Below are 57,671 nucleotides of genomic sequence, written 5' to 3' on the forward strand. Positions count from 1 at the left end.
ATTTATGGCATCTACAAAATGGGGCTCACTGCGTTGCCATTGGCCAATCTGCACCATTCTGTCACTCGCATTCACCTTGGCCAACATAGCATCACTTTCTGCTATGCAGTTTGCAATGGGCTTTTCACAATACACATCTTTTCCGGCATCTATGGCATCGGTGAGTTGAAGACAATGCCAATGATCTGGCGTACCAATAATTACAATATCAATATCTTTATCTTCCAGCAGTTGTCTATAATCCTTGTACCATTTGGGTTTTTCAACACCGCCTTTTTCAAGCTCTGCTGTTTTCTCGCGCAGTACATTTTCATCAACATCGCATAGGGCGACCACATCCACCTCACTGTTCTGCAACATGGAACTTAAATTGGAGAAACCCATACCATTGCAACCAATAAGACCTACTTGTATTTTATCGTTGGGACTTATGTTTTTACGAACGGATGCCAATAATTCGGTCGGAAACACCATGGATGCACCCAATCCCGCAACACACAATCCACTACGTTTTACAAATTGTCTTCTTGATCCCATATTTTTTCAAATTTGGAATAAGATACAAAAAAACGTCCCTTGAAAAATCTATCTTCAAGGGACGTTTAGAATTTTGGAATGTTGTTTCGCTTACTTCTTTTCAGCGGGAGCGTTCAACTTTTGGCTCATTTCCATAGATATGGCGGAGCGGTCGAACTTTAAACGGCCTGCCATGGTTTCGATAACACAGGAGAAATCCTTGTCGTTCAATTCCACGATTTTACCGTGCAGTCCACTTTTGGTGATGATTTTATCACCCTTTTTTAATTCCGAAGCGAATTTTTTCTCATCCTTCTGACGTTTGATTTGTGGGCGAATCATAAAAAAATACGCCACGGCAAAAATCAAGACCAGAGGTAAAAGTGATTGAATGTTTTCCATTTAGGATGTTTAATTATTTAACAGGACCTGCTGGTACTGCTCCAGGCGCTTGTACAAATGCTTTGATTCTAACTATTTCCGAACCTTTTGCAGTGTTTGCACTAACAGTAATGGTTTTTGTTACTTGATTTTGACCTGACCCGTTGAACTTCACCAACAACTCACCAGTCTCTCCTGGGGCAATAGGATCTTTTGGTGGGTTAGGCACTGTACATCCACAGCTACTCTTTGCATTTGTAATGATCAGAGGAGCATTACCTGTGTTTGTGAAGGTAAATACGGTTTCTTGTGGAGTTCCTCTTTGAATGGTACCAAAATCATGCTCGGTTTTTTCGAACGTCATTACAGGAACCAATTTGTCCGCTTCGTCTCTGCTTACAGCACTTTCAACATTGTCAGCAACTATTTTGTTAGATGCTTTGTCTTTACATGATACGCTGGTTAGGGCAACCACCATGATCAAACTAAAAATTGTTGTTATTCTTTTCATGATTAAAATTTGTTTTCCCAAAATTAAGGAATTATTGTTTATTGTAGACCTCGGCCTATTTTTTGGAGCCTACCATCTGATTTATACTCCTTTGCCAGCTTGTCCAACACCCCATTTATAAAGATGCTACTTTTAGGTGTAGAGTATTCCTTTGCAATTTCCAGATACTCGTTCAACGTAACTTTTTCCGGAATGGATGGAAAATTGAGCAGCTCACAAATTGCCATTTTTAAAATAATGGAATCTATTTCCGCAATACGGTCATTGTCCCAATTTGGTGTTTTGCCCTCGATTTCCTTCTCCCATTTGGCATCGTTGAGCAAGGTTTTGGTCAATAGTTCGTTGGCAAAGTCCATATCCTGCTGATCCTTGAGCAAGGCAGGCAAGAAAAATCGGTCCTCAGAATCTGGTTTGGCTTTTTTAAGCCGTTTTACCAAAAAGGTATTCACAATAGGGAAATCATCTACCCAAGTCAATTTATCGTCCTCGAAGTAATCGTAGATCTTTTCGTTCGGGGCAATAATTTCCTTGAACAATTGAAGTACCACCTCGCGATCATTTGTGTAATCGTCTTCCCCGCCGGACATGTATTCTTTATAAATATCGCTGGAAACAACTTCTTTGTAAATGATTTTCACGTACTCATCGTTCAAATACCAGTTGTTCAACTTTCTATTGGAAAGTTCCGCCTTTAATGCTTCGTTGTTCACCAATTGCATTAACAAACGATTGTTTACGAACTTTTTTGGATTGGGATAATTGTCCTCTTCGGTTGCCACATATTTTTTGGAGGCGTGGCTCACATGTTTTTCGGCCAATCGATGAAGTTCGGCCAAGAGGCTTAAAATTAAAAGGTATAGAACATACATGTTTTCTATACTCACGCGCAAGAACTTTTCCTGTTTCTGAAGAGAATCGTCCTTGGACTGCACCAATGCATAAATACATTGCATCACTTTTACTCGAATGTGCCTTCTGGTTAACATGTTTAAAGAACTTTTAAAGTCATTATTTGGCTTTCACACCGCAAAAGTAATCTTATATTTGATTCTTACCTACCAAAGTTGGTTTCTTATCAGTTTTATAACATTTACTTTGTGCGGTATGGCATATATTTGCGGGATTATCCGCCAAAATCGACACAACAAAAACCGCCTTTCCCTTTTATGAAGGAACTTAAACACCTCAATAAATATTTCAAAAAATATTGGCTAAAACTGCTTTTGGGTATTTTGATTACCATAATTGCTCGTGTTTTTTCCTTGGTGATGCCTTCTTATGTGAACAAATCTATTCAGGCAGTTGAAGATTTTATGTCGGATGCGATCACACTTTCTGATGCAAAGGGGTTATTGTTACAATATATTTTGATCATTGTTGGGGCTGCCATCCTTTCCGGTCTTTTTACCTTTTTAATGCGCCAAACGATCATCAACGTGTCCCGTTACATCGAATATGATTTAAAAAATGAGGTGTTTGACCATTATCAATTGCTCAGCCTTAATTTTTACAAAAAAAATAGGATCGGTGATCTTATGAACCGAATCAGTGAGGATATCAATCAAGTTAGATTGTACGGTGGGCCAGCTATTATGTACGGCATACAAACCTTAACGCTTTTTGTTTGCCTTATCCCCCTAATGTTTATCAAAGCCCCTACCCTGGCAGCCTATACCCTGCTACCCTTGCCTATTTTATCGGTTTTGATTTATCAGATCAGTAAAATAATACATAGGAGAAGTACCAAGGTTCAGGAGTTTTTATCCACGCTTTCCACCTTTACCCAAGAATCCTTTTCGGGAATCTCGGTTATAAAGGCATACAGCATTGAGCCAAGGATCAATAGCGAATTAAGAGATCTGGCGCAAGAGGGCAAAGACACTAGTATGGCCTTGGCCAAGGTTAACGCTTGGTTTTTTCCCTTGATGATCTTGTTGATCGGTGTAAGTAATTTGTTCGTTATTTATATTGGGGGCCAACAATATATTAATGGTGAAATAGAAACTATTGGAATAATCGCCGAGTTTATACTTTATGTAAACATGCTCACTTGGCCGGTTGCCATTGTCGGGTGGTTAACCTCTATAGTTCAACGGGCCGAAGCCTCACAAAAGCGTATCAATGAGTTCTTAAACCAAGAACCATCCATTCAAAACAAAATTGTGGAACCGACTCCCATAAAAGGGGACATTGAGTTCAAAAATGTGACCTTCACCTACGAGGATACCAATATTACCGCATTAAAAGATGTTTCCTTTTCTGTTAAAGCAGGTCAAACCGTCGCCATTTTAGGTAAAACAGGAGCTGGAAAATCAACCATATTGGATTTGGTGGCAAGATTATACGATACCACTTCCGGAGAAGTTCTGGTGGATGGCGTTGCCGTTCAAAATTTAAACTTGGACAGTTTGCGAAGTTCCATCGGTGCCGTACCACAGGATGCCTTCCTATTTTCAGACACCATTGAGAACAACATCCGCTTTGGAAACGAAAATGCCACACATGAAGAAATAGTGGAAGTCGCCAAAAAAGCAGTTGTGCACAAAAACATTGAAGGTTTTGCCAAAAAATACGATACGGTATTAGGAGAGAGAGGAATCACTCTCAGTGGTGGACAAAAACAGCGGGTATCCATTGCCCGTGCATTGTTAAAGGACCCGAAAATCTATCTTTTTGATGATTGTTTGTCCGCAGTGGACACCGAGACCGAGGAAGAAATCCTAAATAATTTAAAGCGGGTATCCGAAAGCAAGACCACACTTATTGTCAGCCACAGGGTATCCTCCGCCAAAAATGCCGACAAGATCATTGTATTGGAAGATGGCAAGATTATTCAAGAAGGCACCCATGAAGAACTGAACAACATGGATGGCTATTACAAAGATCTATACATCAATCAGCTATCGGGCAAAGAATCATAAAAAAGTTGCTGAATTAGCTTTTTTTTTACATTTTTGGTGACATAATTCAACATAGTACTAAATACACTATACCATATGGGCCAGAAAGATACAATGGATCAGGAAGAGATTTATTCGAAAGTCTTAAGAGCAGGAAGAAGAACCTACTTTTTTGATGTAAGAAGTACCAAGGCCGGAGACTACTACCTAACTATCACCGAAAGTAAAAAGTTTACCCACGATGATGGTTCTTTCCACTACAAAAAGCACAAAATTTATTTGTACAAAGAAGATTTTAGCGCTTTCCGTGAGATTATGGAAGAAATGATGGACTACATTATTGATGAAAAAGGAAGCGAAGTTATTTCCGAACGCCACCAAAAAGATTTTAAAAAGGAAGAAGACAGCTTTAGTGAGAATGGTTCCGCTAGCGGGAACAATTTTACCGATGTGAGCTTCGACGATATTTAAAAAATCCAATCCTTTAAAAGTTAAACGACCTGTATTTTTGCAGGTCGTTTTTTATTTTTACCATATGCTTTTAAATTTTTAAGAACCATGGCCCGAACACCTAGTAATATGCTGCCCTTGGGAACCAAAGCTCCACCGTTTGAACTTTTGGACACCGTTTCTGAGGCAAGAGTATCCCTAAACGATTTAAAGGGAGAAAAAGGCACTGTGATTATGTTTATCTGTAACCATTGTCCTTTTGTGATCCATGTAAATCCTCAAATCGTGGAATTGGCCAAAGAATACCAAGTCAGAGGAATCAAATTTATAGCCATATCCAGCAACGATGTGGAAAACTACCCTCAGGACGGACCTGATTTAATGAAGGAAAAGGCCAAAGAAGAAGGTTACACCTTCCCCTATTTGTATGATGAAACACAAACAGTCGCCAAAGAATATGACGCTGCCTGCACTCCCGACTTTTATCTTTTTGATGCAGGTCTAAAGTTGGTCTATCGAGGTCAATTGGACGATTCCAGACCTGGAAATGATGTACCATTGACAGGAACCGACCTTAAAAATGCCATGGAAGCCCTTCTCAATAGAAATGAGGTGGACCCAGAACAAAAACCGAGCTTAGGCTGTAATATTAAATGGATAATCCCCTGATTTAATGGACCCCATCATCCTTGACACTAAAATAACCTTGGTGCCGGTTACCCAACAGAACCTGGAAACTTATGTGACGGTAGGTGTAAAATCGTATTGTGAGCATTATCTGCACCTTTGGGAGAACGAGGACCCTACCCCATACATATCCCATGGTTTGACCAAAGAAGTGGTTGAGCGGGAACTTAAGGACGAAAACGCCCTTAATTTTTTAATAGACCTCAATCAGGTAACCGTTGGTATTCTAAAACTTGTAAAAAATTGTGGCATTGACGAAATAAGTGACTTGGCTGCCCTAAAAGCTGAGAAAATATACTTGCTCAAAGAACATGCTGGAAAAGGTATCGGCAAACAGGTACTACAAGTAATTGAAGACATGGCCAGGCAACTGAACAAAAAAACAGTTTGGTTGGATTCCATGCAAAAGGGAAATCCAATTCTTTTTTATCAAAAAAACGGTTACCAAATCAAAAGGGAGAGCGAAGTGGTACTGCCCCATGTAAAACCTTCCGAAAAAGCCATGTGGATATTGACCAAAAACCTTTAGATCACCACCCTTTGCGCTTCAACAAATTATGAATATGCGCATAATGGTGGTCACTGTGCCATGCGTAACGACCAATATTTTCTTTTAAGCTTGTTTTCTGGTTTCCATCAGGATGGATAAAACTACGTTCCAAATCTTCCGTAGAAAGTCCTTTGATCAAGTAGACCAATTTGGCATGAATGGCACTTAAATGGTCCAAAGACATTTGAATGTGTGCAGTCTTGGAGTCGAACAATTCCGCCCAAGACTTTTCATCATAGGCCTTTATTACAGGGGCATCTTCCGTTAATGCCCATTTAAACCGGATGTAACTATTATGGTGACTATCGGAAATATGGTGCACTAATTGTCGAACGGTCCAGCCGCCAGGACGATAAGGGGTTTCCAACTGTTCTTCAGACAACGGTGTCACCAGAGCAGTCAATCTTTGTGGCAATGTATCCAAAACACTGATCCATTTATCAATATCCGCCTCTACTATGTTACTGGGAGTCTCGAACCTGCCAATAGGGTACTGCAGTTGCTCCAAGGTTTCTTTTTCCATATACTAAAAGTAACAACTTTACATGAGAATGCAGCTGATAAGAATATGGTCTATTTTTAATAGTTTTTTAACTGATAATAAACGCATCAACAAAATAATCTAGTAATTTTGTAGAGTATTAATTTTCAAAACTATAAATCAAAATATATGGCAACTTTAAGATTGGGGGACACTGCACCGGATTTTACTGCAGTTACTTCTGAAGGAACTTTAAATTTTTATGAATACCTAGGAGACAGTTGGGGTATCTTATTTTCTCACCCTGCGGATTTTACTCCCGTTTGTACCACAGAATTGGGGACTGCCGCCAAGTTCAAGGATGAATTTGAAAAAAGAAATGTAAAGATGATCGCCTTGAGTGTTGATGGTGCCGCATCTCACTTGGAGTGGATCAAGGATATTAACGAAACACAACATACCGAAGTTAACTTTCCCATTATCGCAGATGTGGAACGTAAGGTATCCGACCTTTACGACATGATTCACCCAAATGCGGACAGCACCCTTACGGTTCGTTCGGTTTTTATTATTGATCCTGACAAAAAGATTAAACTTACTTTGACCTATCCTGCTTCCACCGGCCGTAATTTTTACGAGCTATTAAGAGTTATCGATTCTTTACAACTGACAGCCAACCATAAAGTGGCTACGCCTGCCAATTGGAAGAATGGAGAGAAAGTAGTTGTGAGCCCTTCCATACCTACGGAAGAGGCCAAGGGAATCTTCACAAAAGGTGTGGAAGAAATAAAACCATATCTACGTTTAACCCCTGATCCGACCTCTTAATAATTTATTTATGCAGAATTAACCCTGTTCCCAATAAATTAAACGTACCTTTGTGGTCAATTAATTTTTTTCAATTTATATTATGAGTAAAGGAACAGTAAAATTCTTCAATGATTCTAAAGGTTATGGATTCATTACTGAAGATGGTTCAAACACAGATCACTTCGTACACATTTCGGGTTTAATCGATGAAATTAGAGAAGGTGACGTTGTAGAATTCGAACTACAACAAGGTAAGAAAGGTTTAAACGCCGTTAACGTACAAGTTATAGATTAAGTAAACACCATACTTGTTTATACCATGGCCCGGACAAAATTGTCCGGGCCATTTTTTTTTGCTTTATCACGCAACCAATCCATTTTCTTTTATCTATTAAATAAACGCAGTTCCCCCTACAACCATTAAACCTATATAAATGAACACCTTTTTCGGAGTTTTATCGTTCCTTTTGATTGTGAACGCCCTTTTGCTGGTTTGGAGTGTGAACGGTTCCAAAAAATAAGCCCAGAATGGCCTCTACACAATAGGTAGGGTTTTTTAACGTTGAATTGTTACGTAATAAACACACACCATTATGTCCACTTTTTTCAGCGTTTTGATTTTGTTGCTTGCGCTTAACCTATGTTTGCTTTTCTTGAGCGTTAACAGATCCAAATAAAAAAGCTCCCATTTCTGGAAGCTTTTATCAAATATCGATCGTGAATTGACTATTTCACGTTCATTAATTCCACATCAAATACCAAAGTTGCATTTGGAGGTATTACGCCCCCTGCCCCAGTGCTTCCGTATGCCAAGTGCGAAGGAATCACAAATCGTGCCTTGTCCCCTACTTTTAAAAGAGCAATACCTTCGTCCCAACCTGGGATGACCTGTCCAACACCCAAAGCAAAATCGATAGGCTGTCTTCTCTTATAAGATGAATCGAAAACCTGTCCATTGGCCAAAGCTCCTTCATAATGCACAGATACTGTTTTACCTTTCTCTGCCTTGGCTCCACTACCGTTTTGAATTATTTTATATCTCAATCCGCTATCGGTTTTATCAAAACCTGCAGCCAATTTCTCCAATTCGGCCTCCGCTTGTGCTTTCTGCTCGGCAATACGCTTTTCCCTTGCGCCCTCAAAAGTTCTAAAGGCCTCGATAGCGTTCCATTTTTTGGCTTCCTCTCCAACACGTACAATTTCCAGACTTTCTATAGCGTCACCTTGAGCAATGGCATCAACAACATCCTGTCCTTCTTCAACTTTACCAAAAACAGTGTGTTTGTTATCCAACCAAGGAGTAGCAACATGTGTGATAAAAAACTGGCTCCCATTGGTTCCCGGTCCAGCGTTGGCCATGGACAATACTCCTGGCCCATCATGTTGTAGCTCTGGATGGAATTCATCATCAAATTTATAACCTGGGTCACCGGTACCCGTTCCTGTCGGGCATCCTCCCTGAATCATAAAATCTGCGATAACCCTATGGAATTTTAATCCATCATAATAAGGTTTACCCTGTGGTTTTACACTGTTTTCCATGTTACCTTCGGCCAGTGCAACAAAATTACCTACCGTTCCCGGTGTTTTATCATGGGTAAGCTTTACCAATATTTCGCCTTTGGAAGTATTGAACTTTGCGTAAATTCCGTCTTGCATTGTATGTTGATTAATAGATTATTAGAATACTAAATCCTTGGATTTTTCCAAGGTTGCAAAGATAGGGCTTTATACAAAATTACCTTGCCACTGTCTTAGCGTTTTTCACCTTTTATCCTTTATGTCTTGTAATTAGCATGATCGGCCTAGCTGTTCTGTTACTTGATCAAATAAAGGGTTTAAGATTAAAAAGTATCGCTGCATGAAAATAGGACTATGCATAATGTTTCCCGGTATTGTAACTTGTAACAGATTACATGGGTTTACGTCATATACAAGCCAACCTCTTATATTTTAATATGGAAGAAAAACCACTTACCGAATTAACCGATCAGGAATTACTTCTAAAAGCCAACAAGCATAAATCCTATAAAACATACGACGCCTTGGTTGTTGGATTATTGATAGGGATTGCAATTTATAGCACTGTTAAAAATGGATTTGACCTACTTACCTTTCTCCCGCTGATCTATATTCCAATAGCTGGCAAAAACAAAAAGACCAGGGAAAAGCTGGACCAACTCATAAAGGAAAGAAATCTATCCTCTCATATAAAGAATCAGGATTCAAAATCAACAAACGAATAGCAAATGACCGGACCGGATAAAGACCAAAAGTTCCCTTTGGCACATTACAACAGACTTTGTTTTCTTAAAAACATCATTACCAATCCAAATATCATTGTTGGCGACTACACCTATTATGATGATTTTGAAAACGTGGAAAACTTTGAAAAAAACGTCAAGTATCATTTTGACTTTATTGGCGACAAACTCATTATAGGTAAGTTTTGTATGATTGCTTCAGATGTTAAGTTTATTATGAACGGGGCCAATCATCTTACCGAAAGCCTATCCACCTATCCTTTCTCCATATTTGGCAACGGATGGGAAAAGGCCATGGAAGGAAAAACCTATCCGCAAAAAGGTGACATTAACATAGGAAATGATGTTTGGATAGGATACAACGCCACCATAATGGCCGGTGTTACTATTGGTGACGGTGCAATAATCGCCACAAACTCCACTGTGGTAAAAGATGTAGAACCCTATTCCATTGTAGGAGGTAACCCGGCCAAGGAAATCAAAAAGCGCTTTTCCGAGGAAACCATTGCAAAGCTTTTAGAGTTGGAATGGTGGAATTGGGATATTGAGAAAATAACGGCCAATGTTCAACATCTCACCGATAACAAAATCGAAGGACTCTTGTCTTAACATAAAGAACCTCAATGATTTTAAAAAATATTACTATTTTTAAGTGTCGTTAACCTTTAACCATTAACAATGAAAATCAAATACAGAAATAGATATTTGAACATCAATCTAGCTTTGGGCCTAATGTGGCTTGTTTGGTTTATGGTTACCTACTTTACATCGGAAGAAATCAATTGGTCCGATTATGGTTTAGGCCTATTTTCCCTCGTTTATTTCGGCTGGTATTTTTATCAGAGACACTATAAATACCTGACCATTACAGAGACAACAATTAAAGTGAACAGGCCATTTGGGAAAAAAATGAATCTCAGTGATATAGATAGGATTCGCAAGTTTGCAGGCGATTACATTTTGAAAACGGACAAAAATGAATTGGTTATAAATACCAAGATAGTTGATTCAGACTCTCTTACAGATTTGGATGCCGAGCTACAAAAATTGAATGTGACCTGGCATTGAAAATCAAAAACCCCAATATTCTAATCAGTGCGAGTCCACTTTTTTCTCATATCCTTCATACTACTTCAAACGGCAAATCTGCATCTTGAAAACAATTCTGGCACTACTTCGCTCTGTGAAAAACTTCAAGCAATGGCAATCTCCGACCAAAAGTATAGAGGTCCCAGTCAAAAACCTTTAGAAGTATATCCATCGGTTCTGGATTCTTTGATTAAGGCCAAAGGATACACCAAGCAAACTTTTGAACTTCTACCCGAACTAGAACAAGGCAAGCTGAAGCATTTGGCCTTTAAACTACTGTCCCGACACCTTACACCTAAAATGGCAGAGCATAAATCCTATGCCAAAAAACAGAAACGCATCGATGCCGCAAACACCAAGAAACTCATAGAAATTGTACTAGAGCATGGCTGGGTAACCAAAAATAGCCTGGATTGCAAGGGAAAGTTTACCACGGCTTTAATATTTCGACATGCCCCAGAAAAATATCGGACACAAGTACGGAATCTTATAGAGAGGGAGAAAGAAGCTCAAAGAATTTCAGCATATGAATATTATATCATCGACAATCACCTAAAAGGAAGACCACCCCTCACCAAAGGCCGTTCAGATTTTCCAAATCAATCTTGGTTCCTTAGTGATTCCAGGTAACTTTTTAGGGTTTTAATCAAATTACCAATCAAAATCAAAATGAAAATACATTATTACGCGTTGTTCTTTTGTCTTCTGATAGCTAGTTGTAAAGGAAAAAGCTCCGCAGAAATAGAAAAAGAAGAAAAAGTTGTTTTTGACCAAAGCTTGGCAGACGAACTAGAACGCATGGCCGAGGTTGACCAAATTGCAGCATATATTCCCCAAGGAAAATACACTGAAATGTCCCAAGAAGAGTGGAAATCATTCAAGGACAGCGTATTTACGACCCATCAAAAACGATTGACCCAAATCTTTGATAAGCATGGTTTTGTAGGGTTTGATCTTGCAGGAGAAAATGGTTCCAATAATTTCTGGCTAATGGTTCAGCACTCGGACCATGCACCAGATTTTCAGAAGAAAGTATTACAACAAATGAAAATTGCCGTAGACCATAATAATGCGTCACCGAGCAACTATGGACTGTTGGTAGATAGGGTCAACTTAAATACAGGACTACCTCAAGTATATGGAACCCAAGTAGATTACAGATTCGATGTTTGCCAAGCTTTCCCTAAAAATCTCAAGGACAGTGCAAACGTGAATCAAAGAAGAAGCGAAATTGGACTTCCTCCTTTGGAGGAATATTTAAATAGAATGTCTAAAATGCACTTTGAAATCAATAAAAAAATATTTTTGGACAAAGGAATCAAAGGCCCAAAATTATACGAGATTGATGATCAATAAGAATTGTGGTTTAATCCGTTAATTTTTTACTTAAATATTTTTAGTACAGTACTTTAAAAGTTAATTTAGTTGACCTAATACGTTTTTCATGACCATTCAAAAAAGACAGATTGTAATTCTATCCTCCGTTTTGGCTCTACTTGCCATACCCTTTATTGCCATGCAATTCTCATCCGAAGTACAATGGTCACTTTTCGACTTTATAGTGGCAGGGGGATTGTTAACGGTTTTGGGCTTTACCATAGACCTTGCCCTTAAAAAGATTACAGGCACCAAAAGAATCATGGCAGTTGCAACCATCGTCTTATTTTTTCTACTTATATGGGCCGAACTGGCAGTAGGTGTTTTTGGTTCTCCACTAGCAGGAAGCTAATGGAGTAAGACAAAGTGCAAAACATATTAGCTATCTAACATTCTAAAATTTTTGTTAAATAGTCGGCCGCTACTTAAAATAGGGCATTTCTGCATATTCCCGTTCCACAAAATTTGCTGATCTTTAGGACTTTTAACTGGCACGAATGGGCAAAAGGAAGAAGCAAGCCAAAGTATTACGCATTTTTAGAAAAGTACACCGAACTACAGGAGCATTATTATTTATATTTTTCTTTTTTATATCGGTTTCCGGACTTCTTTTAGGCTGGAAAAAGAATTCCAACGGATACATTATTCCCAAAACACAAAAAGGCACCACAACCGACCTTAAAAAGTGGTTGCCCGTGGATAGTCTGCATACTATCGCTTGCAACACCTTACACAATGACGTTTCAGCTGACCTATCGGCAGAAATAGACCGAATTGACATGAGAAAGGAAAAAGGCTCCGTTAAATTTGTCTTTGTTGATTCCTATTACGAAATCCAACTGGATGGAGCTACCGGAGAAGTACTTTCCATAGGAAAACGCAGGTCGGATTTTTTGGAAAATATTCACGATGGTTCTATAGTGGATGATTTTTTGGGAACCGATGGCTATGTTAAGCTAGTATATTCCAGTGTTATGGGGGTATCGCTATTGATCTTCACAATTACTGGGTTTTGGCTATGGTACGGTCCAAAAAGGATGAGAAAGGCCAGTAAAGAGTAGGTACAAAAAAAACCGCCCAACCCTATAGATTGGACGGCCTTTAAAATTTAATTTTTTATCCTTTGATTTTTTTGGATGGGATGGTTCCGTATTTATCGATTAAATACACCAAACTGGCCATGGTGGCAGCTCCCAATTCAAGTTCACGTTTATTCACATGCTCAAAAGTATCGTTCTCGGCATGGTGATGGTCAAAATACCGTTGTGTATCAGGACGCAATCCTGCCAATACCATTCCTTCTTCCTTTAACGGACCTATATCGGCACCGCTTCCACCCTTGTAAAACATGTGGATCAAATATGGTTCGAACAACTCACGCCAACCCTGAATTTGTGCTATATTTTCTTCGGAGGCGTCAATGGAAAAACCTCTAGGGGTAAATCCACCAGAATCACTCTCTAGGGCAAATACGTGCTGTTCCTTTTTATTTCGAGCTACCTCAGCGTACTTATTGCCTCCGCGCATTCCGTTTTCCTCGTTCATAAACAAGACTACACGCAAGGTTCTTTTCGGTTTATATCCGGTCTCTTTTAAAAGCCTCAATACATCCATACTTTGCACGCAGCCCGCACCATCATCGTGGGAACCATCGCCCAAATCCCATGAATCTAAATGTCCGCCTACGACCATAATTTCATTTGGAAATTCACTGCCCGTAATTTCTCCGATTACATTGTATGACTCTACATCTTCCAACTGTTTACAGTTCTGTTTAAAGTAGAACTTGGCATCTGGATTAAGCTTTAGCGTTGCACTTAACAATTCCGCACCATTGGTACTAATGGCAGCTGCAGGTATACGATTGCTTACCGGAGTGTCTCCATATCCCATAGACCCTGTATGTGGATAATCGTCCAACCTCAGGTTCATGGAACGCACGATTACCCCAAGAGCTCCGTACTTACCTGCTTCGGCAGCACCGGAATAGCGTTGGTCCACACAACCTGAATAAGCGGAAAATGTATTGATCAATGTAGGATCCATTGGACGATTATAGAAAACTATCTTTCCTTCAATATTTTCCCTGCCCAATTTTTCCAAATCTTCAATACCGCTGACTTCAACAACACTGGCCTTAAGGCCGCCCGAAGGAGTTGAAACGGAACCTCCAAGTGCACAAATGGGCACATTGGTGGTTAATCCCGGTTTGGTCTCAAAATAAGCAAATTCAGGTACGCCCCTCACCCATTTGGGCACCATTACAGGCTGTAACCATACTTTGTCCAACCCCAAGGAATCGAGTTGTGCTTTTGTATAGTCCACAGCTTGTTGAGCTTGGACGGAACCTGAAAGACGCCCTCCAATTTGATTGGAAAGATAATTTAGCCAATCATAGGCCTTGCCATTGGTCAGGGCTTTATCATAAATTGCTTTGATCTGTTTTTCGTCCTCGGTCTGAGAAAAAAATGGGGTGCTGACCAACAAAAAGGCCAAAATCAGGACTGTTCTCATGTGGTTTCTTTTTCCAGTTCTTGTTTAAAGGATTCTAAATTAGCTTTTATTTCATCGTCCAGCTCCGGTTCCTCTATATCTTTATACTTTTTTAACGCTTCCATCATTATAGATGCCACTATTACCCTTGCAGCTTTTTTATTGTCCGCGGGAATAACAAACCAAGGTGCATGCTCCTTGGATGTTTTGTTGAGTGCCTCTTCATAACAAGCTTCATATTGATCCCACAATTTTCGCTCCTCCAAATCTCCGGGTGAGAATTTCCAGTTCTTTTGTTTTAAGTGTATTCTTCTCAACAAACGGTTTCGCTGCTCTTCTTTGGACAGATGAAGGAAGAACTTAAAAATAATGGTTCCATTTTGGGCTACATGCTCCTCAAATTCATTGATTTGCTGATATCTCTTTTTCCAAAAATCCTCCGTTATGTCATCAACAGAATTCACATTGGGCAGGTTTTCTGCCATAATATATTCCGGATGTACTTTGGTGACCAAAACATTTTCATAGTGGGTACGGTTGAAAACTGAAAATTTCCCTCTCTCGGGCAATGCGATATAGTGACGCCATAAATAGTCGTGCTTTTTTTCCAATGTAGATGGCACCTTAAAACTATGCACAACCACTCCCCTCACATTAAAATCCTTGAAAACTTCACGGATTAAACTATCCTTGCCCGCAGTATCCATACCCTGAAGACAAACGAGTACTCCATACTTTCCGTGCGCATACAAGGTATCCTGGAATTCGCCCAAATTCTTGCGTACACGTTTCAATTCTTTTTTAAGTTCTTTCTGGGTTGCCCCAAAATCCTCATAGGTAGCCTTGTCCGATAGTTTTACCGAATTGTTGACCTTATAGCTTTCCGTATTGATTTCTTTCATGGGAATGAATATAATTCTTTTTGAACACTACTTCAACACCGATTTAAAATGTGCAGTTCGTCGATGATTTTACCGCTTATGGTGTAAGATTGTTCTTTAATCGATCTATTTGTCCCCAACAACCTTGATAGTGTAATTTTATGAAAATCAGTTACGCAAAGTCCCAAATCTAAAAGCGTTATGAAAAACAGAAAGGTTATCCTACTGATAGTCTTAGCTATAGGCTTTGTAAGCCATTGGCTAATGTCTTTTTCCACTCTCCCTGCAAATGCTTGCCAATATGCTAGCACCAATCTGGAATATATTAAAAGTAAAATCCAACAGGCTGTTACCGCCAAGGATTTGAACATGGCCAAATACCATGCATACAAGGCTTTGAACGGTATTGAAAAAACAAAAGGCAACTTTTTGGATTGTGGCTGTGAGGGAGCCATTGAGAGTTTGGAGACCACACTCGACCATTTAAAAACGGCAACAAGAGCCGATGGATTGCGACAGTCTAAAACCGCCTTGCACAAAGCTCTGGAAAACACCATTATAGGCATGAACGTGCTTGAAGAATTTGAGCATCAAACCTCTAGTAGTTACGGCAGTAACGTACTGGTTATGAACACCAAAGATGTTTTGGACTTTCAGAGCGGCACGTTATTGACGCAAGGAGCAGCGGTAAAAAAACAAGTGCACCAATGTTTATTGAGCTTTGAATCTTCTTTGGACAAAGTGGTCTCGGATGTGGATTGCAAAGATGCCAATAGGTTTATCAGCAATATTTATGAGGAAGCACGTTTGACCTTACTGAACAGCAATCTATCCCAACATAAAAAAGAATACCACCAAAGGGTTAAAACCTTGGCAGAAGAGGCTCTGGAAAAACTAGGGGATTGTAATTGATTATTTGCTGGCGAACAGTTTCACATCTTCTTCGGAAACTTCCTTTCCGCCTAAGATAATCAATCGCTCCACCACATTTCGAAGCTCTCGGACATTTCCTGTCCAGTCATAACTTTTTAAAAGTTCAATTGCCTTTTTCGAGAAACTCTTTTGTGCAATTCCCTGTTCGGCAGCTATTTTTTTCGCGAAATGCTCTATCAACATTGGAATGTCATCCCTTCTATCGTTAAGAGCTGGTACTTTGATCAATATTACGGCCAAACGATGGTACAAATCCTCCCTGAATTTGCCATCTTCGATTTCCTTTTTTAAATCCTTATTGGTTGCAGCAAGCACCCGTACATCTACTTTTATATCCTTATCGGAACCTACCCGGCTAATTTTATTCTCCTGTAAGGCCCTCAGTACTTTGGCTTGGGCAGAAAGGCTCATATCGCCTATTTCATCCAAAAAGATGGTACCCTTATTGGCAGCTTCGAACTTTCCAGCACGATCCTTTACCGCAGAGGTAAATGCACCTTTGACGTGGCCGAACAATTCGCTCTCGATCAATTCGGATGGAATTGCGGCACAATTGACTTCTATAAAAGGTGAGGATGATCGAGGACTTTTTTCGTGTACCCAATGTGCCACCAATTCCTTTCCTGTTCCATTGGACCCAGTAATCAGCACTCTGGCATCGGTAGGGGCTACTTTCTCTATCATCTCCTTAATGGCACCAATTTCCTTGCTCTCCCCGATCATTTCATAGTTCTTGGAAATCTTTTTCTTTAGCACCTTATTTTCTACCGCTAATTCCTTTCTATCCAAGGCATTACGAACAGTGGTCAACAATCTATTTAGATCTGGTGGTTTGGAAATATAATCGTAAGCTCCCAATCTCATGGTATTGACAGCCGTATCCAAATCTCCATGACCGGAAATCATGATGAACGGGATCTCAGGTTTAATCTTCTTGGCGGCCTCCAAGACTTCCACACCATCCATTTTTGGCATTTTTATATCACAAAGCACGAGGTCGAAATCTTCTTTTTTGATAATGTCTATGCCGGCAAGGCCGTCTTCGGCCTCAACAACGTTATAACTGTCGTTTTCTTCTGCCAGTATTTTTACCAGTACTCTCCTAATTGCGGATTCGTCCTCAATTACCAAAATCTTTGCCATATGCTTTTATTTAAAATATTCCAATCTTGATGCCTGTCCTAATATAAAAATTTGCTTCGTTATTGAACAAATAGACTTCACCTCTATCACTATTCCTTAATTTACCTTCCTGAACCAAAGTGCTTCCAGCGATGGCAAAGAAGGCAATATTATTGGTCACGTTATATTGATAACCCAATGTTCCTACCAGTGAATTGAGGGAAATTCGAGAGGCAACCATACCATTGTCCAAAACAACATCGTTTTGCAGGTTCATAAAATAACCATCCAAGAACAATGCCAACTCCAAACTGTGCTTATTCCCCATGTGGTATTTTAAATTGGATTTGGGCACTCCGATCACAAAAGACCAGTTTGGATCAAACCTTCTGTAATAGTGTATCAACGGAAGTGGCACCGGAATACCTGTGGTACTATTATAGGTAAGCCCCAATACAATTCTGTATGGCTTGTCCGCCTTGGGTTTTTCCTTCCAAAAAGCCGCTGAGGCATTCATGAAAAAATCATCCCCAATAACTCCGTCCAATAAGTTGGACGCCACTCTTGGAGTTAATATGGTGACAAAGTTCCAGTTTTCGTTCCACTTGGTAAGAAACCCAAGGTTAAAATCAAAAATATGGAAACGGATCATCTCCTTTTTATCGTAAGGAAGGTCGGCAGAGTAGCCCATATCAAAACGGTTGTACTCCAATCCGGTTATTAGATAATCCTTCTTTTCGTTCAGCTTTATGGGCACATTGATCAATGCTTTGTATCGCTGGGTCTTTATCCCGGTATCGTTCTCGGGAACATTAAGATACTCCAGCCTAAAAACATCCGTGCTTTGAGCAAATAAACTATAACTGCATAGTATTACAACGAAAGTAAACCACTTTCTTATTGCAATATGATTAACCGAGGTTTTTATGACTTTTTATTGTTTTGGCTGAATAATGTGTATGTCGCGTTGTGGAAACGGAATACTAACGTTGTTTTCCTTGAATTTGGTATTTATTTTATACCTCATTTCACTTTTGATCCTAGGGTCCCTAAAAGTGTCGTTCGTAAAAAAGTAAACAGAAAAAACTAAAGCGGAATCCCCAAAATCTTCAAAAAGGACAAATGGTTTTGGATTTTTAAGCACTTGTTTTTGCGTTGCTGCTACCTCTTCGAGAATTTTGGTCACTAAATCCACATCGCTACCATAAGCCACACCAACGGTTACTTTTTCACGTGTAGTCCTATGATTTTGAGTATAATTATAAACGATATCACTGATAAACTTGTGATTGGGCAAAATCAAAACCTTATCGTCCCGAGTAATGGCCCTTGTGGTCCTAAGTTTGATTTCGAAAACCTTACCGACCTTACCGTCTACTTCCACTACATCTCCGACTTGCAGGGATTTGTCTATTATAATGAATATTCCTCCCAAAATGTCTTTGAACAGCTCCTGCAAGGCAAGACCCAAACCTACAAATAATGCTGCAGAGGCCGTGATCACGAGCGTTATATCAACTCCGGCCGCACTAAGTGTAACCAGTACAGCTATTAAATAGACCACATAATTGAGAAACTTGAAGACACTGGTAAATTTTTGTTTGTCTTCCTGCTGCATTTTACGGGTAATAATGTGCCGTATCCATTTTAAAATAAACTTTGTCGCCACCAAAGCCACCGTTAACAACAACAATAGCCCTATGGTCAAATGGATGGACTTTTCACCTTCCCCTATATGGAATCCAATATCCAAAAAATCCTTGATGGACCCCCAAACATCTTCTTTTATAATTTCCTTTAATTCTTCTGCACCTTCTTGCATACTATTTTAATATCTCAACCATTTTATCAATTCCTTGTACGTCGGCTTTTTTCCGTACATCAAAATACCTGTCCTATATATTTTTGCCGCCAGTGATACTATACCAAAAAAGGTAATGATCAAAAGGAAAACAGACAACAAAAATTGCCATAAGGGCACTCCTCCTTCGCCAATGCCACCGGGCAAACGCATCAACATAACAATGGGCGATGTCAATGGAAACAATGAAAACCCAACGGCAATGGGTCCATGCGGGTTACTAAAAACGGAAAAGAACCCAACATAGATTGCCAACATTAAAGGTAATATAATAGGAAATATAAATTGCTGTGTATCCGTCTCATTGTCCACAGCAGCGCCAATGGCTGCATATATTGAACTGTAGATCAAATAACCCAATACAAAATATATAAAGAACGATACGATGAGCAGTCCCCAAGGAATATCGTAGACCTCCTTGGCATACATCATCATTTTACCGTCCATGGCCCCAAATTGAGACACCCCTGTCATTGGGCCAGCTTGTACTTGTCCATCCGCCGATAAAGCGGAAAGGTCAATGCCAAAAATCATGACCGCAACCAACAAAAGTGCAGATGCGGAAACTATCCAAATGGAAAATTGTGTTATTCCGGCCAATGAATTACCAATTATTTTTCCAAGCATCAGTTGGAATGGCTTAACCGAGGATATGATCACTTCTATGATCCTACTTGTTTTTTCCTCAATAACGCTGCGCATCACAAAACCTCCATATATAATAATGAACATCATGATCGCGTATCCAAACCCACCACCAATAATTGCCTTGATCTCATTGATGCCTTTCATGCTCTTTTCACCACTAAAGGTGGACAAGTTGATTTCAAAAGGTTCTTCTACACTGGAAAATTGGTCAGAGGTAACCCCTAACTTCTGTAAACGGTCTTGCCTAAGTTGCTTTTGAAAAACACCCTCCAACTCTTGGGTAACCGCGGTATTGGGATTTTCTTTGGTAAAAAGATAACTTTCGTTCGCTACTTTTTCCACCGTTTCCCCGTTTGGAATGTACAGTAACCCATAATATTCCAATGCGGTAGTGGAGTCCTTTGCCTGTTCCAAGGTCAAATCCTCAAAATGTACATAGGATATATTTTTGGACGGTTTCAGTGTTTGATAAAAGAAAGCACTATCATCCAGAACGGTAATTACTCTGGCCTCATTATCATTGACCTTCGCCAAATAGGCTATCAAAACCGTCATCCCCACCAGTAACAAAGGACTTAATATGGTCATTACAATAAAGGAACGGTTCCTCACCTTTGCCAAATACTCCCTTTTTATGATCAACCCGAGTTTACTTGCCATTGTCCTTTTTGTTTACGGTTTGAATAAAAATATCGTTCGCAGATGGTATGGTTTCCTCGAATCTGTTAATATTGGCTCCTTTGGATAGTTCCATTAAAATATCACCGGTTTTATGGGTTGGTAGTTGCACCCTGAAATTCAACTGGTTGTCCTCTGCATCTATTTCAGAAGAAAGGATATTAAATTTATCCTTCAATGCATTCATCAATGCTTCCGCATCCCTATCAACATGAAGGCCAACATTAAAAATGTTGTTCTTGTATGCTTTTTTGATGTCCGACAATTTGCCATCCAAAATCTTTTCCGATTTATGGATCAGCGCAATATATTCACACAGTTCTTCAACGGACTCCATACGGTGCGTGGAAAAAATTATAGAGGTCCCATTTTCCTTTAATTGAAGAATTTCATCTTTGATGATATTGGCATTTATAGGGTCAAAACCACTAAAAGGCTCATCGAATATCAGCAATTTAGGTTCGTGCAGTACGGTAACAATAAACTGTACCTTTTGAGCCATTCCTTTGGAGAGTTCCTGGATTTTTTTATCCCACCAATCACCAATGTCCAAACGGTCGAACCAATATTTTAGCCTTGTCTTGGCCTCACTCTTGGACAACCCCTTCAACTGCGCCAAATAAAGGGCCTGCTCCCCTACCTTCATACTTTTGTATAGGCCCCGTTCCTCTGGTAAATAACCTATAGAAGCTATATGCTTTGGAGCCAAGGGCTCCCCATTCAAGAAAATCTCACCTGAATCTTGATGGGTAATTTGATTGATGATTCTAATAAAGGATGTTTTGCCTGCCCCGTTCGGGCCCAAAAGTCCGTAAATGCAATTCTTGGGGATTTGCAGTGAAATGTTGCTCAGCGCTGTGTAGTCACCATAAGTTTTGGTCACATTTTTGGCAACAAGGATATGATCCATGTAAACTGTTTTTTCAAAGATATGTATTTGCTGGATACCGGATTTCCCTTAAAAACAAAAACCCACCCTTAACAAAATCAAGGATGGGAAAAAAATTGCTATGAAAAAGAAAATTAGATATCGGTCACCCAACATCAGTTCCAAATATACGTTTTTTATTTTAACAGCAGGTTTAATTTTCTAGGAGAACATATCTTTTACCTTTTCAAAAAAGGATTTATCCGACTTTTCCGGCCTTGGAACAAAGTTGTCATCTTCTTGCATTCGTTCAAAAAACTCCCGTTGTTCCTTATTTATGTTCTTTGGGGTCCAAACATTCACATGGACCAATAAATCTCCTGCTCCATAACCATTTAGGCTATTGATTCCTTTGCCACGCAATCTTAGGATTTTTCCGGATTGAAGTCCAGGTTCCAGCTTTATGCGGACTTTACCTCCAATGGCATCTATTTCCTTGGAACTGCCCAATACTGCTTCGGGCATGCTTATGTAAAGATCATAATGAAGGTTATCCCCCTCTCTTTTTAAGGTTTCGTGCTCAACGGTCTCGATAGCTACCAACAAATCACCGGAAATTCCGTTTCCTGGAGCTTCGTTACCTTTTCCTGCGACCTTCAACTGCATACCATCTTCAACTCCGGCAGGAATTTTAATGGAAACTGTTTCTTCTTCCACTTTTAATCCCTGTGCATCGGCTCCAGCTGGTTTTTTATCTATGGATTGTCCGGCTCCACCACATGTGGTACATGTTGTTGCCGTCTGCATCCTTCCCAAAATGGTATTGGTGATCTTGGTAATTTGACCTGTACCGTTACAAGTTGGACATGTTTTATAGGTAACGCCATCGGCCTGAAGTTTTCGTCTTACCTTAACTTTCTTTTCGACCCCATTGGCCACTTCTTCCAAAGTTAATTTGACACGGATACGTAGATTACTGCCTTTGACTCTTCGTTGTCCTCCACCAAAGCCGCCAAAACCACTAAATCCACCTCCACCAAAGGCTCCTCCGAAAATATCACCAAATTGACTGAAGATATCGTCCATATTCATACCTCCGCCGCCAAAACCTCCGCTTCCATCGAAGGCTGCATGGCCAAACTGGTCATATTTTGCCTTTTTGTCCGGATTTCCCAAAACCTCATATGCCTCTGCAGATTTTTTAAACATTTCCTCTGCTTTGGCATCACCAGGGTTTTTGTCCGGGTGGAATTCAATGGCCTTTTTTCTATAGGCCTTTTTTATTTCTGCTGCAGAAGCCCCTTTGGAGACTCCCAATATTTCGTAATAATCCTCCTTCATACAAATTTAGTTTCCAACAACAACTTTTGGATGTCTTATGATGCGGTCACCAAGCTTAAAGCCTTTTTCCACCACATCGATGATTTTACCTTTCATTTTTTCGTCAGGTGCCGGAATTTGGGTAATAGCATCGTGCACTTCTGCATCGAACACATCACCAGGTCCAACTTCCACTTGCTCCAAACCTTTGTTCTTTAAGGTCTCCCTGAATTTGTTACTGATCAGTTCAACTCCTTTGAACATTTCTTTATCCTCTGATTTGGAAAGTTCTTTCAAAGCCCTATCAAAATCATCCATTATGGGAAGTAATGCCACCATGACTTCCTGACCTGCAGTTTTGAACAAATCCATCCGTTCTTTTGAGGTTCTTCGCTTATAATTTTCAAATTCGGCGAAAAGTCTTAAAAATTTCTCCTTTTCCTTTGCCAAATCTTCACGAAGCTGGTCCTCTTCCGACATTTCGTCCTCATTTGCTTCAGAGTTGTTGTCCTCTATATTTTCATCGTTCAGCTCAGTACTCTCTTCGGTCTGCCCTTTTGTAGGCTCATCTTCCATTTCCTCAACCTTACTTTTATTGCTCATGATCTTATGTTTTATTCCGGTTTGAAGTGGCAAAAGTACTGCCAATTGTATAAAAATGTCAAAATGTCACCGCAAAACATAAAAAAATCCGCCTAGGCGGACTCTATATATCTAAAAAGTCATGGAAGACTCTATAAATTCTAATCTCTTAAGCCTCAACGGATGCAGGTACATTCTCCTCTTGGGAACTATACAATGCCTTTAAGGCTTGGCAAATGTTCACATACTGGAAACTGAACCCTTCTTCCTCAATTTTTTTGCTGCTCACCCGCTGGCTTCCCAACAATAATGTGGAAATTTTACCTAAAACCAACTTAAGTACAGAGGCTGGGATATTGGGCAACCAAAGTGGTCTGTCCAACATTCTAGCAAGCTCTTTTGTCATTTTTGTGTTGGTTACAGGGTTTGGGGCAACACCATTGTATACACCACTGAGATTGTTTTCAACAACAAAAGCAAACATTTGCGCCAAATCCTCAATATGTATCCATGATTGCCATTGCTCTCCACTACCTAGGGTTGCGCCAATAAAATTTTTAACGGGCATTGCCATTTTTGGGAGTGCTCCTCCATCTTTTGAAAGCACTAATCCTATCCTGATTTTTGCCACATCCAAGCCCAACTTTTCAAAGGTATCTGCTTCGGATTCCCATTTTTGGACAACCTCTCCCAAAAAACCGTCATCGACTTGGTTGTCACTTTCTTCGTAGTATTCAGAAAATGAATCTGGATAGATGCCTATTGCGGAGGCAGAAACCAAACATTCGACTTCGGAATTCTTGGATTGCTCCAAACCTTCTCGCAACGTTCTTAAACTGTTGATACGGCTGGATAGTACTTTTTTTCGATGCTCGGGGGTCCAACGCTGGGCGATACTGGTTCCGGCCAAATTGATGATGGCCTGAACATTTTTAAAACATTCCAAATCTATTTCCCCTTTTGACGGATTCCAGTAATATCCCTGAAAACCATCTTCGGAAGTGATTTTTTCTTTGCTTGTAGTTAAGTAATTGACAGGAATGTCTTTTTGTTGCAACACTTTTGTAATGGCTTGACCAACTAATCCCGTCGCTCCCGTTATCAACACCTTCATACTATCATTTTGTACAAATTTATAGGTTTAATCGACTGTATTTGAGACGTTAATTTAGGTTTAACATAATTGTTTAAACTTTAAAACATTTTATGACCCTAAAAACATTGCCTTTTAACAGATTATTGGCAATTATACGGTTTTTATGGCACGGAGCATTTCCCGCTTCCCAGGCGGGCCAGGTAATCGTTCAACAACAAAACCCACTGCCTGCATGGCTCTTCGCACACTGCCCTTTGCTGCATAAGTTACCAAAACCCCATTGTTTTTAAGGGCTTGGTACATTTTTAAGAATATATCTTCTGTCCAAAGGTCGGGTTGGACCCTTGCTCCAAATGCATCAAAATAAATGAGGTTGAAAAAATTCTGATCTTGGATGGACTTGAAGTCCTTTTTTTGTTTTTGAAGCGAAAAATGGGGCGCAATAATTGCATTTTCCTCCCATTTGGAACGGTGCATTTGCTTAAACGCATTTTCGACATTTTCGAACCCCAATTGCTGGCAATAATCCAATTGCTCGACTTCTTCCAGCAAAACAGGATACGCCTCAACCCCGACATAATTAATCGTGAGTTGCTGTTTTTGGGCTTCCGCTAAAGTGATGAGCGCATTGAGACCAGTGCCAAAACCAATTTCCAAAATATTGACTTGTTGGTTGTGAAATAACCGCAATCCATGCTCTATAAAAACGTGGTAAGCTTCTTGGACAGCACCATGTTTGGAGTGGTACTGTTCGTCCCAATCCTCTATTTGGATGGTTTTGGAACCATCTCCCGTTGTTATTATTTTTCGCTTCAAGGTTGATTGGCGATCAACACCCCATCAGCCTCAAAACGCAACGTCTTTTTAGGAGTCGTTATCAGAGCTATTTCATCTTCGGATGCACCTTCGTCCTCTGCATAATGCCTTTGCTCCTCTACGGACATTTCCTCAAAAAAGGCAGCACCGTTCATTACTACTTTCTTACCTGCGGCATCCTTGGGAACAAAGAATCCGTAATCCTTAAAGCGCACAAACACTTCATCTTCGGAATCCAATTGGACCTTCATCCAACAGCCTTTGGATTGACAAACTTCTTTGATCTCTCCAACAATTTGGGTTTGTATGGAATCTGTGGTCTTAATTTGATCAAAAGGAGCCGATGTTTTGGATGCTTTTCCCGAAACTTCGAACTCTTCACCAAAATAATCGCCTTGAAAAGTTTCCTGTTTGCAAGAAACAAATAGCAGACCCAGTAAAAAAACAGCAGTAAAAGTGTTAAAAATCCTCATTTTTGATAACATTTAAATAATTGTAGATTAAGTATAACATTTAGATTTGTGAATCATCCAAAACTAACAATAAATAGCTAATTTTAACACTGTAAATGTAAGTGATATGGAAACTATAGCTAACAAAATATCTGTAGAAAAAGCTAAATCCTCTAAAATCCATGATGTGGATTTTGACAATCTTTCCTTTGGAAGTGTTTATTCGGACCATATGTTGGTCTGTGATTATAAGGATGGAAAATGGAACACACCCAAAGTGGTTCCCTACCAACCAATTACCTTGGACCCTTCCGCCAAGATCTTCCATTATGGACAATCAATTTTTGAAGGAATGAAAGCCTACAAGGATGAAAATGGCAAAATATGGTTGTTTCGCCCTTTGGAAAACTATAAGCGCTTGAACAAATCAGCCAAAAGGTTGGCAATCCCAGAAATACCTGAATCATATTTTATGGACGGCCTAAACACATTGATCGATTTGGAAAGCGACTGGATACCTCAAAATCCAGGAAGCTCGCTTTATATCAGGCCTTTTGTTTTTGCGTCAGGTAATGGATTCCATGCTTCCCCTGCGGATGAATATAAATTTATAATCGCCTGTGCACCTTCTGGATCTTACTTTTCCGGAAAAGTAAAAGTGTTAATTGAGGAAACTTATTCCAGAGCCGCAAATGGTGGTGTTGGTTATGCAAAAGCCGGAGGAAATTATGCCGGACAATTCTACCCAACTCAGTTAGCTGCCGATAAAGGTTACCAACAAGTAATCTGGACCGATGACAATACCCACGAATTTATCGAAGAGGCTGGAGCAATGAACGTTTTTGTCCGTATCAACGACACCTTGATGACAGCCCCTACGAGCGATCGTATATTGGATGGTATTACCCGAAAAAGTATTTTGGACATTGCCAAAGACGAAGGTATACAAACAGAGGTTCGAAAAATTTCGGTTCATGAATTGGTGGAAGCGGCAGAGAACGGTTCTTTAAAAGAAATGTTCGGTGCTGGAACAGCTGCAGTAATTTCTCCAATTGCAGGATTCGGTTACCACGGTAAGGACTACGAACTACCAGAAATGGAGGAAAGTTATGCCAGTTTGCTCAAGAAAAAAATAACGGATATTCAATACAACCGAGCAGAGGACAAGTTTGGTTGGCGACATGAAGTTGTCTAACACATAAAAAGGCGTCAAATGGCGCCTTTTTTATTTATCGATAATGGTTTGAATATCGGGTTTAAAGTAATTCGGCCCCTTTAAAACTTTTCCGTCTTCACGGTATATCGGTTTGCCATCCGCACCCAACTTACTCATATTGCTTCGTTGGATTTCTTCAAAAACTTCCTCTATCTTATACTGCATACCATGCTCAAGAATGGTTCCGCACAGTATATATAACATATCCCCCAAAGCATCCGCAACTTCGACCAAGTCATTATTGTTCGCAGCTTCTAAATATTCACGGTTTTCTTCATCCATTAGGTTAAACCTGAGGGTGTTTTTATCCTTTCCCAAATCTGCCTTCGGTTCTTGCGATACTCCCAACCCAAAAGAATTGTGAAAGAGTTCCACTGCCTTAATTTTACGTTCCATTACACTTATTTGATTTAGCTTTGCATAAAAATATAAAATATGTTCAGCACGGGACAGATAATTTTTGCAGCTCTCTTCTTTATCACTTTTGTGGTAATCATCTCTTTATCATACAAAAAGGACAAAAAGTTGCATAAAAAAAATTATAAAGGAGTTATTTGGATACTCGTTTCGTTCATAACTTTTATAATTATTCTCTTCCTTATTAAATACTTCCTTAAAAATTAACTTATAAATTATAGTTACCACAAAAATCCTCATTTTCACAACAATAGTAGCTGCCAGATTTCGTTCTTATAGGAAAAGCCGTACTTTTGTTTAACATTAATTTAGCACCTAACCGAGATGACTATATTTTTGAGTATTCTTTTTGGATTGCTTGCAGTTAATGCCATCCTATTGATTTTCAGCGTCAATGGAGCTAAGGAAAAATTTATTAAACCCATTCAACGGATTTCCGAGACCTCAACCACCAAACTTTTCCCCCGTGAGGTAGTAGAAACCGAATATAAGGAAGCGGTTTAGTTTGTACCTTTAGGGCATGAAACAGGCCTTACTTGTTTTTTTAGGAGGGGGATTTGGGAGCGTACTTCGCTATCTGATCGCCAAACCACTTAACCCCCTTTTCCAAAACTTTTTTCTGGGCACTTTTTTGGTCAATATAATTGGCTGCTTGCTTATTGGATTATTTTTGGGTCTATCTGCAAAAGGCAATATCCTCACCTATAACAATACGCTTTTTTTAGCTACCGGATTTTGTGGGGGCTTTACAACGTTCTCCGCTTTTGCATTCGAAAAACATTCTTTTTTAAAAAATGGCGACCTTCTAAATTTTGCCATTTACATGACCACAAGTATCGTTTTGGGCGTACTAGCTGTGGTTTTTGGTCTATGGTTGGCCAAACAATTCCAATAGTTACAAATTGCATTTTTATAGTTAATATTTGTTAAAAACTGAACATTTATTCTGTTTTTACCCCTTCATGTTGAGATATTTTAACTTCCAAGTACTATATGTTAAAATAAAATCAACAAATGAATAACAAATCTTAATATAAAATTAAAGACCCCTAAAATTTTGGGGGTATTTTTTTTATACCCGTAAAAATTAGCCATCAACCCTCTCATTTTGAATAGTCTCGATTATTATCCTATATATTTGACTCATCAATTAACTACTTAATTATGAAAAAAGTCGAGGCAATTATTAGAAAATCCAAATTTGATGAGGTGAAGAAAGCCCTGCATCAAATTGAGGTAAACTTCTTTAGTTACTGGGATGTAACTGGAGTTGGAAATGAAAAACAAGGACATGTCTATCGTGGCATATCGTACAGTACTAGCGATATCCAGCGAAGGTATTTGGTTATCGTGGTTAGCGATGACTTTCTGGAAAAAACCGTGAACGTTTTATTGGAAACTGCCGGTACAGGTAATGTAGGTGATGGAAAAATTTTCGTCTCCGATGTTATCGAGGCCTACAGAATCAGAACCAAGGAAAGCGGAAGCGCCGGAATCAACTAACATTAAATAGCCAAAAAACTTAAAAACTTAGATTATGATTGTACAAGAACAAGAAGCGATAGATAAAGCCGTAGAAGCCATAACCGGCGATATGGGTGCCTTGTGGATCACCCTTGCGGCAATTTTAGTGTTTTTTATGCAAGCAGGTTTCACCTTGTTGGAAATTGGTTTTACCCGCAGTAAGAACACTGGTAACATTATTATGAAAAACGTAATGGACTTGGCCGTTGGTTCGGTCATGTTCTGGGCAGTAGGTTACGCCATAATGTATGGTAGCGACCTAGTTGGGGGTGGATTCTTTAGATCTAGTCCCGCTGACCAAGGATATTTCTTTTTTAGTGCTGATGATTGGTACAACCTGTTTTTCCAAACAGTATTCTGTGCCACAGCAGCCACCATTGTATCCGGAGCAATTGCAGGAAGAACAAAGTTTTCCACTTACCTGATTTTTTCCGCGATCTTAACCACCATTATATACCCGATTTCAGGAAGCTGGTATTGGCCATTCGACGATGATGCTTGGTTGAATACCGCTGGTTTTGTTGACTTTGCAGGATCTTCCGTAGTGCATGCCGTTGGTGGTGCCGCAGCTTTGGTCGCTGCCATATTGGTAGGACCAAGAATCGGTAAATATGTAGATGGAAAAGCACAAGCGATTCCAGGCCACAATATGGCTTTTGGTGCGCTAGGTGTATTCATCCTTTGGTTGGGATGGTTCGGGTTTAACGGTGGATCCCAATTGGCTTGGGGTGGCGACGATACCATTGGAGCCACGAGTGTTATCATTAACACCAACCTTGCAGCTGCCATTGGAGCTATTGCCGCACTATTCTTTACATGGGCCAGATACGGCAAAGCCGATATTTCCATGACCTTGAACGGTGCCTTGGCCGGTTTGGTGGGTATTACCGCCGGATGTGGTGCTGTTAGCGCATGGGGAGCTCTTGCCATTGGTCTTATCTGTGGTATTGTGGTAGTAGTATCCATTGAACTTATCGATAAAAAACTTAAGATTGACGACCCAGTAGGAGCCATTTCCGTTCACGGTGTATGTGGATTCCTAGGAACCGTTCTAATCGGCCTATTTGCACTTGATGGCGGATTATTATACGGTGGAAGTGGAAAACTTCTTTGGGTACAGACCTACGGATCATTGGCTTACATTGTATGGGCAGCCGTTGCATCCTTTATAGTTCTTTTCATCTTGAAGAAAACTATCGGACTTCGAGTTTCTGAAAAAGAAGAAGTTGAAGGTTTGGATTTGCACGAACATGGTGTAGAAGCTTATCCAGAACACATTTCTCAAGACAAATAGTCTTCTTCAAACTCGCAAAAAAGGATTGATAAAATAAAAACGGAGCGTTCTGCCAAACGCTCCGTTAAATAACCTTTTCAATCAAACTCACAATTATTATACAACTAACTGTCCTTCGCTAAAAGGACAACTTAAACGATTATGATATGAAAACGATTATAAATACAAATTTCGGAAAAATTTTGGCTATCGCCATAATTTCAATGGTAACATTTTCAGCTTCTGCCCAAGAAGAAGAGACCACCCCAAAATTTAGCTTCAGCGGAACAGTGGATGCCTATTATAGGGCCAATATTACTGCCCCTAATGATGAGGATGCCATTGCCCCAGGTTCATCTTTTGCCAATCTTCCTGGGTTCTCCTTGGGTATGGCAAATTTAATCGCAGCCTATGAAGGTGAGAAGGTAGGTTTTGTTGCCGATTTGGTTTTCGGACCCCGAGGTACAGATGCCATTTTTGCATCACCAATGTACTCTGCAACAGGAGATATTGTTAACCAACTATATGTGTACTGGAATGTGAGCGATGCGGTTACCCTTACCTTTGGTAACTTCAACACATTCTTGGGCTATGAGGTAATTTCACCGGCCGCTAATTTTAACTACAGTACTTCTTACCTATTCTCTTACGGTCCTTTTAGCCACACTGGTCTAAAAGCCGATTTTGACTTGGGTAACGAATGGTCCGCTATGGTAGCCGTTATGAACCCAACTGATTTGACAGAGTTCAACCCTACAGGAGATTACGCAGTAGGTGCCCAATTAGGATATTCCGGCCAGTTCTTGAACTTCTTGTACAGCCAAGGTGGTTTTGAGATCGATTATACCGGTGGGTTCGACTTATCCGACGAATTCTATTTGGGAATTAATGCCGCCCACTTTAGCATGGAAGATGATGGAGGTTCGTTCACAGGTGTTGCACTTTATCCTCAGTACGCGGTTTCCGAAACTTTTAGCCTTGGTTTAAGAGGAGAGTATTTTATGGAAGGTGATTATTTCGGGGCCATTGGAGCTTCGGATGCAGAAGGTGATTCAAGTGTTTTAGCGCTTACCTTAACAGGAAGTGCCACTATTGGCAACTTGATCCTAAAACCTGAAATAAGACTGGACAGTGCTTCGGAAGATGCCTTTATCGATAATGATCTAGCACCGACCTCTAGTTTGGCATCTGTATTGTTCGCCGCAATATATTCCTTCTAGACTTGATAGATATGACACAAAAAAAGCCTTTCTCCATTAGGATTAAGGCTTTTTTTAGTCCTTGTTAAAATTTTTCACTCCTGCTCTCACTTTAGTTCTCAAATAGTTTTGCCTTGGCACTAGAGGGCAGGAGTACTTTTTGTTGTACACACAGTACGGATTGTATGCTTTGTTGAAGTCTATGACAAGTGTATCACCATCTGGAATGGACAAATCTATATATCTGCCCCCTCCATAGGTTTCTTCTCCATTAGTATTGTCCAAGAAAGGCAAAAACAAGTAATCCTCATATTCCTCATCATCCATTAAATCAAGGCTCTGATATACCTCCAATTGGTGTTGCTCTCCGTTCAAGGTAAAATGGGCGATTCCATAAACCACCTCATGTGTCTGCCTATCGGTTGTGGTAGGCATAAAAAAGGGCTCTGCCTCCGGCGTACGTTCAAATTTGGCCTTTACGATGTAGGTAGTATCCGGCTCAAAAAAATCGAGTCCTTCAAAATCTTTTCGATACTTATCCGGTAATGGCGACGAATCGGGGTCCCTAAAACTTTCATTTTGCTCTTCTTGATAGTCAAGAATTGATGCAACCAAATCAGAATAGGAATTTGCCTTGCTTTCTTGATCATGGTATTTTTTCCCCTGTCCACAGGCCATCAAGACCAATACAAAAAGTAAGAGTAGATTTTTCATCTGAAAGTTGTTTATGCAAAAATACAGCATAAACCCAAAATGGTCGACTAAAAGGTTTTAAGGTCGATTCTCATCCAAATTGATGTCGTACCTGGCGTCTTCAAGATACTTCGAAACCACTTCATTAAACTCGGGGGTAATCCTTAAAAGAGCAGTATTTTCCAAACCATATAATTTCTCCCTGTCCTTGAAGCCCTTTTTCAATAATTCCTCTACATAAAAAAGAGAGGTTCCAAAATCATCGTTCTTGGCACTTAAAGAAATTGTCTTCAAATAATACTCATAATCCATGGGGTCTAAGATTGTTTTTAGCATATAGAGCAGCACTAGGGCATCTTCGTCCACTACTTCTTCCGCAGTTATTATATTGATATAATCTTCTGCCAAAGCATTGACATACCCTTTTAGCCTATGGCCCATTTGCCTTTCGAATGGTTTTGACCCGGATATAAACTTGTCCAATTCATCCATCTGGTAATTCCACCATCCCAAGTTGTTGAAGTTATGGGTGTACACATCATCCCCCATATAATAGTTGAAATCCTCCTTGAGCATGGATTCCTGAAGAAAGGCGGCATTTTCGGCTCTCTTCATTACTTTAAAATCTTTGCTTCTTCTGAGGTCTTTTTCTTCCGACCTCAAAGAATCCATATTTTTGAATGCTCCGTACATGGACATCATTTCGGTCATGTACTGTTCGGTCCACAATAAATCCCCGATTCCTTTTAATTGGTTTATTTTTTGAAGGTCTTCCTGATATGCATTTTCTACGTATTGGGCATCTTGTGGAATCCATTTTCTGCCCATGGCATCCAAAGTGAACAATTGTAATGCTTTTTGTATGTACGAAACACCGGGCCAATCACCTTCCCCGTCATAAAGCAAAACCTGATTTGGAAATTTATATTTATCCAAAAGCTGTGTATCCGTCATCATAAACGGATAATTATAGTTTTCTTTGTTTACAAGCCCAATAAAGTGAAAGGGTTCCTTTAGATTAATTAACTCCTTATTTGCCAAAGAAGATCCTATTGACATAGCTCCGTTCACTCCCGAGATCAAAATGGGGACCAAACTAGCAAACTGGCCACCAGCCCCTTGTCCGGCAGCATATATACGGTCGTCGTGAATTGGCAACAAACTCATAATTTTTTGAATGGTGTTACTTGCCACGACCATGTTTTTGGTCAAAGAAACACTATCGGATAGCTTTGTCGCCGCCAAGACATATCCTTCATTTTCTGCCGCAATCGTAAACATGGAAAGTGCTTTGTCCTCATTGCCTTCGGTATCAAAAACCATTAGCAAGGGCCACTTTTTATCCATGGAAAAAGTTTTGGGAATGTAAACGGAATAGGTGTTTTCAGTTGAGTCATTTACCGGGAGATTTTGAACAATTTCTCCTTTTTTCAGAACCATTTGTTGCGAAAAGACGGAAAGAGCGCAAAAAAAGGTCAGAAACGATAACAGGTTTGTGTTTTTCATAATTCTAATTTCACAAAAATCTAGCCAAAGTCTATTTCGAAAATATTAATTTAATGGAACCACTACTTACTTGCCTTACTCTTTTTTATTGGAGCATTGGCCACAACATTTGATAATACAATGTGTGTCCTGCATTCCCCATAAACGATAAGTTCGTCGATAAATTTTTCCAAGTGGGATTGATCTCTCAGAACCACCTCCATAATAATGTTCTCATTACCCGTAATCCGGTAACAATTCACTACCTCTTGAAAGGTTTTCACTTTGTCCAAAAAGGGTTTTAGTTTTCCCATAAATGCCCTTAACATAATTATGGCCTTTAGCTGATAACCTGCTTCGGCATAAGAAATATTGGCACCATAACCTTCGATAATTCCGAGGTCTTCCATCTTTTTTACACGCTCCGCCACAGCGGGAGGCGTCAACCCGATATTCCGTCCAATATTGGCAAAAGACTCCCTAGCGTTTCGCTGTAAATGGTTTAATATTTGCCAATTCAAGTCATCTATCTTCATATACAAAGAAAATTACCATTATTTTTTTACAATCAAAAGTAAAATCAAATAATTGCTTTATTAACAAAAGTAAAAAAAATTGAATCGTGCTTAATTTTATAGTACAAAATTGCTAGAAAAACATGGAGAGAAATTCTCTTAACTCCCTTGGTGTATACCGTAGATCCTTGGCCCTTCGCGACATGAGCGAGGCGGTCGCTGCATACTTTACCCAGAATAGAGAGATTTTGTCCCTGCGCAAAATCGATTCATTTAGAGATGATATTTCCAAATCTCTTTTGGCCGATGCCGATTTAATCACTAAAGAGGTGGAACAAGCGGCATTGAGCAACTGCCCGTCCGTTCGCATGAGAAGCCTGTCTTATGTAAATATTATGACACGTAATATTTTGGCTTACTGTAACGGTCTGGAAAGAGATGGTGTTAAAGAAAAAGAATACCTTAACCTCCTTAGAAAGGAAATCCGCATATTCCGTGTTTCCTTTAAAAAATGGAGAAAGTCCTTGACCAACAAGAACGATTAATTAACTCCTCTACATATTTCTTCGGTACTGCCCTCCAACCTGGAACAAGGCTTCTGTTATTTGTCCCAAGGAACAATATTTGGCAACCTCCATCAATTTTTCAAAAACGTTCTCGTTATTGATGGCCACCTGTTGTAACTCCTTCAATTGTTTTTCGGCTTCATCGGCTTCTCGCTTATGCAGGTTTTGCAAGGTTTTTATCTGATTCTCCTTTTCAGTTTCCGTGGCACGTATTACCTCCGCCGGTAAAATGGTCGGCGATCCTTTGGAACTCAAAAACGTATTCACCCCTATGATCGGATATTCACCTGAGTGTTTCAGGGTTTCATAATGAAGACTTTCCTCTTGGATCTTGGAACGTTGGTACATGGTTTCCATAGCCCCAAGCACGCCGCCGCGTTCAGTGATCCTATCAAATTCCATCAAAACTGCTTCCTCCACCAGTTCCGTTAACTCTTCAATAATGAACGAACCTTGTATCGGGTTTTCATTTTTAGCCAAGCCCAATTCTTTATTGATGATCAATTGAATAGCCATAGCCCTCCGCACAGACTCCTCTGTTGGAGTGGTTATTGCCTCATCGTACGCATTGGTATGCAGCGAGTTACAATTATCATAAATGGCATACAGAGCCTGTAAAGTGGTCCGGATGTCATTAAAATCGATCTCTTGGGCATGCAAACTTCTACCAGAGGTTTGAATGTGATATTTGAGCATTTGCGCCCTTGGATCGGCACCGTATTTTTCTTTGAGAGCCTTGGACCAAATCCTTCTGGCTACACGGCCGATTACCGCATATTCCGGGTCCACCCCGTTTGAAAAGAAAAACGAAAGATTTGGACCAAACTTATTGATGTCCATCCCCCTGCTCAAGTAATATTCCACATAGGTGAAACCATTGGAAAGTGTAAAAGCCAACTGGGTGATGGGATTGGCACCCGCCTCGGCAATATGATAGCCGGAAATGGAAACCGAATAGAAATTACGTACTTGTTGCTCTATAAAATATTCCTGAACATCGCCCATTAATCGAAGGGCGAACTCTGTGGAAAAGATACACGTATTCTGCGCTTGGTCTTCCTTTAAAATATCTGCCTGTACAGTTCCACGAACTTGGTTTAGGGTCTTTACTTTTATTTCTTGGTAAATATTTTCTGGCAATACTTGATCTCCGGTCACCCCAAGAAGCATTAAACCAAGTCCGTTGTTACCCTCGGGAAGTTCTCCATAATATTCTGGCTGCGCAATTCCTTTATCTTTAAAAATGGATTTGATTTTGTCCGCAACCTTTTTTTCCAGACCATTTTCCTTGATATATTTTTCACAGTTTTGGTCGATGGCAGCATTCATAAAAAAGGCCAAAAGCATAGGAGCAGGACCATTAATTGTCATACTTACCGAAGTCATGGGACTGCTAAGGTCAAAGCCAGAGTATAGTTTTTTGGCATCGTCCAAACAGCAGATGGAAACCCCTGCATTACCAATCTTTCCATAGATATCGGGCCTATGGGCCGGGTCGTTTCCGTATAAGGTCACAGAATCAAAAGCAGTGGATAGGCGTTTGGCGGGCATATCCATGCTTACATAATGGAATCTACGGTTGGTACGCTCCGGTCCTCCTTCACCTGCAAACATTCGGGTGGGGTCCTCCCCCTCTCTTTTAAATGGATACAGCCCAGCGGTGTATGGAAATTCACCGGGTACGTTTTCTTGCAAGATCCATTGCAAAATATCGCCCCAAGCTTTGTACTTGGGCAGCGATACTTTTGGAATCTGACTATGCGATAGTGATTCGGTGTGGGTTTTTATATTGACTTCCTTGTCTCGTACTTTAAAGGAATAAATTTCTGCTTTGTAACGGTTTATCTTTTCCTTCCATTTTAGAATGGCTTCCCAATGATGTGGGTTCAAATGCATTTTAATGCGATCAAACTCCTTGATCAGCAGTTTTACCAATTCTCTGGATTCATTACTTGTAATGAGTCCTTCTATTTTTTCTTCATTGAGGCCGGATTTATCCAAAAACGACTCTTCCGCCGAATCTTGGTCCATTCCCAATGTAGACGCCAAGGTTAAAAAGATTCCATATAGCTTTTGGGCCACTTGCGCTTCCTCAATTGCCTTTACATCATAGCTACGATTGTTCTCTGCAATTTCTGAAAGGTATCGTGTTCGAGAGGGTGGTATTACATAAATTTTCTCCGACATTTCCTGGGTAATCTCAATGGTCGAATTCAAGGTAGAGCCTGCTTTCTCTACCAAAGTATCCATTACTTTTTTGTAGAGGCTGTTCATCCCAGGATCATTGAACTGTGACGCTATAGTCCCAAAAATGGGGAGCTCATCTTCATTCGCATGCCACAGGCCATGGTTACGGGCATATTGTTTTTTTACATCACGCAGTGCATCCAATGCACCACGCTTATCAAATTTATTGATGGCGACAATGTCCGCAAAATCCAACATATCTATCTTTTCCAATTGCGTGGCCGCACCAAATTCAGGGGTCATAACATAAAGCGACACATCACTATGTTCCAAAATTTCGGTATCGGATTGACCTATTCCTGATGTTTCCAGAATAATTAAATCGAATTTTGCCGCCTTTAGTACTTGCACCGCTTCCGAAACATGCTTGGACAACGCCAAATTGGACTGCCGCGTAGCCAAGGAACGCATATACACCCGATCACTGTTGATAGCGTTCATTCGAATTCTGTCTCCTAAAAGTGCACCCCCGGTTTTTCGTTTGGAAGGATCTACGGAAATAATTCCAATGTTTTTATCGGGAAAATCCATTAAAAACCGGCGTACCAACTCATCCACCAAACTGGATTTACCGGCTCCACCTGTCCCCGTGATTCCCAAAACAGGCACTCTGTTTTCTGATTTTTCTATGACAGGTTGATATTTTTCAAACTCCTCATGACGGTTTTCCGCCAAAGAAATTAAACGAGCTAAGGTGTTTGGATGCTTTTCTTCCAGTTCGCTTTCAAGGCTTTTTCCTTTGGCAACCTCTAAATCGGGAACCGCAGTATCGCAACGTTTCACCAAATCATTGATCATACCTTGAAGCCCCATCTCGCGACCATCATCCGGGGAATAGATTCGTTCAATACCGTAATCCATGAGTTCTTTTATCTCTTCAGGAAGGATTACGCCGCCTCCACCGCCAAAGATTTTAATATGATCAGCACCTCGTTCCTTCAGCAAATCGAACATATACCTAAAGTATTCGTTGTGCCCACCTTGGTAAGATGTCATCGCGATGGCATTGGCATCTTCTTGGATCGCACAATCCACCACTTCGGCCACACTCCTATCGTGTCCCAAATGAATCACTTCAACACCAGTGGCCTGAATTATTCGCCTCATAATATTGATTGCCGCATCATGACCATCAAACAATGAAGCTGCGGTTACAATTCGGATTTTATGTGTAGGCGTATAAGGTTTAATTTGTTCCATCTGCAATAAAAGGTCTGATTTTGCACTGCAATTTACGGAAAATGCAATTGAAAATTGGTTTCACTTAAGATTGTATAAAAAATATTAAAAGTTTGGGCTTACTTTTTTGAATACCATAATTTTATCCGTTCAAATGTGTCCCATGAAACTCACCATTCTTATAAATTGCCCAGATCAATCTGGAATAATTCGTTCGGTTACTACCTTTATACATCAACAAAAAGGAAACGTAGTTTACCTGGACCAACATGTTGATAAGCAGGCTGGAGTTTTTTTTATGCGATTAAAAAGTGAATTTGAGCAGGAGTTGGACCTATCAAAATTCAAGGAAAATTTTGGAAAAGAATTGGCTGCAAAGTTTCATATGGAATGGGATGCCTATACTGATATCTACAAACCAAAAATGGCAATCTTTGTCTCCAAGTACAATCATTGCCTATATGATTTGTTGAGCCGATATAATTCTGGTGAGCTTTTAGTTGATATCCCATTTATACTGAGCAACCACAAGGATTTGGAGTATGTAGCGGAGCAATTCAACATTCCATATTTCCATATTCCCATAACTAAAGAAAATAAAGCTGAGGCCGAAGACAAACAGCTGGAACTTTTAAAAGAATACGGTATTGATTTTATTGTCTTGGCCAGATATATGCAGATTGTGTCACCAAAGGTGATAAATGAATTTCCACAGAAAATAATCAATATCCACCACTCCTTTTTACCTGCATTCGCAGGCGCAAAACCGTACCATGCTGCTTTCGAAAGAGGTGTAAAAATTATAGGGGCAACAAGTCACTATGTTACCGAGGACTTAGATGCAGGCCCAATTATTGAGCAGGATGTTACGACGGTTTCCCATACCCATTCGGTAAAAGATTTTATTGCCAAAGGAAGAGATTTAGAACGAATTGTCCTTTCCCGTGCGGTTCAGCTTCACGTAGCTCGGAAAACTATGGTGTACAACAACAAGACAGTTATTTTTTCATAGAAAAACAAAAAAATAGGGGCCTTTAGGCCCCTATTTTCACTAACTAAAAAACCTCAACGGACCAATTAAGGGTTGGTCCTAAACTCAAATACTTCTGATGTTGTGCTATTACCTGCGGCATCTATTGTTTGTACACGCCAGTAATAAATATTATTTGCTTGAACATTGGTTTCATAACTATTGGTATCCGTTTCTCCCAATTGACCAGTTGGCGGTGTAACAGTGTCCAAATAAACCACATAGGACAAAGTATCCCCATCCAAATCTGAGCTTTCCCATTGCAAGGTTATATCGCCGGCATCTATCGCCACACCCATTTGAGGATATGGATCATACGCTGGAAACGGAGCATAATTTTCTACCGGTGCCCCTGCATTGTAAAAACGCCAAGTACCGCTTGTTGCCGTCTCGTTGGTACCATTTGCCCTGGAAACAATGGACCATGAATATGCCGTTCCTCGATTCAATGTAATTTGGATTTCGGTATTGGAAGTATTCGAGTTACTCGTTTCTCCGGTTTCCAAATTGTTCAATTGCAATGTATAGGAATCCGTATTCTCGGATGCTCCCCATTGAAACGTAACTTGACTCTCGCTTTCCGACACTACTACTCCTTCTGTACACTCCTCATTATTGTCCGGAAAAATCAACGCTGCAGCCAGCGGCGCAGGAACTTCCGGCTCGGGCTGCGGGTCCGGTGTAGGATCATCCCCCCCTCCCCCACAGGAAAATAGGGTCAACAACATTACGGGAACAATGTATTTATATGCTATTTTCATTGTTTTATAATTTTAAATTGATGGGAGCTTTCTGGTCCAGTTACTTTAATTAGATACATGCCATTGGCATATCCGGACAGGTCAACATCCAACTTACCATAACTGGCCTTTATTACTTTTGAAGCATGCATCCTACCATTTAAGTCATATACCTGAACATTCATGTCATCATTGGAAGCAAAACCTAGGTCTACCGATACGATGTTAGAAGATACCATTGGGTTCGGGTAAGCCGATGCAAAATCAGTCAATATAAGTGTATCCTCGAAAACTCCTTGACAATCCACATTGGTTGTAACTTTTAATTTATTGACCGACTGATTGAGTTTAAAATCAAAAGCGTCTTTCGAGGTCAAAAACACCTCATCATTAATTTGAATGTTATAAAATTCCCCACCCTTGAGCGCCAAGGAAAGTATATTGGAATTGTTGTTCAATTCCGAATACACCTCCAAGGACTCGGGCTCTGTAATGGTCAATGCATAGCATTGCTGATATTCTGATTGTCCGGAAACGGTAATACAAAGTTCATAGCTACCTGCCGATAGATTTTCGAATACAACGGTTTCCTCAAAATTTGACGAAGCGTCAATGGCCCCGGTCAAGGTAGCGGTATAGGACAATGCTTCCATTGCAGTAACAACAATACTTCCATTATCACTACCTCTACATGTTACACTATTGGTGAGCACACTAAAGTTGTCCTCTGGCAATGAAAATACCTCGCAACCATCCACATTTACGACTGCCCCCAAAGGTGTGTCCGGACAAAGATCATTAGCATCCAAAACACCATCTGAATCGGCGTCGGGCGGATTGTCGTTAGGGAAAAGACTGGTAGGGTTGTTGCCAAAAATGCGATACTCACCGGGAGCTAATACAATAGGCTCATTCACATTGGTGACCACATATTTGAGGTTATTGGCCAAAAACTCGTACCATACTCCAATTTCTTGAAATTCTGGGTCGATTTCTTGCTCTTCCACACCAAAGTTTCCTATGATCGTCACATAACCTATTTCATCCACCCCGGCAGATTCATCGCTTAAATGAATAGTTTTTAATCCTGTTGAGCTATCTACATCCAAGGAAAAATTGGAAGTCTCGAATATTCGTTCTTCCACGGCCAAGAGATTAAGATCGGACCAAGTATCATAAACTGCTTTTCTATCGGAATTGTCAAAATAATCCCAACGAATAGGTTTATTTCCGATTCTGCCATTGTAGTCGATGGAGTAATCGTATCCCAATTCACCAAATTGCCATATCATCTTTGGTCCTGGAACAGTAAAAAAGAAGGCGCCTACCAGCTCCAAACGGTCCAAAGCTGTCGGCAAATCCTGAATATTATAATCACCAGATGCATTTCCAAAGTTCAAGTTTCGGTACATCATCCGTTCTTCATCATGGCTTTCCATGTAAGCGATATTGGAAGGGAATGTCCAATTTCGGTTAACGTAAGATATCCATGAAAAGTCGGAATTTGTGTTCCATCCCATGGATGCCTCACTATAAGGTCCGTTAAGATTGCCCCATAGCATTATCCCCTTTCCTTCATCCAAACGATATTCGGCCCATTCGGTTTCTTCTTCGTTGGTGCCCAAATGCTCAAAAATGACCAGAAAATCCTCATTGACTTCCCATTGGTAATCCGCATATTCCTTTAACACAGCAACCCTATCAGCTTGATAACTCCCTGTACAACCTTCATCCGATTCAGAACAGTTTTGGGTAAATCCTTTGGTCAAATCCCATCGGTATCCGTCAATTTTATATTCATCTATCCAATATTGTGCAACACGCTTTACATAATCTTGCGTTGCTTGCTGGCTATGGTTAAAATCGTTGAATACATTGTAAGAATGCGTCGGTGTTGCATTAAAGAAAGGGCTGTCGTTACTTGCCACTCCACCATAACCACCATTATCGGTATTCCATAGTCGATAGTATGGATTTTGACCTGTAGCATGATTGAAAACTACATCCAAAATTACAGCCATTCCCCTGCCGTGACATTCGTCCACCAGTTGTTTGAATGCATCGGCATTTCCATAATACTTGTCCAAAGCCATATGGAAAGATGGGTTGTACCCCCAGCTTTCGTTCCCATCAAATTCGGAGAGAGGCATTAACTCGATGGCGTTTACCCCTAATTCCTGTAAATAATCCAATCGGGCACGAACTGCATCAAAACTGTGCAATTCATCAAAATCGCGGATCAAAAGTTCATACACCACCAAATCTGTTTTGCTTGGCAATGTATAACTATTGTTCGTCCAAGTGTAGTCGGGATCTCCTGTTCGAAGTACTGTAACTGCATGTTCGGTTTGTCCACTTGGATACGCCGGCAGGTTGGGGTAAGTAATATTATTGATGTATGGATCGTTGTCTTCATCCAAAATTAGGGTAGAATATGGGTCGGCAACTGTTATTTCACCGTCCACGACATATTGATACATATGGTTGGTCTGGGCAGACAAACCTGTCAGTTCAATCCAAAACCTATCTTGGGCACTGTCCTTCTTAAGCAAGTATTCATCGGAAAGTGTCCAATTATTGAAGTCTCCGATTAAATGGACCACTTCTTTACCTGGCGCAAATAGAACAAGGGTTGCCACGGTATCGTCCATTGGATCCAAATTGATTCCGTCCAGCATTCCATCGGGCACCGCTTCTTCAACAACATTCACTACTGCCATAAAATTCTCGGTACGGGTTTCTCCACCACTTTGGGCTTCCAAGGTATACTGGGAATTTTCGGTAATATTAAGGTGATCGTATGTATAATCGGTACCATTAAAGGTATCTACAACATTACCATTAATGGACAGGGTAAAATCTGCAACCACCGTGCTTTCCGCTTGAATAGTTAAGTTTTGACCTGGATTCAGTACAGTTAAATTTTCCGTTGGGCTGTTCAATTGCAGTTGAAAACTTCCCACTGCAAAAAAGAAGTCGTTACAACTATTGTCCTTGAGTTCTTGCGTTCCAGCAGCATTTCGGAACACCATTCCCATTTGTGTTGCGCTGTTCGCTTGTTCTTGTGTAAGGCCATAATAGGCTTCGGGCACGAACGAGATGCTCCAAGTGCCATCACCATTATCGGTCATTTCGCCAACACCGTCATCTTGACCCCAGTTCCCCACAACGGTTGTCCATGGGTCTAGATCCGTTCCGATTCCTGAATGTAAATATACCTTGCTTGGGTTGGAAAGACCATTGCAGTCCGTTTCGTTGCTATTGGCATCAACGGTAATGGTAATTTCTTGGTCCACTGCAAAGGGGAAAGGCTCAATGGTTACTTGAGCCCATGATGCCATGGAAAAGATGAGAAAAGAAAAGAGTAAAAGTTTCTTCATACTGATTATTTATAAATAAAGGGAAACGGCCAAGCCATTCCCCTTTATCTTACTTAACTTATATAAAAGGGCTCAACTATCTTGCAATAAGCGAATAGCTTGAAGAACCACCTTCGGATAGATCTAGTCTGATCAAATATGTACCTGCAGTCACAACAATATTGTCGCCTCCTGTATCCAATGTACCATCGGCACCTGTATCGCCATAATCGGTATCCCACGCTTCATTGACCCTAAATTTGATTTCTCCATCGATCAATTCAACGTTTTCTGCTACCCAAATACCAGGATTTACCTCTGTAAGCATGTAGTCGTTGGTTGCACCCCAATCGTTGTAACCACTTCCTACGACACCTAGCACATCTGCTGCTTCCATAGTATAGGTTCCTGCATTAAAGTCCAATGTAATCATATAGTAACCTGCTGTTGAAACAATGTTATCTCCTCCTGCATCCAAAGTTCCATCTGCTCCAGTGTCACCAAAATCGGATACCCATTCATTGTTCATTCTGAATTTGATTTCTCCATCGATAAGTTCAACACCTACCTTAAATGTATCGGTCGTATAATCATAGAAGAACTTGGCATCTGGTCCGGCACCGCCCCAATCGTTGTAACCAGAACCAACCACACCCCAAGAGAATTCTTCTATGGTATAGGTGTTATCGTTCAAGTTCATTGTGATTTTGTAGTCACCAGCGGTAACAACAATGTTATCTCCTCCTGCATCCAAAGTACCATCCGCATCGGTATCACCAAAGTCGTTGTTCCATTCATTGTTTTCACGGAATTTAATTTCACCGTCCAACAGGTTTACATAGGCCACATATACACCATCTGTATTGGTTGTATAGAAAGGAGCATCATCGAAAGCACCCCAATCATTGTAACCAGATCCTACCACTCCCCAGCTTGAAATTTGAATTCCTGCGCCACTTTCCGCAGTTTTTTCTACCACAGTTATTGTCAATGCGGCAACTTCAGATTCCGCTGTTACTGCATCCACTCCTTCTCCACTACCTACAAAGGCGGTGACCTTAAAGTAAACAGTACCTGTATTGTTGGGATTACCTTCTTCATCGGTAGTCGCTGGATCATCGTCCAAACCAAGGCCTTCGGCCATAGTCAACAATTGGTCAACGGTTACACTTGCATTCATGGTAGTGAGTGTTCCTGAATCGAATTGGTAAGCTCCTTCTGCATCAAAGTTTTCTGAAATAGAACCTTCCAATTGATAAGAAACTTCGGTTGGCACCCCAAAGTCCACTTCGTTCCAAACAAAGCGTTCCGCAATATTATCAGGGGTTTCATCGGACAATAGATATTCTGCCAAGAATTCGTTCTGAAAAGCTACATCTTCCGATGCTGCCTGAAGTGTGAACTCTGGTGTTAGATCATCGTTTTCACACGCAGTGAAAACAGCTAGGGCCGTTACCACCCCTAAAACTTGTGCTATAAATGGTTTTATGTTTTTCATGAGAGTCGTTTTAATTAGAATCCTGGATTTTGAGTTAGATTTTCATTGGCCTCCAATGCGGTCAATGGTATTGGGAAAAGTCTGTACGTTTCTGGGATGGAAGTACCGTTCAAGGTATTTCCTTTCCAAGGCCACAGATAACTGTTTCCTGTAAACCTTCCGAAGCGGATAAGATCACTTCTTCGGTGTCCTTCTAAGTTGAGCTCACGGGCTCTTTCATCCAAAATAAAGTCCAAATCCAAGGCTGATTGCGAAATTGAACTTGCATTGGAACGGTTTCTTACAGCGTTCACATAGCCGACTGCTGTAGCCATATCGGCACCAGATGCTCCACGCACTGCCAATTCAGCATACATTAAATAGGCATCGGCCAATCGGAACAATGGAAAATCTGTACTGGAGAAACTAGTTGGGTTGGAATCGCTAAAGTAGAAGGTGTTTCTAAACTTTACCGCTGGATATCCATCGGTCCAAGCCCTATAGTCGGTCATTTCATAGTTATGACCTTCTGTCCAGAACAATGCAGCCCTGGCATCGGTACTGTTTTCCAAATCGCCATTATTAAATAGCCCGTACCAAGCTTTGGTGGCCCTGTGTCCACTCCATCCTTCCTCAGCTCCAAAATCGCTAAGGGTCATGGTTTCGGTACCTAAACTTCCGTTTACAATGTAAGTAGTGTTTCCGTAACTCTGACTTATATCTGCATCTGCGATCAATGGAAAGATAATTTCATTGGACAAATTATTGTCACCGGAAAAAATGCTTACAAAGTTTTGATCCAAAGAGTAACCACCTTCGTTGATCACTTGGCTTATAAATGGAACTGCCTCATTGAACATTGCAGTACCTGTATAAACTTCGGCATTCATGTAAAGTTTGGCCAACAATATCCTAGCCACACTTTTGTTTGCCCTGCCATAATCGTTGGTATCTGGAAGCAAATCAACCACGGCCAACAACTCGTTCTCCACATAGGTAAAAAGTTCTTGACGGTCTACTTCTGGCAGTGGATCGGATGTTCCATAGTTTTCCTCTGTTGCCAAAACTCCCTTTCCGAAACAATCGATCAAATAATAATAGGCCAAAGCTCTGATGAACCTTACTTCTCCCTCTATCTCACCTTTATTCTCTATATCCACCGCGCTCAAAACCAACAAAAGGTTATTTGCTTGCGGAACAGTGTAATAAATTCTGTTGTAGAGATAACGGAAAAACTTGTTGTTCTCATCCCAGTCGGAGGTAGTTGTCAACTGATCCAAACCATCATCCCCCCAGCGGTTTTTCATACCATCTGCGGTAAAATCCTGTAAGTTAACTATACCTCTTAAAAATGGTGATTCCCCTGGGTCATCATCAATGTCCGAACTTCCCGGACCATCTGGTCCCGATAGGGCAAAAGACGCATATAGTCGTGATAAAATACCACTAACGGCATCTGGATCTTGGTTTAAGAGCTCCTCTAATGTAAGCTCCACTTCCGGTGCTGTATCCAAATCCTTGGTACACCCCTGAATCATAAGGGCCAATGGAATTACAAAAAATAATATTGCTGTTAATTTTTTCATGTCAGATATCTTAAAAATCCACATTTACCCCAAACGTGAAGGAACGGGGTCTTGGATAGAAATTATTGTCTATTGCATTAAAATTCTCTGGATCCTGCCCATCATATTTGGTAATTATGAATAGGTTGTTCAATGCGCCATAAAAACGCATGGAAACATTTGGCAAGGCATCGTCCAATCGATAGCCCAAAACAATGTTCTCACATCTTAGGAAAGTGGCATCTTCCAAATAATAATCGGAGAATGGTACATTTCCACGAATATCCACAAAGTTGAAATCGGCAGCTCCGCTATAAAAGTCAAGCACATTCGACAAGCTGTTCGAGTTGTTCGGAATGGCACTTTCAACCCATCCTGAAGTCAATCTTCTGGAGTTGTACACTTGACCTCCGAACTGACCTCTGAAACTGGAGCTTAAATCGAACTTGCCATAGTTGAAGTTAAATCCGAAACCGAAGGTCCAGTTTGGACGTAAAGCCCTGTAATACCTGTCGTCGTTATCCACAGTTCCATCGCCATTGAAATCGGCAAATGCTCCATGGATCGGATTTCCAGCATCGTCGTACAATTGTCTGAAAACCCAGGCAGAATAAGGTTGGTACCCTACAGCGTGGTAGGCCAAATTTACCCCGGTTCCTGTTGGAATACCAGAATCACTGGCCGTAATACGGGAAACATCTTGCAAATTGGTAACTTCTGCCCTATTGTAAGAAGTGTTGCCGTAAAATTCCAAGGACATTTTTTCGTTCTGCAACGCCCTTACATTAAAGTTGACTTCGAAACCTTTGCTCTCGGTTTCCCCTACATTCTTAACAAAAGAAGAGGTAAGGGCTTGGCCTGGAGCAACTGGCACAGTTGCCAACAAATCTGTTGTGGTACGGTAGAATACATCGAAGGAACCACTCAACACATTGTTAGGGAAGAAACCAAAATCTAGACCAGCATTGAAGGTCTCTGCTTTTTCCCATGTCAAATCTGAGTTGTAAGGCCTCGCGGAGTAAAGCGCATATCCCTGCAAATATTGGCTGGTTACAGAACCTGCCTCGAACAATGGAAGCGATGGATAAAAACCAACGGCTCCAGTAATATCCTGTTGCCCTGTTCTACCCCAACCCAATCTCAACTTAAGATTGTTCACGAAGTTTACATTGTCCATAAAGTCTTCTTCATACACTTTCCATGCAAAGGCTGCCGCTGGGAAATAACCCCATCTATTTTCCTTTGAGAACAAAGAGGAAGCATCTGCCCTAAAGGATAGAGTCAACAAATATTTATCCAATAAGTTGATGTTACCCCTACCAAAATAGGACTGTAAATTCAACTCGTTAAAGTATCTGTTGGTTGGGTTTTGTGGATCGAATACTAAAAAACGCTCACCTGTTGCAGTATCGTAATTGTATTCTTCCTTATTCCCATCGTTTCTAAAGTTTTGGTAGGAATAACCGGCCTGCACATCGAAATTGGTGATTGGGCCTTCTTCCAAATCCTTTTCGTAAGCCAAGTAGGCTTCCATGGTATGGTTGATGATATCTTGATTCTCCCTGTAATTAACACCTGGGTTAAAACGATAATTTGGATCAGGATCTACAGCAGTATCATCTTGTCTGTAGGTAGCCAAAGAATTATCGGTATACACTTCTTTTACCTTTGCTTTGGAAGCTTCGACACCAATATTGGCAACAGCTCTAAGTTCAGGCATAAAATGCATTTTGTAATCCAACTCCATGTTGGCCAAAATTTTACTTACTCGTTCTGGGCGATAGCGTTGCATTAAAATGGCAACTGGGTTCCATTGTCCATCCAAGCTTAAAAATTGACCGTCCAAGACTGTATTTTGATAATACCCTCCGAATCGGTTATCGGCAGCAGCAGCATAAATTGGTTTGGTAGGATCCATGTTCACGGCTCCGCCAAGTGCACCACCTTCATCTATCGCATTCTTTTTGGACATAATTCCCTTCGCATTGATATCAACCTTTAAATGGTTATCAAAAAATCTAGGGGTCAGTTTTACAGAGCTGGTAATACGCTCATAGTCACTTGTTTTCACAAGTCCTTGGGATTCGGTATAACCAAGTGACATACGAATTGGCACTGATTTAAAAATACTACCGCGTGCACTAAAGTTGTGGTCAAACGAAATCGCCGTACGGAAAATGGCATCTTGCCAATCCGTATCCGACAAAATTCTACCCTCTATGCCTGGAGTACTCAAGTCATCTTCAGCTTCGGTTGTTGGATCATCCACACCAAGATAGTTGGTGAAATCAGGGTGGAATTCCTGAATAAACCTTGTATAGGCATTGGAATCCATCATATCAATTTTCTTTCCAACTGTGCTTACTGTGGTGTTGGAGGAGAAATTGAATTTAAACTCACCCGTCAGACCTTTTTTGGTAGTAATGATAATAACCCCGTTGGATGCTCTTGAACCGTATATTGCGGTAGCCGAAGCATCTTTCAAAATAGAAAAGCTTTCTACATCGTTCGGGTTGATCAATGTAAGTGGGTTACTAACACCTGCTGGGTTGGTATTATCGACCGGAATCCCATCGATTACAATCAATGGATTGTTATTGGCCGTTAACGAAGACCCACCACGAATACGAATATTCGGGGCAGAATCGGGCTGACCACCACTGTTGGTAATGCGAACACCGGCTGTTTTACCTGTAAGCAATTGGTCGGTTGATACAATGGCACCTTTGTTAAAATCTTCGGTGGTCACCGAAGAAACCGAACCAGTGGCATCTTCCACTGTTGTAGTACCGTAACCAATCACCACAACCTCATCCAAAGCTGTGGTATCTTCATCGAGCGTTACATTTAGTGTACTGCCCGATACAACAACTTCCTTCGGTTGAAAACCGATGTAGGAAAACACCAAAATGTCACCCATATTGGCTTCCAAAAGGTAATTTCCATCAAAATCAGTTGCTGTTCCCTGAGTTGTTCCCTTTATAAGGATACTCACTCCAGGTAAAGGATCCTGAGTAGCGGTATCCGTAACTATCCCTTGCACAGCAATTTGGGCATACTGAACAAAAGGAATTAGAAACATGCACCATATGAGGTACATCCGTTTAATTCTCATATTGAAGTTTGTTTAAGTTAATTTTACGATTATGCTATATTTTACTTCCCTCAGGCGAAAATATGTAATTCAGACCCCCATTTTTTTGACAATTATCATATTTTGCCACTTACAACGTTTTCCGGTTGACAAATAATTCCGTGGTGACAGCTTATCAGAGTATATTTGGAGAAATATTGGATTTTTCGGGAGAATCCAAGGAAATGAACATGCAGGATGAAACCTAAAATGACGCTCAAGAAGATAGCCTCCGAATTAGGGCTTTCCATTTCAACCGTTTCAAAAGCGCTCAAGAACAACAAGGATATTAGCAAGGAGAACCGGGAAAAAGTCCAAGCATTTGCCAAATTCTACAACTACCGCCCCAATAGTGTCGCACTCAGTTTAAAAAACAAGAAAACGAAGACCATTGGGGTTATTATTCCCGAAATTGTGCACCATTATTTTGCCAAAGTCATTTCCGGTATCGAAGAAGTCGCCAACTCCAAAGAGTATAACGTTATTATTGGAGTTACGAACGAATCCTATAGCAAAGAAATCATCAACATGGAAATGTTGATCGATGGCAGTATTGACGGTTTTATTATATCCCTATCCAAACAAACGCTCCAAAAAAAAGATTACACCCATTTACAAGAAACCATAAACCAGAGCATACCTATAGTAATGTTCGATAGGGCCGTTGAAGAGATTCCCTGCGATAAGATTATAATCGACGACAGGGAGGCAGGTAAAATGGCCATTCAAAGATTAGTCGACGAAGGGAGAAAAAAAATATTGCTGCTGACCACGAAGGATTACCTGAATATAGGTCGCCTTAGAACGGAAGGATATCGCGATGCTCTTTTGGCCAATCAAATTCCCTATGATGAAGATTTGATAGTAAGAATTGGTGAACTTGGGGATTCGGACGAAGACCAACGAAATCTTGAGGAAAGAATAAATAAGGTATTCGAGCTCCATCCCGATATTGATGGCATTTTCGGTGTAAACGAAATTTATGCGGTAACCGCCATGAACGTTGCCCGAATGCGAGGTCTGGATGTTCCCGAACAATTATCGGTCATTGGTTTTTCTGATGGGATATTATCCAAATATGCACGCCCACACCTAACCACGGTGAGCCAACATGGTTTCCAAATGGGGGAACTGGCTGCGGAGACCCTGATCAACAGATTGGAGAAAATGGATGATGATGTGGAGGTCCCCTACGAAACAAGAGTAGTCAAGACCGATCTTATTATCCGTGACTCCACTAGAAACAAGATCACCAATTAAAATTGGTACTGTTATTTTAAAAAGCTATATCTTTGAACCATCAACGCTTATACTTTACTTCCCAAAGTAATTTAAGTGAACAGGTAAGACTGTTCCTATTGTGAACCTAATTCAAATCACAATGTTTCAAAAGCGTAGATTAAGCTTCTGGGAAATCTGGAACCTCAGTTTTGGATTTCTTGGAATTCAAATGGGCTTTGCCCTTCAAAATGCCAATGCCAGCCGAATTCTTCAAAGTTTTGGTGCCGACGTGCACGAACTTTCTTGGTTTTGGATCGTTGCACCACTTACAGGACTTATTGTACAGCCAATCGTTGGCCATTATAGTGATCAAACTTGGACGCGTTTAGGACGTAGGCGCCCTTATTTTTTGACCGGGGCACTTTTGGCATCTCTGGGACTGGTTTTTATGCCCAATGCCGATATGTTCACTGCCATAATGCCCTCTTTATGGGTAGGTGCCGGTATGCTCATGGTCATGGATGCCTCTTTTAATATTGCCATGGAGCCATTTAGGGCATTGATTGCGGATATGCTACCATCCGACCAAAGAACATTGGGCTACAGTATACAGACAGTACTTATTGGGGTGGGAGCGGTTATAGGCTCTTGGCTTCCCTACGCATTGACTAATTGGATCGGCATAAGCAACACGGCTGCCGCAGGGGAAGTCCCACTAAACCTTTTGCTTTCGTTTATCATAGGAGCTGTAATTCTTATCATAAGTGTTGCCATCACGGTTTTTACCACTAAAGAATACAGTCCCGAGGAAATGGCTCTTTTAAACAAAGAAGAAGAGAGCGTTGAATCTGATGACACTACGGGAAGTCTCCTTGATATATTTAAGGACTTTGCCCAGATGCCACTGACCATGAAACAATTGAGCTGGGTCCAATTTTTTTCCTGGTTCGGTCTTTTTGGCCTTTGGGTATTTGCAACACCCGCTATCGCACAGCATATTTATGGTCTCGACCCCAACGACAGCCATAGTACTGCTTACCAAAATGCAGGTGATTGGGTTGGTATTCTGTTTGGTGTCTATAATGGTGTATCGGCAATATTTGCATTTTTTCTTCCTGCCATAGCCAAAAAAGTGGGACGAAAAAAAACACATATGATTTCACTGGTAATCGGTGCCATAGGATTCCTATCCATTTATATTATGCCAGATAAAAATTGGCTGATATTTTCCATGGTAGGAATAGGCATTGCATGGGCGAGCATTTTAGCCATGCCCTACGCCATCTTGGCCGGTGCCATACCTCCTAAAAAAATGGGAGTTTATATGGGGATATTTAATTTTTTCATCGTCATCCCACAAATTGTGAACGCTTTTATAGGTGGACCTATGGTCAAGCTACTCTATGGCGGGCAACCAATATTTGCACTGGTCACAAGCGGCATTTCATTTTTGATTGCTGCGGCATTGGTCTCCAGAGTGCAAGATATTGACGATAATAGGCCTACAGTTTAACTGAAATTCATATTTTCAGGACACCCTAATACACACAGAAACAAAAACATAGGATTTTAGTCAATTTTTGGCCGAATCAAACAAACAAGTAAAACATCAATCAACCCTAAAATGAATCAAGACTACATACAATCAAATCCATGGAGCATCATCGAAGAAGGTTTTGACAAAGAAAGAGTCAAATCTTCCGAAAGCCTATTTAGTATTGGAAACGGAGCCATGGGACAACGCGCCAATTTTGAAGAATCCTACTCCGGCGCAACTTTTCAGGGAAGTTACATTGCCGGTGTCTATTATCCAGACAAAACCCGAGTGGGATGGTGGAAAAATGGTTACCCGGAATATTTTGCAAAAGTTTTGAACGCTCCCAATTGGATAGGTATCAATGTCACCATCAATGGTGAACTTTTGGACCTTGCTACCTGCACCAACATCAAAGATTTTAAACGGGAACTGAACATGAAAGAGGGATGGTACCGTAGAAATTTTGTAGCCACCACGCCAAATAACATTGAAATTGAAGTAATAGCCACACGTTTTTTAAGCCTTGCCCATGACGAAGTAGGCGCTATCCGTTTTGAGGTTACACCATTGAATAGCGATGCAGAAATATCGTTTAACCCCTATATCGATGCCGGAATCACTAATGAAGACAGCAACTGGGACGATAAATTCTGGAACACGACCAAGATAACATCAAATAATAACAGGGCCTTTATTGAGTCGCACACCATGAAAACCAATTTCAACGTGTGTACTTTTATGCAGGCACAATTGGAGCATGGAAACAAAGTAACGACTTCACCGAGTTCCGAAATCAAAAAAGAACTTTCGATAGGTTTTGAATTTTCACAATCCGCAAAAAAAGGAGAAAAAGTAAGCCTTGTTAAATATGGGGGATATACGGTTGATCGTAACCACGATGCCGACCAATTGGTAAAAGCAGCAAATTCGGTTCTTGACCAAGCCTCTTTGCTCGGGTTTGATGGCCTTTTGGATGAACAAAAGAAAGCATGGGACCAAGTTTGGGAAATGAGCGATATTACCATTGAAGGCGATGTAAAGGCCCAACAGGGAATTCGTTTTAACATATTCCAGCTGAATCAGACCTATACCGGAACAGATTCCAGACTTAACATTGGACCAAAAGGATTTACAGGAGAGAAATATGGAGGAAGCACCTATTGGGATACAGAAGCCTATTGCCTTCCATTTTATATGGCCACCAAAAACCAAGAAGTGGCCCGAAAACTTCTTAAATATCGATATAACCATTTGGAAAAAGCCATTGAAAATGCTGAAAAGCTTGGTTTTAAAAATGGAGCGGCCCTATATCCGATGGTCACCATGAACGGTGAGGAATGCCACAATGAATGGGAAATCACCTTTGAGGAAATTCACAGAAACGGAGCCATCGCATATGCCATTTACAACTACACCCGATACACCCAGGATTATAGTTATGTTCCAGAAATGGGATTGGAAGTTTTGATCGGCATTGCACGTTTTTGGCAACAACGCATTAATTGGTCCACACACCAAAATAAATACGTGATGCTTGGTGTAACAGGGCCTAACGAATACGAAAACAACGTACACAATAACTGGTATACAAATTATATTGCCAAATGGTGTTTGGAGTATGCTTTGGAACAATTGGAACAAGTACAACAAAACTTTCCTGCCGATTACAAAAGGATTATCGAAAAAACCAAGTTGACCAACGAGGAGACCGGCCTTTGGAAAAAAGTGGCAGCCCATATGTATTTCCCATACTCAAAAGAACATGGGGTTTATTTGCAACAAGATGGATTCTTGGACAAGGATTTGGTCCCCGTTGCTGAATTGGACAAACAAGAACGTCCAATCAACCAACACTGGAGTTGGGACAGAATTTTACGTTCCCCATACATAAAGCAAGCGGACACTCTTCAGGGCTTTTACTTTTTTGAAGACCATTTTACGGAAGAAGAACTGGAAAAACATTTCGACTTTTATGAGCCTTTCACGGTTCACGAGTCATCCTTATCACCATGTGTCCATTCGGTACAGGCAGCAAAACTCAACCGTATGGAGCAAGCCTACACTTTTTATCTAAGAACATCCCGTTTGGATTTGGACGATTACAATAAAGAGGTGGAAGAAGGACTTCACATCACTTCCATGGCAGGTACATGGATGAGCATTATAGAAGGCTTCGGCGGTATGCGAATCAAGGACGGAAAACTTTGTTTTTCCCCAAAAATTCCAGAACAATGGGATATGTACTCGTTTAAGATCAACTTTAGAAACCGAATTATAAAAGTAACGGTTACCCAAAACGGGACAACATTCAATATAGATGAAGGAGATTCCCTCGAGGTACTGGTAAACGATACACCTATTAGTATTTCGCACTAAATCATAATGAGCGAACAACATATCTGATTATAAATTCATGAGAAAAGTTACAACCCTAGTTCTATTGGCCATTTGCAGTTTTGCATTTGGCCAAATAGAGCGCGTTGAACCACCTAATTGGTGGGCCAACATGAACAGCACTGAGCTTGAGCTATTGGTATATGGTGACAACATCAGTAATCTGGACCCGGAATTTTCTGGAAATATCAATATTAAAAAAGTAGTGAAAGTTGAAAACCCAAACTACTTGTTTGTTACGGTTGATACAGAAGACATCACTGCCGGCACACACACCTTATCGTTGAAGAAAGGAAAAAGAACGGTAGACTCTTTTAATTATGAATTTAAAACTCGAAGAGATGGGTCCGAACAAAGAAAGGGTTTTGACTCATCGGATGTAATTTATCTTTTGATGCCGGACAGATTTGCCAATGGTGACCCCTCCAACGATAGCACTTCGGAAACTATTGAAAAAGCCAACAGGGAACACCAAGGTGGTAGACACGGTGGAGACATTCAAGGCATTATTGACCATTTGGACTACATTAATGAACTGGGAGCTACCACTTTGTGGAGCACTCCATTAACCTTGGATAACGAAAAAGTATACTCGTACCATGGCTATGCCAGCAGCGATCTCTACAAAATTGATCCCCGATATGGCTCCAATGAAGATTTTGCCTCCCTATCCGCAGAACTTCACAAGAGAAATATGAAGCATATTATGGACTTTGTACCCAACCACTGGGGATTGAGCCATTGGCTAATTCAAGATCTTCCATCAAGCGACTGGATTCACTTTTGGGAGGGCGGAGAAAATGGTTTTAAACGGAGTAATTATATCCAAACTACCCAGTTTGACCCATATGCCTCGGAAATTGATGCCAAAGGTTGTATGGATGGCTGGTTTGATTACACCATGCCGGATATGAACGAGAACAACCCTATGCTCATCACCTATCTCGTCCAAAATGCCATTTGGTGGATCGAGAGCGGCGATTTGGATGGAATCCGAGTGGACACGTATCCTTATAATGACAAAAAGGGGATTACCGAATGGGTGACCCGTGTAATGGAGGAATACCCAAACTTCAACGTTATGGGCGAAATTTTTATGCACGAAACCGCACATATCGCCTACTGGCAAAAAGACAGCAAAGTTGGGGCCATACAAGGTTTCAACTCCAATCTACCAACCGTGATGGATTTTCCGCTCCATGATATTCTCCCTCGAGTTTTTAAGGAAGATCAACAAAATTGGGGAGATGGTGTATATCGGATTTATGATCATTTGACCAAGGATTTCCTCTACCCCAATATCAATAACCTATTAATAAAAATGGGCAACCACGATGTCAACCGTATCAACCAAGAATTTGACGGAGATGTGGATAAGTACAAAATGGCGCTCACACTTATTATGACCTTACGCGGCATTCCACAAATCTATTATGGTGATGAAATTGGCATGTTGGGCGACAAAGGCAAAGGTGATGGAGATATTCGTCGGGATTTTCCAGGTGGATGGACCGGCGATGAGCAAGATGCCTTTACCTCCAAAGGAAGAACTACAAAACAAAATGAGTATTTTGAATTTACAAAGAACCTATTGAACTGGAGAAAAGGTAAAAAAGCCATTCATTTTGGCGAAACGCTTCATTTTTCCCCGGTAGATAATGTTTACGTTTATTTTAGGTATCTACCGGATAATCCGAATGAAACCGTTATGGTGGTGCTGAACAATTCAAACAAAGATCAAAAAATTGATCTAGCACGATTTGAAGAAGGCATACAATCGCATACGAAAGCTTTGGAAATAATTTCGGGAATGGAATACGAAATCAATCAAAATCTTGATGTAGCGGCAAAAAGTGGATTGGTTTTTGAATTAAAGTGATTTCACCTAATATTTTCCAAAACAAGACACTTTTAAGGTGATTCGGAGTATTTTCATATCAACATAAACATTTTACCATGAAAAGATTATTGCTATGTATACTGGTTTTGCAACTTGCCGGCTGTGCAGAATTACAACAAGTTGTCAACCAACTGCCCCAAGGCACCACAGGAATCGGCAATGATGAAATTGCCCAAGGATTGAGAGAAGCCCTGAACATGGGAATCGAAAAACAGGTGAACAAACTTACCAGTGAAAATGGCTTTTATAAAAACGAATTGGTCAAAATACTACTGCCGGAGGAATTGCAAAAAGTAGACAAGACCCTACGTGATATTGGTTTATCGAGCTTGGCAGACGAAGGGCTGAGAATAATTAACAGGGCTGCGGAAGATGCCGTTGGTGAAGCAACGCCCATTTTTGTCGATGCCGTTAAAGGAATCACCTTTAACGATGCCAAACAGATTCTGTTGGGCAACGACAATGCCGCTACTCAATATTTACAGCAAGCCACCCGAACCCAGCTTTACAATAAATTTAATCCGATTATTAAAAATTCGTTTCAAAAAGTGGGAGCTGACCAAATATGGAGCAATATTATTACCAAGTACAATAATCTACCCCTAACAAATGATGTAAATCCGGATTTAACCGATTATACCACTAATGAAGCATTGGAGGGAGTTTATACCATGATTGCAGTAGAAGAACAGGAAATTAGGACAAAAGTTTCGTCCAGAACAACAAATTTGTTAAAAAAGGTGTTCGCTTTACAAGATTAATCATAATTTTTTCAGAAATATGCAATATCTTTAGGACTATTGCGTTATAAACTCAATAATTAAGAGTAATTATAACAAAATCCTAAAGTTAAATTAACCTTGACCTGAAGGTTAAACTTGAATTTTGTACAAGTTATCTGAGTTAGCATTTTTTTGAGTTAGTTAGTTAAAAACCGGTGTTTTCACCGGTTTTTTGTTTTCTCCAACTTTTTATAGATGCCATCAAAAGCAACAGTAATGTTGTTTTTTCCATCTATGATTTCCCACAATTGTCTAACCGTGCCATCTTTATTATTTGTCCAGGTAATACGGTTCTTATAGGTAGTTCCATCCGTATTGGATATTGTTCCGGAAGTTAAAATCATCTGGTTACCTTTTTTGTTCCCTTTTAAATTTAGTACTGCACCATTGTTATCTACCCATAATTGTTCCCATTCTTGGGTCCCTGAATTATAAAAATTAAGACTTGTCCCC

57 protein-coding genes (2 of these 57 cut by a window edge) are annotated in these 57,671 nt (G+C 40.4%); 28 read left to right on the forward strand and 29 right to left on the reverse strand.

Translation table 11 applies throughout. The features are described from left to right. From PY091_RS04375 to nusB, 4 genes are all read right to left on the reverse strand, one after another. Positions 1-537, reverse strand: the 5' portion of a protein-coding gene (locus tag PY091_RS04375; protein ID WP_275648484.1) for a Gfo/Idh/MocA family protein. Its footprint begins 807 nt before the window's first position; the window shows 537 of its 1,344 coding nt (coding positions 1-537); it begins with the start codon at positions 535-537; its stop codon lies off the left edge, out of view. A gap of 90 nt (positions 538-627) precedes the next feature. Then, positions 628-918 (reverse strand): preprotein translocase subunit YajC, encoded by a 291-nt coding sequence (yajC, locus tag PY091_RS04380; protein WP_275648485.1) that lies wholly within the window; start codon positions 916-918, stop codon positions 628-630. Between the two features lie 13 nt (positions 919-931). Next, positions 932-1,408 (reverse strand): DUF1573 domain-containing protein, encoded by a 477-nt coding sequence (locus PY091_RS04385; protein ID WP_275648486.1) that lies wholly within the window; start codon positions 1,406-1,408, stop codon positions 932-934. 38 nt (positions 1,409-1,446) lie between these two features. Continuing rightward, positions 1,447-2,394 (reverse strand): transcription antitermination factor NusB, encoded by a 948-nt coding sequence (gene nusB / locus PY091_RS04390; protein WP_275648487.1) that lies wholly within the window; start codon positions 2,392-2,394, stop codon positions 1,447-1,449. Positions 2,395-2,574: 180 nt separating this feature from the next. On the opposite strand from nusB, the gene PY091_RS04395 reads away from it, so the two are divergent. From PY091_RS04395 to PY091_RS04410, 4 genes are all read left to right on the forward strand, one after another. After that, positions 2,575-4,329 carry an ABC transporter ATP-binding protein gene (locus PY091_RS04395; protein ID WP_275648488.1) on the forward strand — a complete coding sequence of 585 codons (1,755 nt, stop codon included), beginning with the start codon at positions 2,575-2,577 and terminating at the stop codon, positions 4,327-4,329. A gap of 75 nt (positions 4,330-4,404) precedes the next feature. Beyond that, entirely contained in the window at positions 4,405-4,779 is a 375-nt protein-coding gene (locus tag PY091_RS04400) for a PUR family DNA/RNA-binding protein (protein ID WP_275648489.1), read from the forward strand. An 87-nt stretch (positions 4,780-4,866) separates the two neighbouring features. Further along, positions 4,867-5,427, forward strand: a complete 561-nt coding sequence (locus PY091_RS04405) for a thioredoxin family protein (RefSeq protein WP_275648490.1) — start codon at positions 4,867-4,869, stop codon at positions 5,425-5,427. 4 nt (positions 5,428-5,431) lie between these two features. Next, positions 5,432-5,974 (forward strand): GNAT family N-acetyltransferase, encoded by a 543-nt coding sequence (locus tag PY091_RS04410; protein ID WP_275648491.1) that lies wholly within the window; start codon positions 5,432-5,434, stop codon positions 5,972-5,974. A 1-nt stretch (position 5,975) separates the two neighbouring features. Here PY091_RS04410 and PY091_RS04415 read toward each other — a convergent pair whose 3' ends face one another. Beyond that, the gene (locus tag PY091_RS04415) at positions 5,976-6,518 is read right to left on the reverse strand and encodes a YfiT family bacillithiol transferase (protein WP_275648492.1); all 543 of its coding nucleotides are present in this window, start codon (positions 6,516-6,518) and stop codon (positions 5,976-5,978) included. Between the two features lie 147 nt (positions 6,519-6,665). Between PY091_RS04415 and PY091_RS04420 the strand changes: the two genes are divergently transcribed. Continuing rightward, a complete protein-coding gene (locus PY091_RS04420; RefSeq protein WP_275648493.1) occupies positions 6,666-7,304 on the forward strand; it encodes a peroxiredoxin in 639 nt (212 codons plus the stop codon). Between the two features lie 82 nt (positions 7,305-7,386). Next, positions 7,387-7,581: a cold-shock protein gene (locus PY091_RS04425; RefSeq protein WP_275648494.1), complete on the forward strand. Its 195-nt coding sequence runs from the start codon at positions 7,387-7,389 to the stop codon at positions 7,579-7,581. Between the two features lie 431 nt (positions 7,582-8,012). Here PY091_RS04425 and PY091_RS04430 read toward each other — a convergent pair whose 3' ends face one another. Beyond that, positions 8,013-8,945 carry a peptidylprolyl isomerase gene (locus PY091_RS04430; protein ID WP_275648495.1) on the reverse strand — a complete coding sequence of 311 codons (933 nt, stop codon included), beginning with the start codon at positions 8,943-8,945 and terminating at the stop codon, positions 8,013-8,015. 299 nt (positions 8,946-9,244) lie between these two features. Here PY091_RS04430 and PY091_RS04435 point away from each other — a divergent pair, with 299 nt between their 5' ends. The 7 genes from PY091_RS04435 (at position 9,245) to PY091_RS04465 (ending at position 13,077) form a co-directional block, all read left to right on the forward strand. Next, entirely contained in the window at positions 9,245-9,532 is a 288-nt protein-coding gene (locus PY091_RS04435; protein WP_275648496.1) for a Rossmann-fold NAD(P)-binding domain-containing protein, read from the forward strand. 3 nt (positions 9,533-9,535) lie between these two features. Continuing rightward, positions 9,536-10,159, forward strand: a complete 624-nt coding sequence (locus PY091_RS04440) for a CatB-related O-acetyltransferase (RefSeq protein ID WP_275648497.1) — start codon at positions 9,536-9,538, stop codon at positions 10,157-10,159. Positions 10,160-10,228: 69 nt separating this feature from the next. Further along, positions 10,229-10,618, forward strand: coding sequence for a hypothetical protein (locus PY091_RS04445; protein WP_275648498.1), 390 nt, complete (start codon positions 10,229-10,231; stop codon positions 10,616-10,618). A gap of 132 nt (positions 10,619-10,750) precedes the next feature. Continuing rightward, positions 10,751-11,269 carry a hypothetical protein gene (locus PY091_RS04450; RefSeq protein ID WP_275648499.1) on the forward strand — a complete coding sequence of 173 codons (519 nt, stop codon included), beginning with the start codon at positions 10,751-10,753 and terminating at the stop codon, positions 11,267-11,269. 39 nt (positions 11,270-11,308) lie between these two features. Continuing rightward, positions 11,309-11,995, forward strand: a complete 687-nt coding sequence (locus PY091_RS04455; RefSeq protein WP_275648500.1) for a DUF6624 domain-containing protein — start codon at positions 11,309-11,311, stop codon at positions 11,993-11,995. Between the two features lie 88 nt (positions 11,996-12,083). After that, positions 12,084-12,368 (forward strand): hypothetical protein, encoded by a 285-nt coding sequence (locus tag PY091_RS04460; RefSeq protein ID WP_275648501.1) that lies wholly within the window; start codon positions 12,084-12,086, stop codon positions 12,366-12,368. Between the two features lie 145 nt (positions 12,369-12,513). Continuing rightward, positions 12,514-13,077: a PepSY domain-containing protein gene (locus PY091_RS04465; protein WP_417956624.1), complete on the forward strand. Its 564-nt coding sequence runs from the start codon at positions 12,514-12,516 to the stop codon at positions 13,075-13,077. A gap of 55 nt (positions 13,078-13,132) precedes the next feature. On the opposite strand, the gene PY091_RS04470 is transcribed toward PY091_RS04465, so the two are convergent. Both PY091_RS04470 and PY091_RS04475 read right to left on the reverse strand, forming a co-directional pair. Beyond that, positions 13,133-14,530, reverse strand: a complete 1,398-nt coding sequence (locus PY091_RS04470; protein ID WP_275648502.1) for a M20/M25/M40 family metallo-hydrolase — start codon at positions 14,528-14,530, stop codon at positions 13,133-13,135. Beyond that, entirely contained in the window at positions 14,527-15,411 is an 885-nt protein-coding gene (locus tag PY091_RS04475) for a PPK2 family polyphosphate kinase (RefSeq protein WP_275648503.1), read from the reverse strand. The genes PY091_RS04470 and PY091_RS04475 overlap by 4 nt, the downstream gene beginning before the upstream one ends. Before the next feature lie 180 nt (positions 15,412-15,591). Here PY091_RS04475 and PY091_RS04480 point away from each other — a divergent pair, with 180 nt between their 5' ends. Further along, positions 15,592-16,302 (forward strand): hypothetical protein, encoded by a 711-nt coding sequence (locus PY091_RS04480; RefSeq protein WP_275648504.1) that lies wholly within the window; start codon positions 15,592-15,594, stop codon positions 16,300-16,302. On the opposite strand, the gene PY091_RS04485 is transcribed toward PY091_RS04480, so the two are convergent. The 10 genes from PY091_RS04485 to PY091_RS04530 form a co-directional block, all read right to left on the reverse strand. Beyond that, positions 16,303-17,466, reverse strand: coding sequence for a sigma-54-dependent transcriptional regulator (locus PY091_RS04485; RefSeq protein ID WP_275648505.1), 1,164 nt, complete (start codon positions 17,464-17,466; stop codon positions 16,303-16,305). It lies immediately after the preceding gene. A 10-nt stretch (positions 17,467-17,476) separates the two neighbouring features. Next, positions 17,477-18,373, reverse strand: coding sequence for a DUF6268 family outer membrane beta-barrel protein (locus tag PY091_RS04490; protein ID WP_275648771.1), 897 nt, complete (start codon positions 18,371-18,373; stop codon positions 17,477-17,479). Positions 18,374-18,379: 6 nt separating this feature from the next. Then, on the reverse strand, positions 18,380-19,267 hold the full coding sequence (locus PY091_RS04495; protein WP_275648506.1) for a mechanosensitive ion channel family protein: 888 nt from the start codon (positions 19,265-19,267) through the stop codon (positions 18,380-18,382). Positions 19,268-19,273: 6 nt separating this feature from the next. Next, positions 19,274-20,614: an ABC transporter permease gene (locus tag PY091_RS04500; protein ID WP_275648507.1), complete on the reverse strand. Its 1,341-nt coding sequence runs from the start codon at positions 20,612-20,614 to the stop codon at positions 19,274-19,276. Further along, a complete protein-coding gene (locus PY091_RS04505; protein ID WP_275648508.1) occupies positions 20,604-21,542 on the reverse strand; it encodes an ABC transporter ATP-binding protein in 939 nt (312 codons plus the stop codon). The genes PY091_RS04500 and PY091_RS04505 overlap by 11 nt, the downstream gene beginning before the upstream one ends. A 180-nt stretch (positions 21,543-21,722) precedes the next feature. Continuing rightward, positions 21,723-22,841, reverse strand: a complete 1,119-nt coding sequence (gene dnaJ, locus PY091_RS04510) for a molecular chaperone DnaJ (RefSeq protein ID WP_275648509.1) — start codon at positions 22,839-22,841, stop codon at positions 21,723-21,725. 6 nt (positions 22,842-22,847) lie between these two features. Next, positions 22,848-23,423: a nucleotide exchange factor GrpE gene (locus PY091_RS04515; RefSeq protein ID WP_275648510.1), complete on the reverse strand. Its 576-nt coding sequence runs from the start codon at positions 23,421-23,423 to the stop codon at positions 22,848-22,850. Between the two features lie 148 nt (positions 23,424-23,571). Then, complete coding sequence (locus PY091_RS04520) at positions 23,572-24,516, reverse strand: TIGR01777 family oxidoreductase (RefSeq protein WP_275648511.1); 945 nt, start codon at positions 24,514-24,516, stop codon at positions 23,572-23,574. Between the two features lie 132 nt (positions 24,517-24,648). Further along, positions 24,649-25,314, reverse strand: coding sequence for a tRNA (5-methylaminomethyl-2-thiouridine)(34)-methyltransferase MnmC2 (mnmC2, locus tag PY091_RS04525; protein ID WP_275648512.1), 666 nt, complete (start codon positions 25,312-25,314; stop codon positions 24,649-24,651). Then, entirely contained in the window at positions 25,311-25,787 is a 477-nt protein-coding gene (locus tag PY091_RS04530; RefSeq protein WP_275648513.1) for a DUF4920 domain-containing protein, read from the reverse strand. The genes mnmC2 and PY091_RS04530 overlap by 4 nt, the downstream gene beginning before the upstream one ends. Positions 25,788-25,893: 106 nt before the next feature. Here PY091_RS04530 and PY091_RS04535 point away from each other — a divergent pair, with 106 nt between their 5' ends. Next, the gene (locus PY091_RS04535; protein ID WP_275648514.1) at positions 25,894-26,961 is read left to right on the forward strand and encodes a branched-chain amino acid aminotransferase; all 1,068 of its coding nucleotides are present in this window, start codon (positions 25,894-25,896) and stop codon (positions 26,959-26,961) included. A 30-nt stretch (positions 26,962-26,991) separates the two neighbouring features. On the opposite strand, the gene PY091_RS04540 is transcribed toward PY091_RS04535, so the two are convergent. After that, entirely contained in the window at positions 26,992-27,378 is a 387-nt protein-coding gene (locus PY091_RS04540) for a nucleoside triphosphate pyrophosphohydrolase family protein (RefSeq protein WP_275648515.1), read from the reverse strand. Between the two features lie 39 nt (positions 27,379-27,417). Between PY091_RS04540 and PY091_RS04545 the strand changes: the two genes are divergently transcribed. From PY091_RS04545 to PY091_RS04570, 6 genes are all read left to right on the forward strand, one after another. After that, positions 27,418-27,606 (forward strand): hypothetical protein, encoded by a 189-nt coding sequence (locus tag PY091_RS04545; protein WP_275648516.1) that lies wholly within the window; start codon positions 27,418-27,420, stop codon positions 27,604-27,606. A 117-nt stretch (positions 27,607-27,723) separates the two neighbouring features. Continuing rightward, positions 27,724-27,903 carry a hypothetical protein gene (locus PY091_RS04550; protein WP_275648517.1) on the forward strand — a complete coding sequence of 60 codons (180 nt, stop codon included), beginning with the start codon at positions 27,724-27,726 and terminating at the stop codon, positions 27,901-27,903. Between the two features lie 16 nt (positions 27,904-27,919). After that, on the forward strand, positions 27,920-28,294 hold the full coding sequence (crcB, locus tag PY091_RS04555; RefSeq protein ID WP_275648518.1) for a fluoride efflux transporter CrcB: 375 nt from the start codon (positions 27,920-27,922) through the stop codon (positions 28,292-28,294). 269 nt (positions 28,295-28,563) lie between these two features. Further along, the gene (locus tag PY091_RS04560) at positions 28,564-28,902 is read left to right on the forward strand and encodes a P-II family nitrogen regulator (RefSeq protein WP_275648519.1); all 339 of its coding nucleotides are present in this window, start codon (positions 28,564-28,566) and stop codon (positions 28,900-28,902) included. Positions 28,903-28,936: 34 nt separating this feature from the next. Further along, a complete protein-coding gene (locus PY091_RS04565) occupies positions 28,937-30,217 on the forward strand; it encodes an ammonium transporter (protein WP_275648520.1) in 1,281 nt (426 codons plus the stop codon). A gap of 146 nt (positions 30,218-30,363) precedes the next feature. Then, on the forward strand, positions 30,364-31,416 hold the full coding sequence (locus tag PY091_RS04570) for a porin (RefSeq protein ID WP_275648521.1): 1,053 nt from the start codon (positions 30,364-30,366) through the stop codon (positions 31,414-31,416). A 54-nt stretch (positions 31,417-31,470) separates the two neighbouring features. Here the strand turns inward: PY091_RS04570 and PY091_RS04575 are convergent, their stop codons facing one another. From PY091_RS04575 to PY091_RS04585, 3 genes are all read right to left on the reverse strand, one after another. Continuing rightward, positions 31,471-32,109, reverse strand: coding sequence for a DUF1684 domain-containing protein (locus tag PY091_RS04575; RefSeq protein WP_275648522.1), 639 nt, complete (start codon positions 32,107-32,109; stop codon positions 31,471-31,473). A gap of 57 nt (positions 32,110-32,166) precedes the next feature. Beyond that, positions 32,167-33,594, reverse strand: coding sequence for an alpha/beta hydrolase (locus PY091_RS04580; RefSeq protein WP_275648523.1), 1,428 nt, complete (start codon positions 33,592-33,594; stop codon positions 32,167-32,169). 62 nt (positions 33,595-33,656) lie between these two features. After that, the gene (locus PY091_RS04585; protein WP_275648524.1) at positions 33,657-34,109 is read right to left on the reverse strand and encodes an Lrp/AsnC family transcriptional regulator; all 453 of its coding nucleotides are present in this window, start codon (positions 34,107-34,109) and stop codon (positions 33,657-33,659) included. A 122-nt stretch (positions 34,110-34,231) separates the two neighbouring features. On the opposite strand from PY091_RS04585, the gene PY091_RS04590 reads away from it, so the two are divergent. Continuing rightward, entirely contained in the window at positions 34,232-34,633 is a 402-nt protein-coding gene (locus tag PY091_RS04590; protein ID WP_275648525.1) for a hypothetical protein, read from the forward strand. 9 nt (positions 34,634-34,642) lie between these two features. Here PY091_RS04590 and PY091_RS04595 read toward each other — a convergent pair whose 3' ends face one another. Next, entirely contained in the window at positions 34,643-38,101 is a 3,459-nt protein-coding gene (locus PY091_RS04595; RefSeq protein ID WP_275648526.1) for a methylmalonyl-CoA mutase family protein, read from the reverse strand. Positions 38,102-38,243: 142 nt separating this feature from the next. On the opposite strand from PY091_RS04595, the gene purU reads away from it, so the two are divergent. After that, positions 38,244-39,092 (forward strand): formyltetrahydrofolate deformylase, encoded by an 849-nt coding sequence (purU, locus tag PY091_RS04600; RefSeq protein WP_275648527.1) that lies wholly within the window; start codon positions 38,244-38,246, stop codon positions 39,090-39,092. A gap of 65 nt (positions 39,093-39,157) precedes the next feature. Here the strand turns inward: purU and PY091_RS04605 are convergent, their stop codons facing one another. The 5 genes from PY091_RS04605 to PY091_RS04625 all read right to left on the reverse strand — a co-directional run bounded on the left by PY091_RS04605 (position 39,158) and on the right by PY091_RS04625 (position 49,366). Next, positions 39,158-39,871, reverse strand: a complete 714-nt coding sequence (locus tag PY091_RS04605; protein WP_275648528.1) for a hypothetical protein — start codon at positions 39,869-39,871, stop codon at positions 39,158-39,160. Beyond that, positions 39,868-43,230, reverse strand: coding sequence for an alpha-amylase family glycosyl hydrolase (locus PY091_RS04610; protein WP_275648529.1), 3,363 nt, complete (start codon positions 43,228-43,230; stop codon positions 39,868-39,870). The genes PY091_RS04605 and PY091_RS04610 overlap by 4 nt, the downstream gene beginning before the upstream one ends. A 76-nt stretch (positions 43,231-43,306) precedes the next feature. Continuing rightward, positions 43,307-44,707, reverse strand: a complete 1,401-nt coding sequence (locus PY091_RS04615) for a SusF/SusE family carbohydrate-binding protein (protein WP_275648530.1) — start codon at positions 44,705-44,707, stop codon at positions 43,307-43,309. Positions 44,708-44,721: 14 nt separating this feature from the next. Then, a complete protein-coding gene (locus tag PY091_RS04620; protein ID WP_275648531.1) occupies positions 44,722-46,272 on the reverse strand; it encodes a RagB/SusD family nutrient uptake outer membrane protein in 1,551 nt (516 codons plus the stop codon). 10 nt (positions 46,273-46,282) lie between these two features. After that, positions 46,283-49,366, reverse strand: coding sequence for a SusC/RagA family TonB-linked outer membrane protein (locus PY091_RS04625; protein WP_275648532.1), 3,084 nt, complete (start codon positions 49,364-49,366; stop codon positions 46,283-46,285). A 216-nt stretch (positions 49,367-49,582) separates the two neighbouring features. On the opposite strand from PY091_RS04625, the gene PY091_RS04630 reads away from it, so the two are divergent. The 5 genes from PY091_RS04630 to PY091_RS04650 all read left to right on the forward strand — a co-directional run bounded on the left by PY091_RS04630 (position 49,583) and on the right by PY091_RS04650 (position 57,197). Beyond that, a complete protein-coding gene (locus tag PY091_RS04630) occupies positions 49,583-50,644 on the forward strand; it encodes a LacI family DNA-binding transcriptional regulator (protein ID WP_275648533.1) in 1,062 nt (353 codons plus the stop codon). 121 nt (positions 50,645-50,765) lie between these two features. Beyond that, positions 50,766-52,118 carry an MFS transporter gene (locus tag PY091_RS04635; protein ID WP_275648534.1) on the forward strand — a complete coding sequence of 451 codons (1,353 nt, stop codon included), beginning with the start codon at positions 50,766-50,768 and terminating at the stop codon, positions 52,116-52,118. A 111-nt stretch (positions 52,119-52,229) separates the two neighbouring features. After that, positions 52,230-54,518, forward strand: a complete 2,289-nt coding sequence (locus tag PY091_RS04640) for a glycoside hydrolase family 65 protein (RefSeq protein WP_275648535.1) — start codon at positions 52,230-52,232, stop codon at positions 54,516-54,518. Between the two features lie 37 nt (positions 54,519-54,555). After that, entirely contained in the window at positions 54,556-56,415 is a 1,860-nt protein-coding gene (locus PY091_RS04645; RefSeq protein ID WP_275648536.1) for a glycoside hydrolase family 13 protein, read from the forward strand. Between the two features lie 77 nt (positions 56,416-56,492). Then, the gene (locus PY091_RS04650) at positions 56,493-57,197 is read left to right on the forward strand and encodes a DUF4197 domain-containing protein (protein WP_275648537.1); all 705 of its coding nucleotides are present in this window, start codon (positions 56,493-56,495) and stop codon (positions 57,195-57,197) included. A 182-nt stretch (positions 57,198-57,379) separates the two neighbouring features. Here the strand turns inward: PY091_RS04650 and PY091_RS04655 are convergent, their stop codons facing one another. Next, a protein-coding gene (locus tag PY091_RS04655) for a hypothetical protein (protein WP_275648538.1) crosses the window boundary here: on the reverse strand, positions 57,380-57,671 show its 3' portion. The gene runs 233 nt beyond the window's last position; the window shows 292 of its 525 coding nt (coding positions 234-525); the start codon falls outside the window, past its right edge — the gene reads right to left on this strand; the stop codon is at positions 57,380-57,382.

The organism is Flagellimonas okinawensis, assembly GCF_029194005.1.
In the GTDB taxonomy this organism is placed as follows: Bacteria; Bacteroidota; Bacteroidia; order Flavobacteriales; family Flavobacteriaceae; genus Flagellimonas; species Flagellimonas okinawensis.

Excerpts from the sequence above, each read along its gene's own strand:
- PY091_RS04420 (WP_275648493.1), top strand. The coding sequence starts at position 6,666 with ATGGCAACTTTAAGATTGGGGGACACTGCACCGGATTTTACTGCAGTT.
- PY091_RS04435 (WP_275648496.1), top strand. The coding sequence starts at position 9,245 with ATGGAAGAAAAACCACTTACCGAATTAACCGATCAGGAATTACTTCTA.
- PY091_RS04400 (WP_275648489.1), top strand. The coding sequence starts at position 4,405 with ATGGGCCAGAAAGATACAATGGATCAGGAAGAGATTTATTCGAAAGTC.
- dnaJ (WP_275648509.1), bottom strand. The coding sequence starts at position 22,841 with ATGAAGGAGGATTATTACGAAATATTGGGAGTCTCCAAAGGGGCTTCT.
- PY091_RS04580 (WP_275648523.1), bottom strand. The coding sequence starts at position 33,594 with ATGAAAAACACAAACCTGTTATCGTTTCTGACCTTTTTTTGCGCTCTT.
- PY091_RS04455 (WP_275648500.1), top strand. The coding sequence starts at position 11,309 with ATGAAAATACATTATTACGCGTTGTTCTTTTGTCTTCTGATAGCTAGT.
- nusB (WP_275648487.1), bottom strand. The coding sequence starts at position 2,394 with ATGTTAACCAGAAGGCACATTCGAGTAAAAGTGATGCAATGTATTTAT.
- PY091_RS04430 (WP_275648495.1), bottom strand. The coding sequence starts at position 8,945 with ATGCAAGACGGAATTTACGCAAAGTTCAATACTTCCAAAGGCGAAATA.
- PY091_RS04625 (WP_275648532.1), bottom strand. The coding sequence starts at position 49,366 with ATGAGAATTAAACGGATGTACCTCATATGGTGCATGTTTCTAATTCCT.
- PY091_RS04465 (WP_417956624.1), top strand. The coding sequence starts at position 12,514 with ATGGGCAAAAGGAAGAAGCAAGCCAAAGTATTACGCATTTTTAGAAAA.
- PY091_RS04440 (WP_275648497.1), top strand. The coding sequence starts at position 9,536 with ATGACCGGACCGGATAAAGACCAAAAGTTCCCTTTGGCACATTACAAC.
- PY091_RS04560 (WP_275648519.1), top strand. The coding sequence starts at position 28,564 with ATGAAAAAAGTCGAGGCAATTATTAGAAAATCCAAATTTGATGAGGTG.
- PY091_RS04385 (WP_275648486.1), bottom strand. The coding sequence starts at position 1,408 with ATGAAAAGAATAACAACAATTTTTAGTTTGATCATGGTGGTTGCCCTA.
- PY091_RS04395 (WP_275648488.1), top strand. The coding sequence starts at position 2,575 with ATGAAGGAACTTAAACACCTCAATAAATATTTCAAAAAATATTGGCTA.
- PY091_RS04515 (WP_275648510.1), bottom strand. The coding sequence starts at position 23,423 with ATGAGCAATAAAAGTAAGGTTGAGGAAATGGAAGATGAGCCTACAAAA.
- PY091_RS04610 (WP_275648529.1), bottom strand. The coding sequence starts at position 43,230 with ATGAAGAAACTTTTACTCTTTTCTTTTCTCATCTTTTCCATGGCATCA.
- PY091_RS04450 (WP_275648499.1), top strand. The coding sequence starts at position 10,751 with ATGGCAATCTCCGACCAAAAGTATAGAGGTCCCAGTCAAAAACCTTTA.
- PY091_RS04605 (WP_275648528.1), bottom strand. The coding sequence starts at position 39,871 with ATGAAAATAGCATATAAATACATTGTTCCCGTAATGTTGTTGACCCTA.
- PY091_RS04535 (WP_275648514.1), top strand. The coding sequence starts at position 25,894 with ATGGAAACTATAGCTAACAAAATATCTGTAGAAAAAGCTAAATCCTCT.
- purU (WP_275648527.1), top strand. The coding sequence starts at position 38,244 with ATGAAACTCACCATTCTTATAAATTGCCCAGATCAATCTGGAATAATT.
- PY091_RS04585 (WP_275648524.1), bottom strand. The coding sequence starts at position 34,109 with ATGAAGATAGATGACTTGAATTGGCAAATATTAAACCATTTACAGCGA.
- PY091_RS04540 (WP_275648515.1), bottom strand. The coding sequence starts at position 27,378 with ATGGAACGTAAAATTAAGGCAGTGGAACTCTTTCACAATTCTTTTGGG.
- PY091_RS04520 (WP_275648511.1), bottom strand. The coding sequence starts at position 24,516 with ATGAAGGTGTTGATAACGGGAGCGACGGGATTAGTTGGTCAAGCCATT.
- PY091_RS04460 (WP_275648501.1), top strand. The coding sequence starts at position 12,084 with ATGACCATTCAAAAAAGACAGATTGTAATTCTATCCTCCGTTTTGGCT.
- PY091_RS04640 (WP_275648535.1), top strand. The coding sequence starts at position 52,230 with ATGAATCAAGACTACATACAATCAAATCCATGGAGCATCATCGAAGAA.
- PY091_RS04620 (WP_275648531.1), bottom strand. The coding sequence starts at position 46,272 with ATGAAAAAATTAACAGCAATATTATTTTTTGTAATTCCATTGGCCCTT.
- PY091_RS04650 (WP_275648537.1), top strand. The coding sequence starts at position 56,493 with ATGAAAAGATTATTGCTATGTATACTGGTTTTGCAACTTGCCGGCTGT.
- PY091_RS04545 (WP_275648516.1), top strand. The coding sequence starts at position 27,418 with ATGTTCAGCACGGGACAGATAATTTTTGCAGCTCTCTTCTTTATCACT.
- PY091_RS04410 (WP_275648491.1), top strand. The coding sequence starts at position 5,432 with ATGGACCCCATCATCCTTGACACTAAAATAACCTTGGTGCCGGTTACC.
- PY091_RS04550 (WP_275648517.1), top strand. The coding sequence starts at position 27,724 with ATGACTATATTTTTGAGTATTCTTTTTGGATTGCTTGCAGTTAATGCC.
- PY091_RS04485 (WP_275648505.1), bottom strand. The coding sequence starts at position 17,466 with ATGGCAAAGATTTTGGTAATTGAGGACGAATCCGCAATTAGGAGAGTA.
- PY091_RS04480 (WP_275648504.1), top strand. The coding sequence starts at position 15,592 with ATGAAAAACAGAAAGGTTATCCTACTGATAGTCTTAGCTATAGGCTTT.
- PY091_RS04505 (WP_275648508.1), bottom strand. The coding sequence starts at position 21,542 with ATGGATCATATCCTTGTTGCCAAAAATGTGACCAAAACTTATGGTGAC.
- PY091_RS04470 (WP_275648502.1), bottom strand. The coding sequence starts at position 14,530 with ATGAGAACAGTCCTGATTTTGGCCTTTTTGTTGGTCAGCACCCCATTT.
- PY091_RS04630 (WP_275648533.1), top strand. The coding sequence starts at position 49,583 with ATGAAACCTAAAATGACGCTCAAGAAGATAGCCTCCGAATTAGGGCTT.
- PY091_RS04425 (WP_275648494.1), top strand. The coding sequence starts at position 7,387 with ATGAGTAAAGGAACAGTAAAATTCTTCAATGATTCTAAAGGTTATGGA.
- crcB (WP_275648518.1), top strand. The coding sequence starts at position 27,920 with ATGAAACAGGCCTTACTTGTTTTTTTAGGAGGGGGATTTGGGAGCGTA.
- PY091_RS04495 (WP_275648506.1), bottom strand. The coding sequence starts at position 19,267 with ATGCAAGAAGGTGCAGAAGAATTAAAGGAAATTATAAAAGAAGATGTT.
- PY091_RS04500 (WP_275648507.1), bottom strand. The coding sequence starts at position 20,614 with ATGGCAAGTAAACTCGGGTTGATCATAAAAAGGGAGTATTTGGCAAAG.
- PY091_RS04415 (WP_275648492.1), bottom strand. The coding sequence starts at position 6,518 with ATGGAAAAAGAAACCTTGGAGCAACTGCAGTACCCTATTGGCAGGTTC.
- PY091_RS04565 (WP_275648520.1), top strand. The coding sequence starts at position 28,937 with ATGATTGTACAAGAACAAGAAGCGATAGATAAAGCCGTAGAAGCCATA.
- PY091_RS04635 (WP_275648534.1), top strand. The coding sequence starts at position 50,766 with ATGTTTCAAAAGCGTAGATTAAGCTTCTGGGAAATCTGGAACCTCAGT.
- PY091_RS04645 (WP_275648536.1), top strand. The coding sequence starts at position 54,556 with ATGAGAAAAGTTACAACCCTAGTTCTATTGGCCATTTGCAGTTTTGCA.
- PY091_RS04445 (WP_275648498.1), top strand. The coding sequence starts at position 10,229 with ATGAAAATCAAATACAGAAATAGATATTTGAACATCAATCTAGCTTTG.
- PY091_RS04595 (WP_275648526.1), bottom strand. The coding sequence starts at position 38,101 with ATGGAACAAATTAAACCTTATACGCCTACACATAAAATCCGAATTGTA.
- PY091_RS04615 (WP_275648530.1), bottom strand. The coding sequence starts at position 44,707 with ATGAAAAACATAAAACCATTTATAGCACAAGTTTTAGGGGTGGTAACG.
- PY091_RS04475 (WP_275648503.1), bottom strand. The coding sequence starts at position 15,411 with ATGAAAGAAATCAATACGGAAAGCTATAAGGTCAACAATTCGGTAAAA.
- PY091_RS04575 (WP_275648522.1), bottom strand. The coding sequence starts at position 32,109 with ATGAAAAATCTACTCTTACTTTTTGTATTGGTCTTGATGGCCTGTGGA.
- PY091_RS04590 (WP_275648525.1), top strand. The coding sequence starts at position 34,232 with ATGGAGAGAAATTCTCTTAACTCCCTTGGTGTATACCGTAGATCCTTG.
- PY091_RS04405 (WP_275648490.1), top strand. The coding sequence starts at position 4,867 with ATGGCCCGAACACCTAGTAATATGCTGCCCTTGGGAACCAAAGCTCCA.
- PY091_RS04530 (WP_275648513.1), bottom strand. The coding sequence starts at position 25,787 with ATGAGGATTTTTAACACTTTTACTGCTGTTTTTTTACTGGGTCTGCTA.
- PY091_RS04570 (WP_275648521.1), top strand. The coding sequence starts at position 30,364 with ATGAAAACGATTATAAATACAAATTTCGGAAAAATTTTGGCTATCGCC.
- yajC (WP_275648485.1), bottom strand. The coding sequence starts at position 918 with ATGGAAAACATTCAATCACTTTTACCTCTGGTCTTGATTTTTGCCGTG.